This window comes from Microbacterium sp. M3, assembly GCF_033548675.1.
Classification (GTDB): Bacteria; Actinomycetota; Actinomycetes; order Actinomycetales; family Microbacteriaceae; genus Microbacterium; species Microbacterium arthrosphaerae.
Genome location: NZ_JAWTZT010000003.1, coordinates 170,967 through 227,368, shown reverse-complemented (window position 1 = coordinate 227,368; position 56,402 = coordinate 170,967). Strand labels below are relative to the sequence as shown.

The 56,402-nt window shown below is 69.0% G+C and carries 56 protein-coding genes, 2 tRNA genes and 1 pseudogene (2 of these 59 cut by a window edge); 37 read left to right on the top strand and 22 right to left on the bottom strand.

Annotation, left to right across the window (positions count from 1 at the left end):
* Positions 1-309: the final stretch of a cation diffusion facilitator family transporter gene (locus tag R8Z57_RS10830; protein ID WP_318353776.1), read on the top strand. The gene continues 681 nt to the left of window position 1, outside the view; the window shows 309 of its 990 coding nt (coding positions 682-990); its start codon lies beyond the left edge, outside the window; its stop codon occupies positions 307-309.
* A 59-nt stretch (positions 310-368) separates the two neighbouring features.
* On the opposite strand, the gene R8Z57_RS10825 is transcribed toward R8Z57_RS10830, so the two are convergent.
* The 4 genes from R8Z57_RS10825 to R8Z57_RS10810 form a co-directional block, all read right to left on the bottom strand.
* Positions 369-632 (bottom strand): hypothetical protein, encoded by a 264-nt coding sequence (locus R8Z57_RS10825; protein ID WP_318353775.1) that lies wholly within the window; start codon positions 630-632, stop codon positions 369-371.
* A 111-nt stretch (positions 633-743) separates the two neighbouring features.
* Entirely contained in the window at positions 744-1,082 is a 339-nt protein-coding gene (locus R8Z57_RS10820) for an ATP-dependent DNA ligase (RefSeq protein ID WP_318353774.1), read from the bottom strand.
* 172 nt (positions 1,083-1,254) lie between these two features.
* Complete coding sequence (locus tag R8Z57_RS10815) at positions 1,255-1,929, bottom strand: DUF6766 family protein (RefSeq protein ID WP_318353773.1); 675 nt, start codon at positions 1,927-1,929, stop codon at positions 1,255-1,257.
* Between the two features lies 1 nt (position 1,930).
* Entirely contained in the window at positions 1,931-2,056 is a 126-nt protein-coding gene (locus R8Z57_RS10810) for a hypothetical protein (RefSeq protein WP_318353772.1), read from the bottom strand.
* Between the two features lie 263 nt (positions 2,057-2,319).
* On the opposite strand from R8Z57_RS10810, the gene R8Z57_RS10805 reads away from it, so the two are divergent.
* Positions 2,320-2,526: a hypothetical protein gene (locus R8Z57_RS10805; RefSeq protein ID WP_318353771.1), complete on the top strand. Its 207-nt coding sequence runs from the start codon at positions 2,320-2,322 to the stop codon at positions 2,524-2,526.
* A gap of 128 nt (positions 2,527-2,654) precedes the next feature.
* On the opposite strand, the gene R8Z57_RS10800 is transcribed toward R8Z57_RS10805, so the two are convergent.
* Positions 2,655-2,724, bottom strand: a tRNA-Thr gene (locus tag R8Z57_RS10800).
* Between the two features lie 51 nt (positions 2,725-2,775).
* On the bottom strand, positions 2,776-3,108 hold the full coding sequence (locus R8Z57_RS10795; RefSeq protein WP_318353770.1) for a hypothetical protein: 333 nt from the start codon (positions 3,106-3,108) through the stop codon (positions 2,776-2,778).
* 62 nt (positions 3,109-3,170) lie between these two features.
* On the opposite strand from R8Z57_RS10795, the gene R8Z57_RS10790 reads away from it, so the two are divergent.
* Together R8Z57_RS10790 and R8Z57_RS10785 are read left to right on the top strand one after the other, a co-directional pair.
* Positions 3,171-3,824: a hypothetical protein gene (locus R8Z57_RS10790; RefSeq protein ID WP_318353769.1), complete on the top strand. Its 654-nt coding sequence runs from the start codon at positions 3,171-3,173 to the stop codon at positions 3,822-3,824.
* On the top strand, positions 3,811-4,653 hold the full coding sequence (locus R8Z57_RS10785) for a nucleotidyl transferase AbiEii/AbiGii toxin family protein (RefSeq protein WP_318353768.1): 843 nt from the start codon (positions 3,811-3,813) through the stop codon (positions 4,651-4,653). The genes R8Z57_RS10790 and R8Z57_RS10785 overlap by 14 nt, the downstream gene beginning before the upstream one ends.
* Positions 4,654-4,697: 44 nt before the next feature.
* Here the strand turns inward: R8Z57_RS10785 and R8Z57_RS10780 are convergent, their stop codons facing one another.
* The 3 genes from R8Z57_RS10780 to R8Z57_RS10770 all read right to left on the bottom strand — a co-directional run bounded on the left by R8Z57_RS10780 (position 4,698) and on the right by R8Z57_RS10770 (position 8,823).
* Positions 4,698-7,439, bottom strand: a complete 2,742-nt coding sequence (locus R8Z57_RS10780; protein ID WP_318353767.1) for an AAA family ATPase — start codon at positions 7,437-7,439, stop codon at positions 4,698-4,700.
* Positions 7,440-7,751: 312 nt separating this feature from the next.
* A complete protein-coding gene (locus R8Z57_RS10775; protein WP_318353766.1) occupies positions 7,752-8,312 on the bottom strand; it encodes a dihydrofolate reductase family protein in 561 nt (186 codons plus the stop codon).
* A gap of 223 nt (positions 8,313-8,535) precedes the next feature.
* A complete protein-coding gene (locus tag R8Z57_RS10770; RefSeq protein ID WP_318353765.1) occupies positions 8,536-8,823 on the bottom strand; it encodes a hypothetical protein in 288 nt (95 codons plus the stop codon).
* Here R8Z57_RS10770 and R8Z57_RS10765 point away from each other — a divergent pair.
* Complete coding sequence (locus tag R8Z57_RS10765) at positions 8,804-10,198, top strand: threonine/serine ThrE exporter family protein (protein ID WP_318353764.1); 1,395 nt, start codon at positions 8,804-8,806, stop codon at positions 10,196-10,198. The two genes, R8Z57_RS10770 and R8Z57_RS10765, sit on opposite strands and share 20 nt — an antisense overlap.
* Positions 10,199-10,210: 12 nt before the next feature.
* Here the strand turns inward: R8Z57_RS10765 and R8Z57_RS10760 are convergent, their stop codons facing one another.
* The 3 genes from R8Z57_RS10760 to R8Z57_RS10750 are packed head-to-tail and all read right to left on the bottom strand — an operon-like array spanning position 10,211 to position 13,502.
* On the bottom strand, positions 10,211-11,566 hold the full coding sequence (locus tag R8Z57_RS10760; RefSeq protein ID WP_318353763.1) for a dipeptidase: 1,356 nt from the start codon (positions 11,564-11,566) through the stop codon (positions 10,211-10,213).
* Positions 11,563-12,042, bottom strand: coding sequence for a hypothetical protein (locus tag R8Z57_RS10755; RefSeq protein WP_318353762.1), 480 nt, complete (start codon positions 12,040-12,042; stop codon positions 11,563-11,565). The genes R8Z57_RS10760 and R8Z57_RS10755 overlap by 4 nt, the downstream gene beginning before the upstream one ends.
* Positions 12,039-13,502, bottom strand: coding sequence for an APC family permease (locus tag R8Z57_RS10750; RefSeq protein WP_378722638.1), 1,464 nt, complete (start codon positions 13,500-13,502; stop codon positions 12,039-12,041). Before R8Z57_RS10750 ends, R8Z57_RS10755 begins: the two co-directional genes overlap by 4 nt.
* 251 nt (positions 13,503-13,753) lie before the next feature.
* On the opposite strand from R8Z57_RS10750, the gene R8Z57_RS10745 reads away from it, so the two are divergent.
* Positions 13,754-15,268 carry an MFS transporter gene (locus R8Z57_RS10745; RefSeq protein WP_318353761.1) on the top strand — a complete coding sequence of 505 codons (1,515 nt, stop codon included), beginning with the start codon at positions 13,754-13,756 and terminating at the stop codon, positions 15,266-15,268.
* A gap of 181 nt (positions 15,269-15,449) precedes the next feature.
* Here the strand turns inward: R8Z57_RS10745 and R8Z57_RS10740 are convergent, their stop codons facing one another.
* The 3 genes from R8Z57_RS10740 to R8Z57_RS10730 all read right to left on the bottom strand — a co-directional run bounded on the left by R8Z57_RS10740 (position 15,450) and on the right by R8Z57_RS10730 (position 19,808).
* A complete protein-coding gene (locus tag R8Z57_RS10740) occupies positions 15,450-15,899 on the bottom strand; it encodes a pyridoxamine 5'-phosphate oxidase family protein (RefSeq protein WP_318353760.1) in 450 nt (149 codons plus the stop codon).
* A 99-nt stretch (positions 15,900-15,998) separates the two neighbouring features.
* Entirely contained in the window at positions 15,999-18,110 is a 2,112-nt protein-coding gene (locus tag R8Z57_RS10735; protein WP_318353759.1) for a glucose PTS transporter subunit IIA, read from the bottom strand.
* Positions 18,111-18,683: 573 nt separating this feature from the next.
* Complete coding sequence (locus R8Z57_RS10730) at positions 18,684-19,808, bottom strand: aminopeptidase P family protein (RefSeq protein WP_318353758.1); 1,125 nt, start codon at positions 19,806-19,808, stop codon at positions 18,684-18,686.
* Positions 19,809-20,354: 546 nt separating this feature from the next.
* On the opposite strand from R8Z57_RS10730, the gene R8Z57_RS10725 reads away from it, so the two are divergent.
* The 5 genes from R8Z57_RS10725 (at position 20,355) to R8Z57_RS10705 (ending at position 23,873) form a co-directional block, all read left to right on the top strand.
* Positions 20,355-21,020: a hypothetical protein gene (locus R8Z57_RS10725; protein WP_318353757.1), complete on the top strand. Its 666-nt coding sequence runs from the start codon at positions 20,355-20,357 to the stop codon at positions 21,018-21,020.
* 252 nt (positions 21,021-21,272) lie between these two features.
* Positions 21,273-21,836 (top strand): cation:proton antiporter, encoded by a 564-nt coding sequence (locus R8Z57_RS10720; protein WP_318353756.1) that lies wholly within the window; start codon positions 21,273-21,275, stop codon positions 21,834-21,836.
* 257 nt (positions 21,837-22,093) lie between these two features.
* Positions 22,094-22,423 (top strand): cation:proton antiporter, encoded by a 330-nt coding sequence (locus tag R8Z57_RS10715; RefSeq protein WP_318353755.1) that lies wholly within the window; start codon positions 22,094-22,096, stop codon positions 22,421-22,423.
* Between the two features lie 455 nt (positions 22,424-22,878).
* Complete coding sequence (locus R8Z57_RS10710; protein WP_318353754.1) at positions 22,879-23,289, top strand: hypothetical protein; 411 nt, start codon at positions 22,879-22,881, stop codon at positions 23,287-23,289.
* A 197-nt stretch (positions 23,290-23,486) separates the two neighbouring features.
* Positions 23,487-23,873, top strand: coding sequence for an SHOCT domain-containing protein (locus R8Z57_RS10705; RefSeq protein WP_318354079.1), 387 nt, complete (start codon positions 23,487-23,489; stop codon positions 23,871-23,873).
* Between the two features lie 74 nt (positions 23,874-23,947).
* Here R8Z57_RS10705 and R8Z57_RS10700 read toward each other — a convergent pair whose 3' ends face one another.
* The gene (locus R8Z57_RS10700) at positions 23,948-24,475 is read right to left on the bottom strand and encodes a DUF1269 domain-containing protein (RefSeq protein WP_318353753.1); all 528 of its coding nucleotides are present in this window, start codon (positions 24,473-24,475) and stop codon (positions 23,948-23,950) included.
* 1,617 nt (positions 24,476-26,092) lie between these two features.
* Here R8Z57_RS10700 and R8Z57_RS10695 point away from each other — a divergent pair.
* Together R8Z57_RS10695 and R8Z57_RS17430 are read left to right on the top strand one after the other, a co-directional pair.
* Positions 26,093-26,668, top strand: coding sequence for a hypothetical protein (locus tag R8Z57_RS10695; RefSeq protein ID WP_318353752.1), 576 nt, complete (start codon positions 26,093-26,095; stop codon positions 26,666-26,668).
* 9 nt (positions 26,669-26,677) lie between these two features.
* Positions 26,678-27,643 (top strand): annotated as a pseudogene (locus tag R8Z57_RS17430) (tyrosine-type recombinase/integrase); the annotation flags it as partial.
* Between the two features lie 176 nt (positions 27,644-27,819).
* Here R8Z57_RS17430 and R8Z57_RS10685 read toward each other — a convergent pair.
* Positions 27,820-27,895: transfer RNA gene (locus R8Z57_RS10685), tRNA-Arg, on the bottom strand.
* 44 nt (positions 27,896-27,939) lie between these two features.
* Positions 27,940-28,764, bottom strand: coding sequence for an SGNH/GDSL hydrolase family protein (locus tag R8Z57_RS10680; RefSeq protein ID WP_318353750.1), 825 nt, complete (start codon positions 28,762-28,764; stop codon positions 27,940-27,942).
* Between the two features lie 161 nt (positions 28,765-28,925).
* Here R8Z57_RS10680 and R8Z57_RS10675 point away from each other — a divergent pair, with 161 nt between their 5' ends.
* From R8Z57_RS10675 to R8Z57_RS10630, 10 genes are all read left to right on the top strand, one after another.
* The gene (locus R8Z57_RS10675) at positions 28,926-29,789 is read left to right on the top strand and encodes a transglutaminase-like domain-containing protein (protein WP_318353749.1); all 864 of its coding nucleotides are present in this window, start codon (positions 28,926-28,928) and stop codon (positions 29,787-29,789) included.
* Between the two features lie 50 nt (positions 29,790-29,839).
* Positions 29,840-31,507 (top strand): arginine--tRNA ligase, encoded by a 1,668-nt coding sequence (argS, locus tag R8Z57_RS10670; RefSeq protein ID WP_318353748.1) that lies wholly within the window; start codon positions 29,840-29,842, stop codon positions 31,505-31,507.
* Between the two features lie 7 nt (positions 31,508-31,514).
* On the top strand, positions 31,515-32,339 hold the full coding sequence (locus R8Z57_RS10665) for a DUF2993 domain-containing protein (RefSeq protein ID WP_318353747.1): 825 nt from the start codon (positions 31,515-31,517) through the stop codon (positions 32,337-32,339).
* Between the two features lie 181 nt (positions 32,340-32,520).
* Positions 32,521-33,969, top strand: a complete 1,449-nt coding sequence (gene lysA, locus R8Z57_RS10660; protein WP_318353746.1) for a diaminopimelate decarboxylase — start codon at positions 32,521-32,523, stop codon at positions 33,967-33,969.
* On the top strand, positions 33,966-35,282 hold the full coding sequence (locus tag R8Z57_RS10655; RefSeq protein ID WP_318353745.1) for a homoserine dehydrogenase: 1,317 nt from the start codon (positions 33,966-33,968) through the stop codon (positions 35,280-35,282). The genes lysA and R8Z57_RS10655 overlap by 4 nt, the downstream gene beginning before the upstream one ends.
* A 21-nt stretch (positions 35,283-35,303) precedes the next feature.
* The gene (gene thrC / locus R8Z57_RS10650; RefSeq protein WP_318353744.1) at positions 35,304-36,392 is read left to right on the top strand and encodes a threonine synthase; all 1,089 of its coding nucleotides are present in this window, start codon (positions 35,304-35,306) and stop codon (positions 36,390-36,392) included.
* Complete coding sequence (thrB, locus tag R8Z57_RS10645) at positions 36,389-37,336, top strand: homoserine kinase (protein ID WP_318353743.1); 948 nt, start codon at positions 36,389-36,391, stop codon at positions 37,334-37,336. Before thrC ends, thrB begins: the two co-directional genes overlap by 4 nt.
* 191 nt (positions 37,337-37,527) lie before the next feature.
* Complete coding sequence (gene rho, locus R8Z57_RS10640; protein ID WP_318353742.1) at positions 37,528-39,717, top strand: transcription termination factor Rho; 2,190 nt, start codon at positions 37,528-37,530, stop codon at positions 39,715-39,717.
* A 6-nt stretch (positions 39,718-39,723) separates the two neighbouring features.
* Positions 39,724-40,803, top strand: coding sequence for a peptide chain release factor 1 (prfA, locus tag R8Z57_RS10635; protein ID WP_318353741.1), 1,080 nt, complete (start codon positions 39,724-39,726; stop codon positions 40,801-40,803).
* A 120-nt stretch (positions 40,804-40,923) separates the two neighbouring features.
* Positions 40,924-41,322: a hypothetical protein gene (locus R8Z57_RS10630; RefSeq protein ID WP_318353740.1), complete on the top strand. Its 399-nt coding sequence runs from the start codon at positions 40,924-40,926 to the stop codon at positions 41,320-41,322.
* 35 nt (positions 41,323-41,357) lie between these two features.
* On the opposite strand, the gene epsC is transcribed toward R8Z57_RS10630, so the two are convergent.
* The 3 genes from epsC to cysK (R8Z57_RS10615) all read right to left on the bottom strand — a co-directional run bounded on the left by epsC (position 41,358) and on the right by cysK (R8Z57_RS10615) (position 43,923).
* Positions 41,358-41,939 carry a serine O-acetyltransferase EpsC gene (gene epsC, locus R8Z57_RS10625; protein ID WP_318353739.1) on the bottom strand — a complete coding sequence of 194 codons (582 nt, stop codon included), beginning with the start codon at positions 41,937-41,939 and terminating at the stop codon, positions 41,358-41,360.
* Positions 41,936-42,889 (bottom strand): cysteine synthase A, encoded by a 954-nt coding sequence (cysK, locus tag R8Z57_RS10620; protein WP_318353738.1) that lies wholly within the window; start codon positions 42,887-42,889, stop codon positions 41,936-41,938. The genes epsC and cysK (R8Z57_RS10620) overlap by 4 nt, the downstream gene beginning before the upstream one ends.
* Positions 42,890-42,984: 95 nt before the next feature.
* A complete protein-coding gene (gene cysK, locus R8Z57_RS10615; protein WP_318353737.1) occupies positions 42,985-43,923 on the bottom strand; it encodes a cysteine synthase A in 939 nt (312 codons plus the stop codon).
* Between the two features lie 212 nt (positions 43,924-44,135).
* Between cysK (R8Z57_RS10615) and prmC the strand changes: the two genes are divergently transcribed.
* The 13 genes from prmC to R8Z57_RS10550 all read left to right on the top strand — a co-directional run bounded on the left by prmC (position 44,136) and on the right by R8Z57_RS10550 (position 55,455).
* On the top strand, positions 44,136-45,014 hold the full coding sequence (gene prmC / locus R8Z57_RS10610; protein WP_318353736.1) for a peptide chain release factor N(5)-glutamine methyltransferase: 879 nt from the start codon (positions 44,136-44,138) through the stop codon (positions 45,012-45,014).
* A 63-nt stretch (positions 45,015-45,077) separates the two neighbouring features.
* Positions 45,078-45,929, top strand: a complete 852-nt coding sequence (locus R8Z57_RS10605) for an L-threonylcarbamoyladenylate synthase (RefSeq protein WP_318353735.1) — start codon at positions 45,078-45,080, stop codon at positions 45,927-45,929.
* Complete coding sequence (locus R8Z57_RS10600) at positions 45,926-47,143, top strand: MraY family glycosyltransferase (RefSeq protein WP_318353734.1); 1,218 nt, start codon at positions 45,926-45,928, stop codon at positions 47,141-47,143. Before R8Z57_RS10605 ends, R8Z57_RS10600 begins: the two co-directional genes overlap by 4 nt.
* Positions 47,140-47,628: a hypothetical protein gene (locus tag R8Z57_RS10595; protein WP_318353733.1), complete on the top strand. Its 489-nt coding sequence runs from the start codon at positions 47,140-47,142 to the stop codon at positions 47,626-47,628. The genes R8Z57_RS10600 and R8Z57_RS10595 overlap by 4 nt, the downstream gene beginning before the upstream one ends.
* Positions 47,629-47,794: 166 nt before the next feature.
* A complete protein-coding gene (gene atpB, locus R8Z57_RS10590; RefSeq protein WP_318354078.1) occupies positions 47,795-48,589 on the top strand; it encodes a F0F1 ATP synthase subunit A in 795 nt (264 codons plus the stop codon).
* A gap of 45 nt (positions 48,590-48,634) precedes the next feature.
* Complete coding sequence (gene atpE / locus R8Z57_RS10585) at positions 48,635-48,868, top strand: ATP synthase F0 subunit C (protein ID WP_045274135.1); 234 nt, start codon at positions 48,635-48,637, stop codon at positions 48,866-48,868.
* Positions 48,869-48,897: 29 nt separating this feature from the next.
* Positions 48,898-49,452, top strand: coding sequence for a F0F1 ATP synthase subunit B (locus R8Z57_RS10580; protein WP_318353732.1), 555 nt, complete (start codon positions 48,898-48,900; stop codon positions 49,450-49,452).
* Positions 49,452-50,243: a F0F1 ATP synthase subunit delta gene (locus R8Z57_RS10575; protein ID WP_318353731.1), complete on the top strand. Its 792-nt coding sequence runs from the start codon at positions 49,452-49,454 to the stop codon at positions 50,241-50,243. The genes R8Z57_RS10580 and R8Z57_RS10575 overlap by 1 nt, the downstream gene beginning before the upstream one ends.
* A gap of 77 nt (positions 50,244-50,320) precedes the next feature.
* On the top strand, positions 50,321-51,958 hold the full coding sequence (gene atpA, locus R8Z57_RS10570) for a F0F1 ATP synthase subunit alpha (RefSeq protein ID WP_318353730.1): 1,638 nt from the start codon (positions 50,321-50,323) through the stop codon (positions 51,956-51,958).
* Positions 51,959-51,978: 20 nt separating this feature from the next.
* Positions 51,979-52,875 carry a F0F1 ATP synthase subunit gamma gene (locus R8Z57_RS10565; protein WP_318353729.1) on the top strand — a complete coding sequence of 299 codons (897 nt, stop codon included), beginning with the start codon at positions 51,979-51,981 and terminating at the stop codon, positions 52,873-52,875.
* Positions 52,876-52,897: 22 nt separating this feature from the next.
* A complete protein-coding gene (gene atpD, locus R8Z57_RS10560; protein WP_318353728.1) occupies positions 52,898-54,358 on the top strand; it encodes a F0F1 ATP synthase subunit beta in 1,461 nt (486 codons plus the stop codon).
* Between the two features lies 1 nt (position 54,359).
* Complete coding sequence (locus R8Z57_RS10555) at positions 54,360-54,620, top strand: F0F1 ATP synthase subunit epsilon (protein ID WP_308868467.1); 261 nt, start codon at positions 54,360-54,362, stop codon at positions 54,618-54,620.
* A gap of 85 nt (positions 54,621-54,705) precedes the next feature.
* Positions 54,706-55,455, top strand: a complete 750-nt coding sequence (locus R8Z57_RS10550) for a peroxide stress protein YaaA (RefSeq protein ID WP_318353727.1) — start codon at positions 54,706-54,708, stop codon at positions 55,453-55,455.
* A gap of 84 nt (positions 55,456-55,539) precedes the next feature.
* Here the strand turns inward: R8Z57_RS10550 and R8Z57_RS10545 are convergent, their stop codons facing one another.
* The gene (locus tag R8Z57_RS10545) at positions 55,540-56,007 is read right to left on the bottom strand and encodes a DUF4282 domain-containing protein (protein WP_318353726.1); all 468 of its coding nucleotides are present in this window, start codon (positions 56,005-56,007) and stop codon (positions 55,540-55,542) included.
* A 218-nt stretch (positions 56,008-56,225) separates the two neighbouring features.
* On the opposite strand from R8Z57_RS10545, the gene R8Z57_RS10540 reads away from it, so the two are divergent.
* On the top strand, positions 56,226-56,402 hold the start of the coding sequence (locus R8Z57_RS10540; protein WP_318353725.1) for a DUF5684 domain-containing protein. It continues 582 nt past the right edge of the window; only the first 177 of its 759 coding nucleotides appear in the window; it begins with the start codon at positions 56,226-56,228; its stop codon lies off the right edge, out of view.

Genomic DNA, 56,402 nt, shown 5'->3' with positions numbered 1-56,402 from the left:
GACCAGCGGGCGCGCACGGAGGACGACGCCCGGCCGCACCCGCTGATCGCCCGTGTCGCCAATCGCGTCGACGAGTTCGGCTGGGTGCGCGAGAGCGCGGTGCGCATGCGCGACATGGGGCAGGTCTTCCACGTCGAGGTGTTCGTCGTCCCGACGGGCGACGAGATCGGCCTCGACGACATCGAGGAGGCACGGGAGGCCGTGGCGGCGCTGGACTGGAAGGTGCAGGACGTCGTCGTCATCCCGACGCGCGCGCTTCCCGACGAGGCCGAGCCCGCCAGGGCGCGCGCCGACCGCCGCGACGCCTGACGCCCGCCCGACGCCTGCCCCGACGCCTGCGCCCGTCGACAGCCGAGCCGGTGCGCGGGTCACCGTTCGGCCGGCGGCCCGTCCGGCAGCCACACCGCCTCGGACGTCTCCGCGGAGTCATCGCCCGGAACCGGGACGATCGCGCACGGCACGCCCGGTGTCAGGAGCAGGTACGCCGCCCGCATCATGCCCTCGCCGTCGTTGACCTCGAGCCAGTGGAGCCCCGACGTCAGGCCGGTCTCGATCTCCTGACGGAGGTCGTCCAGCCGGCGTCCGCCGACGCTGTAGTGCTCGCCGCCGTAGAAGATGTCGATGCGCTTCATGTGCCGCTCCGATCCAGATCGATGACCGATCCCATCGCCTCCGTGCGGCGACCGCGAAGCGTCTTGACAACGCGGCGCGGCGGTGGGTGCCTCCGTCGCCGCTCGGGTCGCTCAGCCCCCGAGGTCGTGCTCCTCGGGTCCGATGTTCACCGGGACGGCCGGCTCGGGCACCAGGTACAGGCCGGCAGGAGAGTTGGCGGTGTACGCGAGGGCGTCGATCCATGCCGGGTTCAGCTGCGGTCGGCGACTGCCGTAGAACTTGTACACCAGCGAGCAGCGCGGATGCACCCAGATCGTGGTGCGGCCGTCGCCGATGCTGGCATCGTCCCGCCAGGTGAAGTGGAAGGGCTCATTGCGACGCAGTTTGGTTCCGATCACGAGCTGCAGGTGCGCGAGCGTGCGGTCGTCGAAGTCGACCTTGACCGTTCCTTCGTAGATCAGCTTGCCCATGCCGGGCCTCCGGAGAGTCTGCCGGCGCCCGACGTGCGAGGGGGGTTCTCGGGTGCGACGCCGGCCAGCTCCGTCTTCGATGGTCCTCCATCGCGAGCCCGTCCGGTATCCCCCTTCCGTGCTGAGTCGTCTCGACGCGTCAGCGAGCGGATGCCGCGGCCCCCGGCATCCGTCATTCGCCCGACACCGCCGACTCGTGGTGCGGCGCCCCGACCGGCTTGGACTCGCTCGAGCCGCGCTGTCGCAGGAAGATCGACAGTGCGATCATGCAGCCGACGGCCAGGAACTCGGACTGCCAGTTCTGCAGCGTGCGGTTCCAGAAGTCGGGGGTGGCGAGGTACTCCACCCATGTGATCGGCGGCTGGCCGTGCTCGGCGTTCTCGGTGTTCATGACGACCGTGCCGGCGAGCGACTGGGCCAGCCACGACAGCAGGAAGACGGTCCCCATCACGATCAGCAGCGAGTTGGAGAAGATCGTCTGACGGATGCCGCGCGCCTTGGCCCACGCGGGGGAGTCGGGCTGTGCGTGCGCGCCCACGAGCTGCTCCTCGTCGGTGCCCGGTCCCTCGTCGCCGGGCTTCTTCGACTCCGGTGACCCGCGCTGGATCAGCCAGATCGTCGCCGCGATGAACAGGAAGAACTGCAGGAACTCGGACTGCCAGTTCTCGGCCACGTCGACCACGAAGTCCGACGAGGTCACGAAGGCCAGGAACGCGATCTCCGGCTGGCCGTGCTCGGTCAGCCGCTCGTTGTTCTCGAACCACCCGGCGATCGACTGTCCGGCGAGGGCGAGCACGAAGATGACGCCGAAGGCGAGGCTGAGCGCGTTGTCACGGAGCGGGCGCATGTCAGCGTCCCATCAGCGGGATCGCGATCATGTACGCCAGACCGACGGCGAGCACGATGATCCACGACCAGAACACCACGGCCTCGCCGCGGCGAGGCCCTTCCTCCTCGGGGGTGAAGTCCACCACGATGATCTCCTTCTGGCGGCTGTGCGAGAGAGCCGCCTGGAGCCGATGGTGCGCGACGCCGGTCGCGGAGGGGAAAGGGGTTGACAAGGCGAGGCGGGCGTCGAACCGGTCCCGTCGGGGCGCGGGTCCGTCTGCCACGGTCCGCGCATGTCCACATCACGCACGCCCCGATCCCCGATGCGCACGTACTGCGCTCCTCCCTCGGCTGACGGCCCGTGGCCCGCCCGCGGGGGTCTAGAGTCACAGCGACGAGAGGAACCACGGTGGGTTCGGTCCAGGTGTACTACGGCGGTCAGTCGTACACGGTCGTCGGACGCACGCTCGACGACGTGCAGCAGCAGGTCCGCGACATCCTCGCGTCGGGTGAGGCCGGCTGGCTGGAGGCCGTGGACGGCAACCCGCGCGCACCTCACCGGCTTCTGATCACCCGCGGCGTCGCGCTGACCCTCGCCGCGCTCCCCGCCGAGTAAGCACCCGCTCCCACCCGGCGCGGCACCCGCGCGAACCGGCCACGAGCCCATCGTCGCGCGATCGCCCGGCGTGAGGGCCGGGACGGCGAATGGCCGGCCCTCGGGCCGGCCATTCGCGTCTGTTGTGGTGGTGCCCCCGACAGGAATCGAACCTGCGACCTTTGGTACCGGAAACCTCATTCGGGCCGCGCGAGCGGCATCCCAGGCACTAAGAACCGCGGAATCCCGGGCAAGTCGGACCTGGTTCGATCAGCCGAATCCGCCCCGTTCTTCGCCAGATGTTGTCAAAATGTTGTCACGGTGCGGTCTCGCGATCGGCTCGATTTCGCCGCGATCGCCGGCGCGACCAACGTCCCGATCGGCCACCGTCCGTTCACGGCTTACTGGGCAAAGCGGTGCGACGTCTTCCTCGCCGTTTTGGTCGGCGGCGCTGGCGTCGCCTTCAGCATGGTGATTGGGATCGCCACAGTCGCAGGCGCCGTGGTGGAAGGGCGCAACTTGCCGCGTGGAGGATTGCTGTGGCGGCGCGTTGCCCGAATCGGCCGGCGTAGAGCTCCTCCTTGAGAAAATCGCGCTGTGCATGCTGTTACTGATCGGAAATCTACTGCTAGAGTATATTTGCGATAAGCGAAAGGGTGAGGCGGGTGGCCACCGACACAGAGATCGTGCGCCAGGTCGCGCGCGCCCCGATGCGAACCGCGCGGTTGAAGGACATCCGCACGGACGAAGCCAACCTGTGGCGTGTCGTCGACCGACTCGTCGACGAGGGAGCTCTCACCAGGCTCGTGCACGGGATCTATGCCGCGCCTCCGGATGGACGCGACGGCCGCACTTGGCGGCCGCCGCTGGAAGCGGCGGCCCTCGCCGTCGCGACAGCCAGGTTCGGTCAGCGACAAGCTGCCCTCATGGGTGTGAGCGCGGCTCGCCACTGGGCTGCGATCCCGCGCGCCATCGGAGTCGCCACCGTGGCGGTGCCGAGAGCCGGCTACGCCCCGACGGCGCTCGACACGGGTGGACGCATCAGATTCGTGCCTCGAGACCTCGATCAACTGGACCTGGTCGTGGAGCGCACAGCGCTCGGCGAAGGCTTCGTCACGACCCCATCCCAGACTCTGTTCGATCTCCTGAGCAGACCGCAAACGAAGGACGTGCCGATGGAAGCAGGCGCGGCCGTGCCGAACCTGGCTGCGCGTGTGAGCGCACCGGAGTTCGAGAAGATTGTGGTCGCGGCGCGCAAGACCACGACCGCAGCGCGGCTCATGCTGAATGAGCTGAAGGAGCGAGATGGCCCGGGGTGAGAGCAAGCATCGGCGAGATGGTGCTGGCAGGTTCGACGAGAAGATGAACATCGAGCTGGAGGCCTCGTTGCGCGCCCCCGTTCCCGGCGTGCTCGACGACGACGAACGGATCGCAGTCGAGATGCAGTTCGGGGTGGACGAGGAGCAGGTGATCCGAGACCACGCCATCTCCCATGCTCTCGCTGCGATCGCCAGCATCGGTACCGACGAGGTCGTGTTCTTCGGCGGCACCGCGCTGTCTCGCACGCATCTCACGGAGGTGCGGCTGTCTGAGGACATCGATCTCATCGCCTATGGCCATCGAGGTGAGATCGGCGACCGCATCGAGGGAGCGATCACGCGCCAGTTCAACCGCACGCTCGGGACCGTCACCTTCACGCCACACATCCGGGAGACGAACCACCCGGACCCTTCGGTGATGCAGGTTGGCGATACCCGCATCCAGATCCAGCTGCTCTCCTCCGAGGGATACCCGCTCTGGCCGACCGAGATCGTCGACATCGAGCAGCGATACAGCGACGCCCCGCCTGCGCGGCTGCGTGTGCTCACACCTGCCGCCTTCGTCGCTTCAAAGCTCTCGGCATGGACGGATAGGGAGGCACCCCGCGACTTGTACGACCTGTGGGCGCTGGCCGAGGCAGGGAAGATCGACGCTGAGGCGGCGATGGTGTTCGGAAAGTTCGGTCCCCTCACGAGCGTTTCGAAAGTGCCCTTCGCTCACGTCCCATCTGAGGGGGAATGGGAGGAAGCGCTCGGCCACCAGTGCATGACTGAGGTGGGCCCGAAAGAGGCCGCTCGTGTCGTCCGTGAGGCTCTCGCCGCGCTCTGAACTCGGTCAGCCGCCGGGACCACCGAGATCCTTGGGATCGCGATCTATAGCGAGATCCCGCGAGTATCGGAACCGTATGCGAATGGGGCGCCTGGCTGCGCCGCTTGGCTGCGTGCAGCCCGCCGCAGTTCGGCCGCCACGGCTCGCGCAGAGTCGTTGATGGTGACCTCTGTGGTCCCGCGGAGCATGGTGTCGGCGAGGTGCTCGCGTACCGCCGCATCCGACCGACCGATTGCGATCGCCTCGTTGTGGTGGCGTCCTCGCGTCAGCCCGACGTACAGACCGGCCGCGTCGACGTCGGGACCGACGATGGCGGCGTCGGTGGTCTCGCCTTGGATTCCGTGCACGGTGGAGGCGTAGGCGAGCATGACGTGGTCGAGCGCGTAGTCGCGGGTGATGCGGCGGCGTTCGCCGCTGTCGGTGGGGGAGACCAAGTCGATGGTGTCGGGATCGATCCGCGCGATGATCCAGTGCGCGCGGTTCTCGACGCCGGTCCGCGGATCGTTGCGTCGCGTCTGCACCGCATCGCCGACGAGAAGCCGTTGTTCGTCTCGGCCCCAAGCGAGGCGAGTGGAGTCCAGCTCGCCGGCGTCGACGCGATGCTGCTGGATCTGCGCGTTGATCGCATCGGCTTCGCTGTTGGAGCCGCACACCAGTGCAACCCGACGGCCGTGCCCGGTCGCGTCGAAGTAGGCACTCACCATTGCGGCTCGCGCGTCCTCGGTGCTGTCCACGCGCCGAACATGACCGCGGGCCGAGAGATCGGCTGCGATCTGGCGCGCGTGATCGTGGTCGCGCGGGTCGCGCAGTTGCAGTGTCAGTGCCGCGTACTCGGCGTCGTGAAAGCGGTGCACCGTGTCCATCTCGATGGCTGCCGAAGCATGGCGGATCGCGGACGCCATGGCTCCCGCGTGCCCGACGGGGAGGGCCTGATGCGTGTCGCCGACCATGGCCATCCCGGCGCCGGTCTCCAGCGCGACCTCGGTGAGAGCATCCGCGGCCTGTAGGTCCACCATCCCGGCTTCGTCTACCACGATGCGGTCGCGTGCGTCGAGAGGGAAGCGTTGCGGGCCACGGTAGGTCTGCCCGGTCACGGGGTCGACGTCGCCGGGCGCGAGTCGTTGCCAGACCTGAGCGCCGGTCTCATCGCGCGACCACCGATAGCCGTGGTCGTGCAGCAGCGCGTGGAGACTGGACGCGTCCGCGCCCGTCTCCCGCCCAGCTACGGAGGCCGCCTTGCGGGTAGGAGCGACCACCAGCATGCGGCGTCGCTGCCCCATGAGCGCAGCGTGTGCCGCGCGCAACATCGCGGTCTTGCCGGCACCGGCCGGTCCGGTCACGGCGACCAGTCCATGCGTCCCGGCGATCGCGCACGCCGCCGCTGACTGCGCCCCGTCTAGTCTCTTCAGGTCGTCAACGGATGACGCCCCGCGCCGCAGCTCATCGGGGAGGAGTGACCGGCCGGGCACAGCCATGGCCTCGAGACGGCGGCCGACGCGCATCTTCAGTCGCATGGTGTCGGTCGCCATGAACGCCTTGACGTGGCCCGGTATGTCGGGCTCGGACGACAGCCTGACGTAGAGCGAGCGTGCGCGCGCGGCGATGGTCTCGACGATGCTTTCGAGCGCCTCACGCTCCGCGATGACTCCGGTGCCGGCGAGTGCGCGGATCGCGCCGGCGCGCAGATCGAATTGGCTGAATCGACCGCTTGACGCGCGCGACCGGTCATCGGCCTCCACCACCGCAGCATGTGCAAGCAGGTCGAGATCGAGATCCTCGGCGGGCACGTGCGGTGGCTGGCATTGCGCACGCTCCTCGGTGAGGACGGGGTCGATGGCGGCGAGCTCGTCGCGAACCGCCGCCTCCCACGCCAGTTCATCCACCAGCGCCGGCTTGTTGGGGCGTGACATCGCCCACGCTCGTCGATCGATCTGCTGCAGCACCTCGACGCTCGGCCGTACGCCACCGTGTGCGCGCGTCCACTCTGCGATCAGCTGAACGCGGTTGGCTTCGATCTGCGCCGACCGGCGGGAGAACGGGGCGACGGCGCGGGAGAGTTCGGCAATCTCGCCGTCCTCGCCGATCGTGTATCCGTGCCGGGCGAGCGCAGCGATCCACTGTGGGTCGGTGCGCGCCGCCAGCTCGCCTTCCGCGTTGACGACCGTGTGGAATTTCATCGCGACGCGTGAGTCGACGTTCGACCACTTTCCGTCCTCGCCCCGGACTTTGATGTTCAGCCAGAGGTGTCGGTGGATGTGTGGATCGAGTGCGCGCGAGCGGCGGTGCTGCAGCTCGACCACCTCGAGTTGAGCGATCGACTCACGGATGCTGCCGCCATGGCCGCGCCGAGCGTTCAACTCGCGCTGCCATAGAGTGATGACCCGGTCCCGGATACGGCCCTGCAACGCCTCGAACTCGGCTGCCACCTCCGGATGCAGCATCGCGGCGATGCTGTACGACTTCGGGTGGTTCAGCGTCCCGTCCAGCAGCAGGTCCGAGTCGGAGCGCAACAACGTCTTGCCGCGCTCTTCGCCGGTGACCGGATCATGTCCACTCAGCCAGACCCGCAGCGCTCCGCTCGACAGCTCGTCTGAGCGGATCGCCCCATGCTCGACGACGAAGCGCGTGACCGAAGCGTCAGCGGTGCCGCTGTACTCCTCGAGCTCGTCAATGCCGGGGGAGTGGACGACGTGGGCGTCGCAGACTCCTTCGAGCGCGTAGGCGATCGCTTGTCGAACCCCGCGCGATTCGACGCCCCGCTTCCACCGCTCGAGTCCTCCTCGCATGGCGCCAACGGTACGCCGCTTTTTGCCTAATCGCTACTGATTTACACATTGGTGCCTGCGTGCATTGCGGTTTGTGGTGGGGATTCTGGCCCGGTCCTCTGATCTCGCAGTAGTTGCGATGGGCGGCGGGATTGCGCGGCCGAGGTTTTGTGGATGCTCGATTCCCATTGGGTGTTTGCCCGCGTTCGGTAGGACGCAGCCATTGCGCCCCGGGTGTGCGGAGCTTGCCCGTCTAGCCACTACTCGCTGAAGGACCGTAATCGGCCCGGTGACCGCTCGGGAATTGAGGCGCAGGGCACACAGGGACCGTGTCTAGGCGTGCCGGACGCGGTAGCCGAGGTGGACGAAGCCTGAACTGAAGCGGTGCTCGTCGAAGAGCTCGAGGTCGAGCCGGAGCGTATTGTCGAAGAGCCGGATGCCGCCGCCGACGACCGCGGGCGCGACGACGACGTGGACTTCGTCGAGCATCCCGGCCCGGGCGGCGATGGAGGCGAGCTGCCCGCCCCCGATGGCGAGTGGCGCGGCGGTGGCGTCCTTCAGACGCTGCGCTTCGTCGCCGTCGAACGTGTCGCGTCGTTCCGTGCGGGAGGTGGAGACGGATGTCAGCTTCCGTGTGTAGACGATCTTGTCGACCTCACGCCATCGCACCGCAAACTCCCGATCAGGCGTGGGGAGGTCTTCGAGCGGGACGTCGTCCCACACCTTCAGCGCCTCGTAGACCTTGAGGCTGTAGAGGTGCGTGGTGACAGGTGCCAGCAGTTCGTCGACGAAGGCGTGCACTTCCGGATCGGGCGTCGCCCATTCCCAGCGGCCGAAGGGTCCGGCGATGTACCCGTCGAGCGAAGAGGTGTTGAAGTAGATCAGCGAGCCCACGACTCGCACGCTACTCGCCGCACCGCGGAGGTGCGGCACATCCGCGTCCAACGCCACTGATCAGCGCCGCCCTATCGGCTCTCCGTTCGACGGTGCAACATGAGTGGTTGATGGCGGGGTTGCAAGCGGGATCAAGGCGCGGGTGGCGCGGCGTGCTCCTGCGCGCCGCCGCAACCACCATGCTCTTGGCGATGATCGGTGTCGGCCACCTCGCGTCGGCGGCTCAGACGACCGCGAGTCCGGCGGCGCACCTCGCCGTTCCGGCCCCCGGCTCGCCGACGGACTCGCCGTCCCCAACCCCAGCTGTCGACCCGACGCCGACGCCGACTTCAACACCGACACCGACGGTGACTAACACCCCGACCGCCACGCCCGAGCCGACCGCCTCTCCTGAGGCGACGCCCACTTCCACTCGTACGGCGTCACCAGAGCCCACCCCAACACCTACCCCGACGCCGACGGTGACACCGGTTCCGGCCATCCCGCCGGCGGTGGCGAACTCGACGATCACGCTGCCGACGCTCGCGCTCGCGGTCGGCGTGCTCATCGCCGCCGGCATTCTGCTCTGGCTGCTGATTCGACGCGAGCCCCCGCAGGCTGCCTCCGCCCCCGGTGCCGCGGCCATCGGCGACGACATGGCACCGGCGGTGCTGGATGCCATGGCCGCCCTGGGCACCGCGATGATCGACAGCGGCTACCCGGTGGGGTTGGTCCGCGGTGCGCTGGACGACATGGCGAAGGTGAACGGGCTGACCTCTGCCGAAGCCGTCGTGTTCCCCACATCCATCCTCGTGTCATCGGGCGACGCGGGCTCTGCTCAGACGCGGGCCGTGACGGCCGGGAACAGGGCGGCGATGCTCTACCAGGTCTATGCCGTCGATCGCATCGCGGGCGTGGCCCGCACCCGGCCCGGAAGTGCGGACTGGGTTCGCCGGCAGCTCACGCGCGCGAAGGATCTGCCTGCACCGTTCACGGGGCCACAACGGGTGGCGGCGTATGGTCTGCTGTCGGCCGCGCTCAGCGTGCTGCTCGGCTCGTCGTGGCCCGGCGTGATCGCGGCGGGGGTGCTGGGCATCGGGGTGGGGGCGCTGCTGCTGGGCACGGAGCGCCTCGAGGCGGCCTACCAGGCGCTGGTCGTTGTGGCCGCGTCCTTCGGTGTCGGGGTGATCATGCTCACCGTCGCGCACCTGATCGATCCCGCCGTGCTCCCGGCGATCGTTGCACCGCTGATCATGCTGCTGCCCGGCGGCCTGCTGACGATCGGGGTGATCGAACTGGCGACCGGGCACATCGTGTCCGGTGCTGCCCGCCTGGCCGCCGGGGCGATCCGGCTGCTCCTTCTGGCGACCGGGATCGTCGCCGCCGCAGCGCTGATCGGGGTTCCCGCGATCACCGCAACACAGTGGCCGCTGGGCCCCATCGCCCCGTGGGTGGCTGTCGCCGTCTTCGGGGTGGGTATCAGCATCCATCAGTGCGCGCGTCCGTCCTCCATCGGCTGGATCCTGCTCGTCCTGTACGTCGCATACGGCGCTCAGGTGCTGGGCGACGTGTTCTTTGACGGCGTCCTGTCGGCGATGGTGGGCGCCGCCGCAATGACCCCTGTCGCTGTCGTCGTAGCTCGTCAGCGCACCGGACCGCCGGCGCTCGTGAGTTTCCTGCCGGCGTTCTGGCTGCTCGTGCCGGGAGCGCTTGGGCTGATCGGAGTCGCCAGCGTGCTGGATGGCGCGTCCTCCGGGTCGGACACGATCATCACCACGATCGCCACCATGGTGTCGATCGCGCTGGGCGTACTGCTGGGGCTGGTCGTGTCGGGCTCGGCGCGGGGATTCCGCGCCGCGCCGACCGCGGATTGGATGGAGGAGACCGCCGAGGGAGGGTCCCGCTGATCTCGGCTCTCGTCAGGCACCCTTCGCGAAAGAGTGGAGGAAGATCGCCTCGGCTACGGCGAGGTTCTCGATCTCGCTCGGGTCGACGCTTTCGTTGGGCGCGTGGATGAGCGCGAGTGGTTCTTCGACGCCCATGAGGATGATCTCGGCGTTCGGGTATGTGTCGGCGAACACGTTGCAGAGGGGGATAGATCCTCCTTGGCCCAGCATCGTCATCTCGACGCCGTACGCCGACCGCATCGCGTCTGCGAATGCACGGTATGCGAGGCCATCGGTGGTCGCGAGGAAGGGCTCGCCCACAGCTTCGGTCTCGACACTCACCCGAACTCCCCACGGAACGTGGTCGCGTATGTGAGAGACGAGTGCGTCGTGCGCGTCCTGGGCGATCACTCCCGGCGGGACGCGCAGGTTCAGTCGGGCGGCTGCCCGCGGGACGATGGACGCCGACGACCCGACCACCGGCGGGCAGTCGATGCCCAGAACCGTGAGCGCCGGTCGGGACCAGAGCTCGTCTGCCACCGTTCCGTTTCCCAGCAGGTGGACGCCGTCGAGGACGCCGGCGTCGGCGCGGAACTGCCCGGGGTCGTAGGGTTCCCCGCCCCACGTTGCGTCATGGTTCAGGTCGTCGATCGTTGTGCTCCCGGCGTCGTCGCGCAGCGAGGCCAGCGCTGCCACGAGAGCGGCTAGACCGTCTGGTGCGGGACCGCCGAACATGCCGGAGTGGATCTCTGAGGCGAGCGCTTCGACCCGGATGACGACGTTCGCGAAGCCGCGGAGTGACACGGTAGCGGCCGGGCGCCCGACAGCGGCGTTGCCGGTGTCGCAGACGAGGATCACGTCGGCGGCCAGCACATCGGGGTTCTCCTCGACGAAACGCTCCAAGCCCCCGGTGCCCTGCTCTTCGCTGCCCTCGACGACGAGCTTCAGATGGACGGGAATCTGATCTTGCAATGCCCGCAAGGCGAGCAGGTGCATCAGGATGTTGCCTTTGCAGTCCGCCGCTCCGCGGCCTGCCCACCGCCCCTCGACGTCGGTGAGCACGAACGGCGGGCTCCGCCACGCTGATTCATCCAGCGGGGGCTGGACGTCGTAGTGGGCGTACAGCAGCACCGTGGGCGTGTCGGCGTCGGCGTTAGTCGCTGGGCGGCTGCCGACGACGGCGTCGCTGCCATCGGGCGTGCGCTGCAGTCGTGCGTCGGCGAAGCCGAGCTCGGCGAATCGCCCACGCACCCATTCCGCTGCCTTGGCGCACTCCTCGGGCGGAAACTGACGGGGGTCGGCGACGGAACGGATCGCGACGAGTTCGGCGAGCTCGTCGCGGGCAGCGGGCATCATGGCGCGGATCCGCGCCCGGATCTCGTCGCTCACGATCCGTCGCCGTCGTCGCTGTCGTCGGTGTCGTTGCCGGTGTCGACGGTATTGAGGCTGTCGACGAACTGCTGGAAGTCCTCGGCTTCCTCCGGGCAGTAGGTCTGGATGATCAGCAGCTGGCCCTGCAGCAGCCGCGACTCGACGAGCGTCGGCCGCAAACCTGGGCCCGCGGCGCCGTTGGAGAGGCCCGCGAGCAGAGTCGACCGTGCCAACGCAGAGTTGGGGTCGGCGCACGTCGCGCCGCCGTCGTCTCCTAGCACCTGGGCGACCTGCTCGGCGGTGAAGCTGACCGAGATGCCGGCGTCAGCGAACGAGTCCAGCAGCTCCTGTGCTTTGTCCACGTCACGAGCCTCCTGCCGTGCCCCGATGAAGAGGACCGTCGCGATGACGGCCAGGGCGACCAGCACCGTGATGGCCACGATGGCGATGATCGATCGTTCGCGTGGCGGCTGGGTTTCACGGTCGGTGCTCATGATTCACCTGCCGCTGCCTGAGCGGGCTGCTTCCACGAGGGCTTGCGGAATCGGTAGAAGAGGAACGGCACCAACAGGCCGAGCCCCAGCGCGCCACCTCCGACGATGACCAGGTAGATCCACGGGCTCTGGTCTCCGAACTGGGAGGGCGGGATGAACCCGACCAGGAGCGCGGCAAGCGAGGCGGCGAAGCCGACACCGCAGAGGGCGACCAACATCGGCGCCCGATATCCGCGCGGGTGGTCGGGCTGCCGCCGGCGCAGTCGGACCGCGGCGACGAACATGAGCAGGTACATGATCAGGTACACCTGCGTCGTGATGACCGAGAAGATCCAATATGCGCTGGACACGTTCGGGATCAGCGCGTAACCCAGAGCGATGATCGACGTGATCACACCCTGCGTCACGAGCAGGTTCTGCTGCACGCCATTCTTGTTGAGCTTCTGCAGGAACGGCGGCAGGTAGCCCTCCTCGCGGGAGATCAGCAGCAGACCCTTCGACGGACCCGCGAGCCACGTGAGCATGCCGCCCAACGAGGCCGCCACGAGCATGATCCCGACGATCGGCGTCAGCCACGAGATGTCGAACGTGGCGAACACAGCCTCGAACGCCTGCATGATCCCCGCGGTGAGCGAGATCTGCTCGGCCGGGACGACCCAGCTGATCGCAAGCGCAGGAAGGATGAAGATCAGCAGCACCAAGCCCATGGCGAGGAAGATCGCCTTCGGGTACGCCCTCGCCGGATCCTTCAGCGACGAAACGTGGACTGCGTTCATCTCCATGCCGCTGTAAGAGAGGAAGTTGTTCACGATGAGGACCAGGCTGGCAAGGCCCGCCCATTGCGGAAGCAGGTTGTCCACGGTCATCGGCGCCGCTGACGGATTGCCCTGCCCGAGGAAGACCGCCCCCAGGAGAACGAGTACGGCGCCCGGGATGAGCGTGCCGATGATCAGCCCCCAGCTCGCGAGCCCCGCAACACCTTTCGTGCCCCGTGACGAGACGAACACCCCCGCCCAGTAGCAGACCATGATCACGAGCGCCGTCCAGACTCCATTCGACGCCAGCTCCGGATTGATGACGTACGCGAGCGTCGACGCCACAAAGCCGAGAAGAGTCGGGTAATAGAAGATAGTCATCGCGAACTGGCACCAGATCGCCAGAAATCCCATGGGCTTGGAGATGCCCTCCGACACCCACTTGTAGACGCCGCCCTTCCAGCCCGACGCGAGCTCAGCCGCCACGAGCGACGTGGGCAGCAAGAACACGATCGCCGGAACCAGATAGAGGAACACCGCGGCCAGTCCGTACACCGCCATCGTCGGCGCGGGGCGAAGGCTCGCAACCGAACTGGTCGTCATCAGCGCCAGCGCTATCCACGAGATCCAGACCGGCGGGGGCACTGCGGCTGCACGAGCCCGCACGGCATCGCGTCCTCGGTTCGAGGACTCCGCGGCGCTCATCGCGGGCCACCCTCATAGTTGACCGAATGCACCATCGCACGTCCCCTTCCGCCGTTGGTGGGCTGTACCAAACACAGAAACCGGATCAATGCTGAAGATAGCGCTGTCCGTGCCCGTGGGGTAGGCCCACAAGGGTGGATTTGTGTCGATATGCGCGCAAGAATGTCGCGCGATGGTGACCGGCAACCACGGCTAGCGAAAGCCACGTCCCTGCGGATCCAGCGAAGGAACATCGATGCACTTGCAAGGCAATGATGGCCCCTGATCCGACGGCGGCCGAGCCTGCAACCGCCCGGAGATCCACCGCGGTGCTGATTGCGACGTGCCTGTCGACTCTCGTTGTCAACGCGAATACCTCCGCTGTCAGCATCCTTCTTCCCGCGATCAGTGAGGACACTGGGACCTCGGTCGACACGTTGCAGTGGGCCGTCACCGGATACTCGTTGATGGGTGCCGCCGTCATCGTCACCGCCGGGGCGATGGGGGATGTGTTCGGGCGTAAGCGGGTCTTCCAACTCGGTCTGCTTCTCTTCATCGCATCCTGTGTGTTCATCGCGCTGTCCACCTCGGGGATCGCGGTGGTTGCCGGGCGGATCATCCAAGGGGCGGCGGGCGCGACGATCCTGGCGTGTGGGCTCAGTCTCCTGACCGTTGCGAACCGGGGACAAGCTCAGCTGCGCGCGGTGTCGCTGTGGGGCGCCGCGGCCGCCGTCGGTGCGGCCGTCGGGCCGCTCCTGGGCGGCGTGCTCGTGGACATCACCGGATGGCAAGGCCTGTTCTGGATCGACGCGATCCTCGCTCTCGCGTGCGTCCTCATCACCGCACGGGGCGTCAGCGAGTCACGCGACGAGAACCGCCCACGATCGATCGACTACCTGGGCGCCCTGCTCGTGGCGCTGACACTGAGTCCAGTCGTGCTCGCCACGAGCCTCGGCGGCACGTGGGGATGGGTGTCATGGGAAACGTTCGCATGCGTCGTCGTGGCGGTGATGAGCGCGGTTGCATTCGTCGTGGTCGAGCGCCGGGTCGCGGTCCCGCTCCTGGATCTGGCGCTGCTCCGGAACGTGGTCCTGGTCGCATCGACCGTTGCCATCCTGATCGGATCCGGAACGATCAACGGGCTGATGTACCTCCTCAGTCTCTACTTCCAGAACCCCGATGCGCTCGGGCTCACACCCTTCCAGGCAGGACTGGCCATGCTGCCCGCGACGGTGGGCCTGGTTCTCATCGCGCCGCTGGTACCGAAGCTCGCCGCACGGATCGGCGGGCGGCAGGTCGTCGGAATAGGATTCCTCGTCACGGCGATCGGGTTCGGCGTGGTGGGTTTCGTCCAAGCCTCGTGGGACTACGGAGCCTTCGTTCTGCCATTGATCGCGATCGCCGTCGGAATGGGTCTATCGAACGGGCCGGCTTCTTCGGCGGCGACAGCGTGCGTGCCGCAGGACCAGGTCGGCTCGGCATCCGGCGTCTCCAACATGGCCCGGTACATCGGCGCAGCCGTCGCCACGGCGCTCGTAGCAACGATCAACGCCTCCGTGATCGAGTCGGACGGCGCCGCGGGTGGGTCGATGCCCGATGCACTGGCGTCCGGCCTGGCAACCGCTTCCTGGGTCATGGCGGCACTCAGCTTCGCCGGCGTGGTCATGGCCGTGCTCATGAAGCGGCATCGGATGGCACGTGGGACTCTGCAGGATGCCGCGGCCTCCGCCGCAGCGCTTACTCACACCCTGCCCACCACTGCCTCCGGCTCAGGACAGATCGGCTGACGCCGCGACGGCTGAGACGCCCGCGCGGGGGCACCGAATCCCGCACCGGCGATGCGATCCGGAGAGGCATACCCCGGCCGCCAGGGTGGAGCGGAGGAGTTACGGGTGGCAAGGTGGCGGCGGGTGAACGCGCTGACGCCCTGTATCCGCGGAGTTCCACTCCTCGCAGACCACTGGGACTCTATGTGTCGGAGTCAGGCGACGAGGCCCGGTAGCGCTCGGGCTCTGGAGTTCGCTGGAACCATCGACCGCTTATCTGCCTCGGCGTGATGCGCACCCAACGATACTTGAGAGTCGGAATCCACGGGGCGAGCGGCAGCGCGTCCGCCGCGTCGATCTCGCGCTGCAGCTGGAGACGCTCAGCGACGCCCTTCACAATCACACTCGCTGCGAACGTGTCGTCGTACTCGTCGACTTCGAACGCCACGAGAGGGTTCGCGGAGAGCTCCGCGAGCTTCGAGCCGGGTGCCGTGCGAAAGAGCACGCGGGGCCCATCGACCACGTAATTCACGGGGAAGATGTCGGGCTCGCCGTCCGCATCCAGGGCGAGCCTCCCGAGCTCACCTCGAGCCAGCAGATTCCAGCACTGCTCCTCGCTTAAAGTCACGACCGCATTGTTCGTGTCACGCATGACGCCATCTCCATCGACACTCGGCCCGGCGCGGCTCCCCTGCACACCATAGTCCTCCGCGTGGCGACCGGGGCTCCCGCGGACACCGTCCTTCCAACGTCATTTCATTTCAGCCCTTGGGTGCACGGTGATAAGCGAGGCGCCCACCGCCACCTGGCCCTCGAGCACGGGGGTCACCTCGCCGAAGTCGTCGGCATTCAGCACGATGACCGGCGTGATGAGCGGGTAGCCGGCTTTCTCTATGACGGCCCTGTCGAAGGTGACGAGCGGTGTGCCGAGCTCGACGCGATCGCCGTTCTTCACCTTGACATCGAAGCCCTCGCCCTTGAGGTTGACGGTGTCGATGCCGACATGGATCAGGAGCTCCACCCCGCCGTCCAGGACGATCCCGAAGGCGTGGCCGGTCGGCTGTGCGGCGGCGATCACGCCCGCACCGGGCGAGAAGACGGTGTCGCCCGTCGGTTCGATGGCGGCACCGGGCCCCATGACTCCGCCGGCGAAGACCGGGTCGGGAACCTCCGACAGCGGCACGACCGTGCCCGCCAGAGGCGACAGTACCTCGATCGACGCCCGCTCCAGCAGGGCCGTCGCCACGGGGACCGCGGCTACGGCGGGTGCGGCATCCGATGCGTCGATCGTGCGGGGCTCCGCGGCCTCGACCGCGGCGGGCGCGACGTGCTCGGCAGCTGCTGCGGCCTCGGCGGCGTCACGCGCCGCCTCGAACTCGGCCTGCTGCTCGGGCGTGCGGAAGTTCGACCAGATGACCAGGAACATCGAGGTGAAGAACGCCAGCCCGATCGCGATCGCGTACAGCCCCGTCGGCTGGAACGCCGGGATCGTCAGCAGCGACGTGAAGACGAACGCCTGGGTGGTGACGCCGTTCTCCAGTCCCATCAGGAGACTGCCGATGCCGATCGTGAGCCCTCCGACGAAGCAGCCGACGAGCATGCGCGGGTAGATTCGCTTGAATCGCAGATGGATGCCGTACAGAGACGGCTCGGAGATTCCGCCGAGCAGGCCCGCCGCGAGCGCACCGGTCGCCGTCTGCCGCATCTGCGTGTCGCGGTGACGCATCGACAGCACGAGCACGCCCGCGGTGGCGCCGAAGCAGGCGAAGTTCCACGCGCCCATCGGACCCTGGATGAAGTCGTACCCGAGCGTCTGGATGTTCAGGAGCATGATCGCGTTGATCGGCCAGTGCAGGCCGAGCGGCACCATGAACGGGTAGGCCAGCGGAATGACGATCGCGAAGATGAACGGCGAGAAACTGTTGATCGCCGCGAGAGCCTGAGCCAGCACCGCCCCGACGTAGACGCCGATCGGCCCGATCACGAACGCGGTCAGCGGCATCATGATGAGCATCGCGAAGAACGGCACGAAGATGAGCTGCAGGTTCGCCGCGATGATCTTCCGCAGCAGCTTGTACAGCGGGCCCAGCGCCGCCGCCATGAGCAGCGGCGGGAACACCTGCGAGCTGTAGTTCGCGATCGGCATCGGGATGCCGAAGATCGGCACGATCGCCACCTGCGCGGCCTCGATGCCGAACAGAGCCGTCGGCTCGACGCCCTGCGCGAGTGACGTGAACCCCGGGAGCATGAGCACTGCCATGATCGCGAAGCCCACCCACGGGTCTGCGCCGACCTTCTTGGTTGCGTTGTAGGCGACCATGAGCGGCAGGAAGACGAAGACACTCTGCCACATCAGGTTGATGAAGGCCCACGACGGATCGAGCGTGACCCCGGGCGCGTTCCAGTCCGGGATCACGTCGAGGGTCGCCATGAGCGCCATGAAGGTGATGAAGAACGAGGCGCCCAACAGCGCTCCGAGGATCGGCCGGAACGAGTCCGACAGGAACTCGAACAGCGAGTCGATCCACGCCACCTTGCCGCGCACGCCCTTCGCCCGCTCACGCGCCTTGATGGCATCGATGTCGTCGTCGGCTGCCGCGGCGCCGCCGCCGTCCTTCATCTCGGGCAGCGCCATGATGTCGTTGTAGACGTTCTGCACACCACCGCCGATGACCACCTGGAATCGCTCACCCGCCTGCGGGACCGCGCCCATCACCCCCGGAATCGCCTCGACGGTGGCCGGGTCGACGCCCGACGCGTCGCGGAGCTGGAACCTGAGCCGGGTCGCGCAGTGCGTGAGGCTCTCGATGTTGCCGGCGCCACCGACGGCCTGGACGATGTCGGCTGCAGACGATGTGGCCATGGCTCTCTCCTTCGACTCCAGCGGCAGCCCGCGGGGCGAGCCGCAGCTCTTCGCCAGACTTTTTGCGGCGATCGTACCCGCGGTTGCGCCGGCGCGCGAGTGCACCGCGCATCGCCTCCTGCAAGAAACTGAGAAGCCGCTGGCTCCCCTTGCTACCGCTACCACTGCCGACGTGCCAGGCGCGACGAACTCGTCACGTCGTCGCCGAACTTCTTCCCGTCGTGACCCTTCCTGATCTTCCCGAGGACCGCGCCCATACCGCGCCGACCACCGTCACCGCCAACAGCGGCGGTGCGAGGAGCGCGAAGGTATACATCCGAAGCGACCAGCCGGTTGCTCCGAACTCGCTTCCTTACAGGGCTGGAGTCCTACGCAGAGGGTTACCGCACTTGCGGGACTCCCGGCCGAGTGACCCGCACAATGGCACGTTCAAGACACACGGGTTCACGATGCTCAAAACACCCGGTGGAGATGCGACTGGTCCTGGGGGTGCGCGCCGGGCGAGTCGGCGAGGCGAGCAGACGCTCGACTCCCGACGACGCCACGTGTGAAGACGCAGTCGCGGCACACCCGTCACTCGACGATGGTGAGCCCGCGATCCGTGTCGTTGAACCGGCGTCCACCGTCTTCGGTCACCGTCACGATGTCTTCGATGCGGACACCGAAACGGCCTGCGAGGTAGATGCCCGGCTCGATCGAGAAGCACATCCCGGGAACGACCGGGCGCTCTTCGCCTTCCACGATGTAGGGCGGTTCATGCGTGGTCATCCCGATGCCATGTCCGGTGCGGTGGATGAACTCGTCTCCATAGCCGGCCTCCGTGATCACGCGGCGTGCGACGCGGTCGATTTCCTGGCAGGCGATGCCTGGGCGCACCGCCTCGAACGCTGTCTGCTGAGCAACGCGAACGATCTCGTGCACCTCGCGCATCTGCGATGTCGGCTCCCCTACGCAGACTGTGCGCGAGGTATCGGACCCATACCCGTACATCAGTCCCCCGAAGTCCAGGACGACCATGTCTCCGGAAAGGATGGTGCGGTCACCGGCCTCATGATGCGGGTTGGCGCCGTTCGGGCCCGACCCGACGACCGTGAAGTCGACCTGCTCGTGTCCGAATTCGCGGAGGAACCGGGCGAGATCGGCGGCAACGTCAGTCTCCTTCCGCCCGGCGAACGGCACCTTCACGATCTCACGAAAGGTCGCATCGGCTGCAGCGCCCGCCGCTTCCATCCGCGCGAGCTCTCTGCCGTCTTTCACCGCGCGCAGCATGGGCAGCCGTTCCGTCACTGATGAGTACCGGCTTTCGGTGAGCTCCGCCTGCAGGCCGAGCAGGTGCAGCGCCCACGCGGTGTCCGATATCGCGAAGGTCCCGTCCGCTGGGAGCAACTGTGCGGCGGCCGCGTAAGGGTCCGTGCCGTCGCGCCAGTCCCTCATGATCAGAGCCTCGGCACCAACCGTCGACTCGGCGTCCGGACGTTCCAGGATGGGCACAAGGAGATGCGGCTCAACGCCGTGGCGGAGCACAAGCAGAGTGAGCCGCTCGGTGGTCGCCGTGGGCTGATACCCGGTGAGCCAGAGCAGGTCCGGGCCGGGCGTCACGAGAAGGCCATCCAGACCCTCTTCCGCCGCGGCGGCAGCCGCCGCCTGCATACGTGCGCCGTAGTCATCGGATGTGAACGGAGCCGGAACGGCATCCATGGCGCCTCCTCCTCCAGGCGTAGCGTCGTGCGCGAGGCGACACCATTTGACCGCGGAGAGATCGTCGACACAAGACCAGCTCAAGACGGGCTTGAGTCGAGCTTGCGCGCGGTGAGCAACATCCGCCCGGAAACCGCTGGGCGCGGCGATCATGCCGGCGGCCGGCGGGTCATCGCGAGTGAAGCGGCGCTCCTGGCGGCGACATGATCTGGGCACCCCTCGTCGGAGAACGGCCTGCGCATCGCGCAAGCGTGCTGTCAGGACCCAGAAGGATCCAGACGGCACGGGAAGTGCTGTGCACGCGCCCTACGAACGCCTCGACGCTCGGCCAGGAAGCAGGCGCGCACGGTGACCGTCCGACCATGGAACCGCGCGGTGTCTTGGCGTCGGACAGCATTCGAAGACCAGACGGGCCAGAACCCGCCAGAGCATCTCGTCGATGGCCCGGCTACACACGCGGATCATCGTTGGGGGCCCGCCAGATCGTGCAGGTCACATCCTGGGGGATACCCTGGCTTCGACTTACCACCCGGAACAGGAGCGTGTATGGGCGACGCTGGCACAGGGCATCCGCTGCTGACGGTCGGCGACAGCCGATCTACCCAACGCTCCGCTCGCGCCTCGGCGTTGTTCGCTCTTCCGTTCGCGATCGCCAGCCTCCTCGTCGTATTCGTGCTGGCTGGCCTCGGCTTCAATGTCGAGACGCTTCTGGGGATCGTCCTCGCCGGCACGGTGTTTGTGCCCGCCCTCGTGGAGTTCGTGCTGCGCACACCCATCCCCCGCGCACTGCAGTTGCACTACCTGATCTTCATCGTTGCGGGTCCGCTGGCCGGGAGCGTGCTGCACGTGTACGACGCCATCCCTCGATGGGACGCGTATGTGCATTTCGACTCGGGAGTTATGCTCGCGTGGCTCGGCATGCTCGCAGTGCGGCGTGCCGAAGAACGTGCGCGAGTCCCGCTGCCGACCTGGTTCGGGCTGAGCGTCGTGATGGCGACCCCGATGGCGTTCGCGGGAGCATGGGAGATCTGCGAGTTCGTCAGCGATGTCATCCTCGGCACAACTTCCCAAAGCGGCCTTGAGGATACGATGTTGGACATCGTCGCGGGCACAGCCGGCGGGCTGTTGGCGATCGCGCTGTTGATGGTCGCCCGCCGGCCACGCACCGTTGCACCACTGTCACTGCTTCGCGGCGGCCGGCGCCCCCGTTAACTCGCCGGACCTGCTAGCGCGCTGAGGTTTCGCGCCGCTTCGCCGAGTCCGTACGATGGCCCTGGGTTGATGGCCGTGTCGGGTGATCAAGAGCGGCGACCGCATGGTGGCGGCGACGGCGGTCCTGGTGATCATCATCCTGTGGAGCGTGTTCTCGAGACCGCTTGCCGGCGTGGGATCACCTCCGCTCGGTTCCTTACTGCTGCCGGTTTCGTGGTCGGAACGTCTGCACTTGGATAGCTGGACATCGCCATGGGGTCGGCGCTGGCCGAACGGGTGGCTGAGATTGCGCTGGTCCTGCTGCTGTTCAGCGACGCGGCGCGGCTGGACCTGCAAGCGTTGCGTCGTGAGCTTTCGTGGCCGACCCGCCTTCTGCTCATTGGGCTGCCGCGGACAATGATCGCCGGGGTCGGAGCGGGCGTGCTCGTCTTTCCTGGCACGGCGTTTGCCTCCACGAGACTGCTAGCTACGATGCTGGCTTCAACGGATGCCGGTCAGAAGGTCGTCACAGACACCGCTGTTCCTGCCCGAACGCGGCAGGCGCTGGATGTGGAGGGCGGGCTGAACGATGGACTGGTCGTACCGTTCTTTCTTGTCGCACTCGACATCGCCAGCGCCGAACTGGAAACGCTTCCGGGTTGGGCAGTGGTCCAAAACACTGTCGTCCAGATCGGCGGGGGACTGACGGCGGGCTCGCGGCCGGCATCCTGGGCGGGCTGCTGTTCCGCATCGCAGATCACCGCGAGTGGATCGGCCGTGAATGGCGGCAGATCATCCCGCTCGCGGTGGCGCTGGTGGATTACACCGTCGCCCTGATGCTGGGGGCAGTGGCTTCATCGCGGCGTTCGTCGGCGGGCTCGCGTTCGGACGAGTCTCCCGCGCCCGCGGCACCGTCCTCACTCTGTTTACGGAGGAGGCGGGCGGCGTCCTCGCCGCGGTGACGTGGATCGGTTTCGGGGCGCTGGCACTGACGCTCGTCGCTCCTCACATCCCTGGCAGGTGATCCTCTACGCGGTGCTGAGCTTGACAGTGGTGCGCATGGCCCTGTTGCGATCGCCTTCGTCGGCCAGGGCGTGCGCGTTCCGACGGTGGCGTTCATAGGATGGTTCGGTCCGCGCGGGCTCGCCTCCCTCGTTTTCGCGCTACTCGCGTTCGAGCACGGTGTGCCCGACGGCGAGGTCGTGTTCACGACGGTGATCGTCACCGTCGCCCTCAGTGTCATCCTCCACGGTCTCACGTCGGTTCCGCTTGTCACCCTCTACCAACGCTGGTACGAATCACACGCTGCCGAGAATGCCGCCGCGGCAGAAGCCGCGCCGACCACGATTTCGGGCGCGCGACGGCACCTCACCGCCCCCGGGCCGACAGACGGAGGCGGAGAAGAATCCCGTGAGGCCCCCTGACGTCGGTGATTCGAGCTCGGCGCGACTGGGGATCCCCATCAGACACAGGTTTCAGCCACCCATCTCGATCTCGTGCACGATCCGGTCGAACGTCGGGTTCCCTACAGTGGTCGCTATCCATCAGCGCTGGCGCGTGGGCGTTCATCCGCAATGCCCGTGTCTGGCCAGCGGGCGATGACGAGCATAGTGACGACAATGGCCGAGGTGCAGGATGGCGAGTACCGCCATCACGGGAATCACCCATCCCACGCGCACACTGCGGGCCCGCCGGCCTCGCGCCAGAAGAAGACTGCTGGCACGAAGAGGCAGGACTCGAGGACCTCCGCCACGCCATCGCGGCGCTGCGGGCATCCGTCGGTAGTGTGTGCCGCAGGTGCCGCCCGGTACCTCGCGGAACGCGGCGAGCACACTTGCTTCGATCGCACCGCGTCTGCCGCAAGGAAGGGGCTCTCGTTATGGCCAACACCGACGTCAACATCACCGGCTGGGCGGGATGGGGGGTGTTCGCCGCTGTCGTCCTGATCGTCGGTGGAGCGATCGATGCCTTTCACGGGCTGCAGGCGATCATCGGCCCCGACACCGCCTACTTCCTGGGCCAGATCGGGCTATTCTCGATCGACGTGCAGGGATGGGGGTGGTGGCACCTGATCATCGGCGCCCTACTGATCCTCGTCGGGATCTTCCTTCTCCTGGGTGCCACATGGGCGCGGGTCACCGCGATCGTGCTGGTCGCGCTCAACGCCATCGGGCAGCTCTCGCTCATCGCCGTGCAGCCGTGGCTGTCGCTGGCGCTGCTGGCCATCGATGTCGTCGTGATCTACGCGCTCACCGTGCACGGCCGCGAGATCGACGCGCGACGCAGCTGAACCACACGGGGTAGAAGGAGGCGTGCTCGCGGGCACCTCCTTCTGCGTTGGACGCACGACGACCCGACACGCCGCGTGGCGGGAGTCAGATGCGGAGCCGAGCGCGGATTGGGGCCTAGTGTCACGATCACGGCCACCATCCCGGTGGGCAGCAGCTTGGCAGGCAGCAGAGTCTGCCCGAACGATTGGTGAATGCAATGGATGGCGGTTTCTGGGACCTGATTCTCTGGTTCTTCTGGATCTTCGTGTTCGTCGCCTACCTGATGGTGATCTTCTCGATCATCGGCGACCTGTTCCGTGACGACTCCGTCAACGGCTGGGTCAAGGCGATCTGGATCATCTTCCTGATCTTCGTGCCGTTCCTGACCGCACTGATCTACCTCATCGCGCGCGGCAATGGCATGCAGAAGCGCTCGATCGCGCAAGCGCAAGAGCTCCGCGCCGCGCAGGATGCCTACATCCGCCAAACCGCCGGCTCGAGCTCCAGCGCGGCAGACGACATCGCCAAGGCCAAGACGCTGCTCGACTCCGGCGCGATCTCGCAGGCAGAGTACGACGCCCTCAAGGCCAAAGCTCTCGCGTAACTGCTCTACCAGCCCGCAAGAACAGAGGGCGGCACCCCGATCGGGGTGCCGCCCTCGTCGTGGGAGGACCGAGGCTACGCGTTGATCTGCTCCACGACGTCGTCCGCTGACTTCTCGATCGCCTCGCGCAGCTTCTCGTAGTCGTCGGAGTCGATCGCCTTGCTGATGCGCTTGTCCGCACGGCCCAGCGCCTTCTCGACATTGTCTGCCCAGCGATCATCGACGACGGCTACGACCGCCGAAGTTCCCGGCGCGAGATACTCGTCGACGTCCACGCCGAACTGCTTTTCCTCGCGGTTCTTCTTTATCTTTCCGAGGATCGCGCCGATGCCAGCGCCGACCGCGGTGGCCGCCAGCAGCGGGGGGGCGAACAGGCCGACGACCGCGCCGGCGCCGGCTCCCCACGCGGTGCCCCTGCCGACGGACTTGTCGCCGTGCTCCTTGACTTGGACCTTCCCGTCGTCGTCGCGGACGAGAACGACCGCGCCGATGATCTCGTATCCACCGGCGTCCTGGCCGCTTCGCAGGGCCTGGTAGTCGTCTGAGGCAGACGCGGTGTCGTCGTACGAGCCCACCACCAGCGCAAGGTTCTTCGTGCCCATCGATCTATCTCCTTCGGTCGATCAGGGAGGCGACTGATCTTGCCGCTTCCGAGCTCTGGGTCATCAAGGTGCTCAGATCCTATTCCGGCGTCCCGCTGCCCGACCAGAGTTCGAAAGTGAACAATGCGCCCGCTCGTGACGTATCAGATGTGCCCGGGAGATCCCATCCTCGATCGCCAGCGCGCGTTGCTTCGATCCCTCGGTTCCGTGCGATGCCCGGATGGGGATCCGTCGTCAAAGTGTCGGCTCCCGGGCTCAAATGTGGCCGCGACACGCGACACGCGACACGCGACCCGCGACCGAGGCGTCGACTGCTCCACTGCGGCCCCTCAACCCCACCCAGTCCTTCCCGATGGCACCGGGGTGAAGTGGGGAATGGGGATCGGCTTGGATCGAGTGGATGTCGCCTGTGCGTGCCGGAGCTGCTCAGCGGTCCGCAGAACGTCGTCACGCGAAGTATGGAAGCTGGGGTGGATTCCGAGTCCCACCCAAATCGCTTCGTAGCCGCCGCCTGTGCGTTCCACATAGGCCACCAAACGCGCGGCGTCACCCGCGTCGACGCTGGTATCGCACAGCCTCCATCCGACATCCCCGAGCGGCTCGAACACCAGCCTTCCCTGATCGGCAGTGATCATCTGAACCTCCATATCAACGATGCGCCCACGCCGGCCGCTGCGCCACCCCTTGACATCACGCCAGCGAACTCAGGAGCGGCGCGAGTTACTCACGCACGATCCGTCGACCGCAGCCAACTCGGCACACCGCAGCGCCGATCCGTGCGCCTTGCCGCCTGTCCGAGCCCCGGGATGCCGCTCAGTCGACCCTGCGCCCTGGAACGCCAGACGCTTCCTAACCGCACCAGCCGCGCGACTCGACCTCTCGGCCAGGAGGTGGTCCTGCTCACGACAGGACGTGCGGCGGCTCAAGCTGATCCGGCCGAACGGACGATCACCGGTCCGTCCTCCTTCACTGCCCGCATGGGGATCGAGTGTGACCGCCTCCTGCGTGCGCACGAGGCGGCCATGCAAATCCGCCCGGCCCAACCTCAGCCTCCTCCAACGATCGGCCGATCTAGCGGGCAGGGAATGACGTAGCGCCTGCGAGCGATCGCAGGACGGAGTTCGCAGCGCAGCGGAGACCGGAGCGTGCAATGCGACGCTGGGAACGGAGTCGTCCCCGCTCCGCTAAACTCTTGCGGTCACGGGGACGTGGCCTGTCACCGCGACCCACAACTGCGCCTGACACGTCACAGTGCCCATAGCAGGCGACGTTCGCCTCACTCCTGTTCGGCACCCGCCGCGGAGGCGGCGAGCCATTCCTCGAGCTCGTCGAGCGCGCAGACGACCTTGCGGCCGAGCTTGTAGTAAGTACTTGGGCCCTTTGTGCTCGTAGCGCCACATCGCGAGCGTGCCCTTGGTCACGCCCGGCAGCAGCGCCGCGACCTGGTCCGGGCTCAGCAGCTCGTGACTGAGCTTGGCCGAGTCATCGCTGGCAAGAGTCGTCATGATTCACCTCACTTGCGTAACACCGGATGTATTTGACATCAGTACACGCCTCCGCGAGACTACTCGTCAAGAGGAACTGTGAAATAGCGCATCAAACATGCAAGATGGTGGGGTGGTGACGAAGGTGACGACGCTCGACGGCTCCAAAATGACCGAAGCCGCGATGACGGAGCGGATTGGTGACTCGTTGCGGATCGCTCCTGCTTTCGTCGCCTCAGCGGTCAATGACGCGACTGGCATCGAGACGGCGCTCGAGGCCCATTACCGACGTGATGAGGGTCGCTATGTCGTGACGACCGTCGTCAACAAGGCGGTGCGGGGCGACTTCGATCCCGAGGCGCTGCGGCGCACCGCAGTCTCCCCGATCCTGCAGACCGCCGTCCCCTGGTGCATGGCGATAGACCTCGAGCAGTGGGTCACCGTCGGTGACCTGACCGAGGGTGAAGGGCGCGTCATCCCGGACTTCATGGCGCGGGAAGTCATCAAGCGCGGAGCCAGCGATGCGCGGATGGAAGTGATCCAGATCATCTACGGTGCCGCGGCCCTCGCCGGTCTCCCGCCGGTCAAGGCGGTGCAGCACGAACTTCAGGTGCCGCACCGCACCGCGTCGGACTGGATCATGAAGGCGCGAAAGGGCGGCTGGCTCGAGGGCCTGAACTACGCGGTCGGCCGGCAGGCCGAGAGCTGATGGTGCGCGATGGGCAGCGTCCACCCGTACGAGACCGCGAGCGGCGCTAAGCGCTACCGCATCTCATACCGGCGTCCGGACCACTCGCAGACCTCGGAGCGAGGCTTCAAGACCAAGCGAGACGCCGAATTGCGGCTCGCCGAGTTGGAGCTCTCCAAGTCTCGCGGTGAATACGTCAACCCGACGCACGCTCGCGTGACGGTCCGCGATCTCGGTCGTGAGTGGCTGCAGCAGAGGGAAGGCGTGCTGAAGCCGTCGTCGGTGAGACCGTTGCAGTCGGCGTGGAAGAAGCACGTCGAGCCGCAGCGGGGGAGTAGGACGCTCGGCAGCATTCGGCACTCGGAAGTGCAGGTCTGGGTGTCGAGTATCGCCGGGGGTTCCACCACCGTCCGGCGCGCGCACGGGATCCTGGCCGGCATCCTCGATGCGGCCGTCAGCGACCGGCGGATCGGCCGCAACGTCGCCCGCGACGTCAAGCTGCCGTCGAAGTCGCGAGCAGCCGCTCGGCACTACCTCACTCACGCGCAGGTGCAACTCCTCGCTGACAAGGCCCGACACTCCACCCTGGTGCTCTTCCTCGCGTATACGGGTCTGCGATGGGGTGAGGCGACCGCTCTGCGGGTCCGCCATGTCGATCCGGCTCGGCGCCGGGTGAAGGTCGAGGAGAACGCTGTGCTCGTCTCCTTCGAGGTGCACGTGGGTACGCCGAAGACGCACCGGTCGCGGTCGGTCCCGTATCCCGAGTTTCTGGCGACGCCGCTTGCCGCGCAAGCGACCGGCAAAGTGTCTGAGGAGCTTCTGTTCGGCGATGGGCATCGGCACATCAAGCTGCCGGCGTCCCGGAATGGCTGGTTCACGCAAGCGGTGCGCGCAGCGCAGGCCGAGGACCCGACCTTCCCGCGGATCACGCCCCACGACCTCCGTCATACCGCTGCGTCGCTTGCCGTCAGCAGCGGTGCGCACGTCAAAGCGGTGCAGCGGATGCTCGGACACGCGTCGGCTGCGATGACGCTCGACGTCTATGCGGACCTTTTCGACGACGATCTGGACGCCGTTGCGGCTGCTCTCGATCGCGCCAAGCGCGCCACGGATGTTGTCAAAGTGTTGTCACGAGAAAGGGATCGAGATGACTCCCGATCCCTTGTCCCGACTGGTGCCCCCGACAGGAATCGAACCTGCGACCTTTGGTACCGGAAACCAACGCTCTATCCCCTGAGCTACGGAGGCGTGCCGATCGAGATTACCATCCCGGGCGGGGTGCGCCCGCCAGCTCAGCGGTCGGCGCCGTCGCCCTCGCGCGGGGCGTCGGCGACGACCGCTGGCTGCTGCTCGATGCGCTCGATGGCGGCGGCGACGCGGTCGGCGAGGTACGCGTGCCCGCCGGTCGAGGGGTGGTCGCGCCCGATCGGACCGGTGTCGATCACGTCGAGGTAGTTCGCCTCGGTGATCCAGTCCTCGGCGATGGGGGAGATGTACCACCAGCCGCGCGCGGCGGCGAACGCGCTCAGGTCGGCGTCGATGCGCCGGGTCGCATCCTCGACGGGCAGCACCTGCGGCGCCGGGCCGAGGATCACGATGTCGGCGTCGGGGTAGCGCGCGTTGAGGGCATCCCAGGCGGCGGTCACGGCATCCCGATACCCGTCCGGATAGAGGCGACGATCGTTGATCGACCCCTCGACGATGATGAGGTCGGGGTCGAGTGCCGGGTCGAGGGCGGCGATGCGCTCGCCGTAGGACGGGCCGTCGATGCCCGGCTTCAGATACCCGCTGCCGCGCACGCCGTCGACGACCGTCTCGACGCCCAGCCGATCGGCCAGCACGTAGGCGAAGCCGAGCGTCGGCACGTTCGCGGCCGAGCCGTACACCCACGAGTCGCCGAAGACGAGGACGCGCGCACCCTCTTCGACGACGAGCGGAGCGGGGGGAGCGGATGCCGCAGCCGGCGCTTCGCCCTCGGCCACGGCCACGACGGGAGCGGCGTCGGGTGCGCCCCAGGGCCGCAGCACCGCGACGGTGAGCACCGCGGCGACGGCGAGGGCGGCGCCCAGCAGCGGGAGCCCCCACCGCCGTGCGCGGGAGTGGCCGGGCGCGTGCATGTGAACGAGGGTAAGTCATCCCCGCCGGGGGGCGGCGCGGGGGTGGTCGAACTGGGGAAAGACCCGGCCGATCCTGAGGCGCGCCCGCGCCGGACGACCCCGTGGCGGACCATCTGTCAAGACCGGGCGAAGTGCCCGCCGCGGCATGCGAGGATACTTCGGTGCAACGCGTCGTGACCGCTGAGATGGACCTCGAACTGGGGGCATCCGTCGACCTCATCTTCCAGATCGCCGCCTCCCAGGCCGCGCCGGTCTCGGACGAGCAGCTGACGTTCACGCAGGGAGATCGCGTCTACACCCCGACCGAGATCGTCGACCAGTCCGGCAGCCGCCTGCACCGCCTGACCGGCGAGCCCGGTCGCCTCGAGATCCGCTACGAGGCAACGGTCGACGGCCAGGCCGCGACCGGCCGCACGAGCGACCTCGAGGCCATCACCTACCTCCGCCCGAGCCGGTACGCGCAGTCCGACGAGGTGTTCCAGCAGGCCCGTCGTCAGTTCAAGGGGCTGTCGGGGCACGACCTGATCGCCGCGGTGTCGGAGTTCGTCTCGACGAGCACCACGTACACGCCCGGCCTCAGCCAGGGCACCGACAGCGCCGTGACGACGCTGATGACGGGGCAGGGCGTCTGCCGCGACTACGCGCACGTCGTCATCGCGCTGCTGCGTGCGATGGACATGCCGGCCCGCTATGCCGCCTGCTACGCGCCGGGCCTTCGGCCCATGGACTTCCACGCCGTCGCCGAGGCCTACCTCGACGGCGCCTGGTACGTGATCGACGCGACACGGCTGGCCAACCGCCGCTCGCTCGTGCGCATCGCCACGGGCCGGGATGCCGCCGACTGCGCGTTCCTCAGCTACCACGGCGGCTACGTCGGGCTCAAGCACCTGCGCGTGGACGCGTGGGTGGTGCCCGAGACGGCCACCCTCGACGGTCTGAGCTCCCTTGAGACGCTCCCCGAGGCGCTGCCCGAGGCCGCCGATCCCGCGCTCGACGACTTCGGCGCGCTGGTGCAGATCTCCTGAGCAGCCCGCGCAGGGGGCACCGCGACCGCTCCACTTAGAATGGTGCGGTTATGAACCCCGACGCCCTCTCCGCCGCCCTGCTCGCCGTCGTCGCCCCGCTCGCCGAGGCGCGACGCCCCGGTGCGGCTGAAGGGCTCACCTCCGCCGATCTCCCGCTGGAGCGCCCGAAGAACCGCGACCACGGCGACTGGGCCTCCAACGCCGCGCTCAAGCTCGCCAAGGCCGTCGGCGCCAACCCGCGCGAGTTCGCCGGCGAGATCGCCGCGGGCCTGCGCGAGGTCGACGGCGTCGCCGACGTCGAGGTCGCCGGTCCCGGGTTCATCAACATCCGATTGGATGCCGCGGCTGCCGGTTCGCTCGCCCAGACCATCGTCGAGGCCGGCGCCGCCTTCGGCACCAATGAGTCGCAGCGCGGCAACACGATCAACCTCGAGTTCGTGAGCGCCAACCCCACCGGCCCGATGCACATCGGCCACACGCGGTGGGCGGCGCTGGGCGACTCGATGGCGCGCCTGCTGCTCGCGAGCGGCGCCACGCTCGTGCGCGAGTTCTACGTCAACGACGCCGGCGCTCAGATGGAGCGGTTCGGGCGTTCGGTGCTGGCCGCAGCGAAGGGCGAGCCCACGCCCGAGGACGGCTACCCCGGCTCGTACATCGACGATCTCGCGCGGCGGGTCGTCGCCGTCGTCCCCGACCTGCTCTCGCTCCCGGCCGACGAGCAGCTCCTCGTCGCGCGCGACCGCGCCTACGAGTTCCAGCTCGGCGACCTGCAGGCGTCGCTGGCGAAGTTCAACGTGCACTTCGACGTGTTCTTCAGCGAGCGCACGCTGCACGCGAAGGGGCCGGACGGGGGGCCGAGCCTCGTCGACGAGGCGGTCGACCGCCTGCGCGAGCAGGGGCACGTGTTCGACGACGAGGGCGCCGTCTGGGTGCGCACCACCGACTTCGGCGACGACAAAGACCGGGTGATCCGCCGCTCGAACGGCGAGTACACGTACTTCGCCGCCGATGCCGCGTACTACCTCAACAAGGGCGACCGCGGCTTCGCGCACAAGATCTACCTCCTCGGCGCCGACCACCACGGCTACGTCCATCGTCTGAAGGCGCTCGCCGGCGCCGCCGGCGACGACCCGCAGAAAGACATCGAGGTGCTCATCGGGCAGCTCGTCTCGGTGAACGGGGCCCGGCTCTCCAAGCGCGCCGGTAACATCATCGAGCTCGACGACCTGCGCGAGTGGCTCGGCACCGATGCGCTGCGGTATTCGCTGGCGCGCTATCCCGCCGACTCGCCGCTGACGCTCGACCCCGAGATCCTGCGCAAGCGCACCAACGACAACCCCGTCTTCTACGTGCAGTACGCGCACGCCCGCACGCACAACGTGGCGCGCAACGCGCACGGCTCGGGCGTCGACCGCTCGCAGTTCGCTCCCGAGCTGCTGACCCACGGGACCGAGTCGGCGCTCCTCGGCGCGCTGCAGGAGTTCCCGCGCATCGTGGCGTTCGCGGCCGAGATGCGCGAGCCGCACCGCGTCGCGCGGTACCTCGAGGAGCTCGCCGGGCTCTATCACCGCTGGTACGACAACTGCCGCGTCATCCCGCTCGGCGACGAACCCGTCGAGGCGGTGCACCGCACGCGGCTGTGGCTGAACGACGCGACGGGCCAGGTGCTGCGCAACGGACTGGACCTCCTGGGCGTCGGCGCGCCGGAACGGATGTGAGCACCCCATGAGCACCGCCGACGCACAGCCGACGCTGCCGCTGCCCGACCTCGAGCCGGCGGGCGAGCCGGAGCGCCCGCGCCGGCGGGCCTGGCCGTGGATCCTCGCGTTCGCGATCGTCGCGGTGCTCGCCGTCGCGGCCTGGTTCGCGGCCGAGGCCATCGCCCGCCAGGTGGTGACCGGCGTCGTGCGCGACCAGGTGCGCACGCAGCTCGCGCTGCCGGCCGACCAGCCGATCGACGTCGACATCCCGGGCGTCCTGATCCCGCAGCTGATCGGCGGCAGCATCGACGAGCTGACCATCGCCTCCGACGACGTCGAGTTCGGCGGCGTGACCGGCGATGTCACCGTGACGGCGAACGATGTGGCGGTGCGCGGCACCGGTGAGATGAGCGGTGCGACCGCCACCGTCGCGCTCGACGAGCAGCAGCTGCGGACGCTGCTGGGATCGCTCGAGGGGTTCCCCGTCGACACGCTCGCGCTCGACGCGCCCGATGTCACGATGACGCTCGACCTGCAGCTGTTCGGCATGGGCATCCCGGTGGGCGTCGCGCTCACGCCGTCGGTGGCCGAGGGCGGCAGCATCGTGCTGACGCCGGCCTCGCTGCAGCTCGGCCAGTCGGCGGTCAGCGCCGACGCCCTCCGCGACCAGTTCGGCGGCGTCGCCGACACCGTGCTGCGCGACTGGGACGTCTGCGTCGCCCAGTACCTCCCGGCGGGGGTCACTCTCACCGCCGTTGCGGTGGAGGGCGACCAGCTGGTGGCCGACTTCGACGTCGACGGTGCGATCGCGACGGATCCGGCGCTGCGAGAGAACGGCACCTGCGCCTGACCCGCCCTCCGGCGTCACAGAGCGCGGGGAGCGGATGCCGTGTGCCCTAGACTTCTAGCACCGCCCGGCTCGTGACCCTTCCGGCCGTGGCGCCGCCGTATCCGCTCTCGCGGTCGGCCGCAGCCGGATCTGCTCCGCAGCCGAGGCTGCAAGCGTCGAAGCTCCCACCGATTGGTCCCCCGTGTCCGCCGACCCGCACACCCGTTCCGTCGCTCCGGCCTGGCTCGAGCGGCCCGCCGAGGCGAACGGGCTCGCGCCTGCCGTCTGGCCCACCGCGGCCGCGCGCGACGACGCCGGGGTGCTCTCGCTCGGCGGGATCGCGGCCACCGCGCTGCGGGAGCGCTTCGGCACGCCGCTGTACGTGCTCGACGAGGACGAGGTGCGCGCCACCGCGCGCCGGACGCTCGATGCCTTCCGCGCGGCCGCGGCGCTGCACGGTGCACAGGCGCGCGTCTACTACGCCGGCAAGGCGTTCCTCAGCACCGAGGTGGTGCGCTGGGTCACCGACGAGGGGCTCGCGGTCGACGTGTGCACCGGTGGCGAGCTGGCCATCGCCCTCGCCGCGGGCGCCGAGCCGGCCCGTCTCGGATTCCACGGCAACAACAAGTCCGTGGCCGAGCTCGAGCAGGCCGTCGCCGCCGGCGTCGGGTCGATCGTCATCGACAGCCTCATCGAGATAGAGCGCCTCGCGGCGATCGTCGAGCGCCGCGGCGCCACGCAGGCGGTGCTGCTGCGGGTCAACAGCGGCGTGCACGCCGAGACCCACGACTTCCTCGCGACGGCTCACGAAGACCAGAAATTCGGCTTCACGCTGACGGATGCCCCGGCCGCCGTCGCCCGCATCCGCGAGCTGCCGGGACTCGAGTTCGTCGGCCTGCACTGCCACATCGGCTCGCAGATCTTCGGCACCGCCGGGTTCGAGGAGTCCGCCGCGCGCATCGTGGAGCTGCACGCCCAGCTGCGCGCCGGCGGCGAGCTGCCGGTCCTCAACCTCGGTGGCGGTTTCGGCATCGCCTACACCTCGGCCGACGATCCCACGCCGATCGAAGAGCTTGCGCTGGGCATCGCCGACGCCGTCGCGCGGCAGTGCGAGGTGCGCGGCATCCCGATGCCGAACCTGGCGTTCGAGCCGGGGCGCGCGATCGTCGGGCGCGCCGGCGTCACCCTCTACGAGGTGGGCACCACCAAGCCCGTCGCGCTCGAGGGCGGCGGCGCACGACTGTACGTGAGCGTCGACGGCGGCATGAGCGACAACGCGCGACCTGCGCTGTACGGTGCCGAGTTCTCGGCGCGCATCGCCTCGCGGGCGAGCGACGCGGAGCCGGTGCTCACCCGCGTCGTGGGCAAGCACTGCGAGTCGGGCGACATCGTCGTCGACGCCGAGTACCTGCCGGCCGACGTCGCCCCCGGCGACCTGCTCGCCGTGCCGGCGACCGGTGCGTACTGCTTCTCCCTCGCGAGCAACTACAACTACGTCCCCCGCCCGCCCGTGGTGGCGCTGCGCGGGGGAGAGGCGCGCGTCATCGTGCGCGGCGAGACGATCGACGATCTGCTCGCCCGCGACGCCGGCCTCACCACCGTGCCCGACGGGCGGGAGCCCGCCGGCGCACCGACGGAAGGGAACGTATGACCGACTACCGCCGCCTCCGTGTCGCACTGCTGGGAGCCGGAGCCGTGGGCTCGCAGGTCGCCGCGCTGCTGCGACAGCACGCCGACGAGCTCGCCGACCGGGCGGGCGCGCGGCTGGAGCTGGTGGGGATCGCCGTGCGCGACGTCGATGCGCCGCGCGAGACCGATCTGCCGCGTGACCTCTTCACCACCGACGCCGAGTCGTTGATCGTCGGGTCCGACATCGTCATCGAGCTCATGGGCGGCATCGAGCCGGCGCGCGCGTACATCCTGCAGGCGATCAACTCGGGCGCCGACGTGGTCACCGCGAACAAGGCGCTCCTCGCCACGCACGGCCCCGAGATCTTCGACGCCGCCGACCAGGTGGGCGCCGAGGTCTACTACGAGGCGGCTGCCGCCGGCGCCATCCCGATCATCCGTCCGCTGCGTGACTCGCTCGCCGGCGACCGTGTGCAGCGGATCATGGGCATCGTCAACGGCACGACCAACTACATCCTCGACCGCATGGACACCGAGGGCGCCGAGTTCGCCGACGTGCTCGCCGACGCGCAGCGCCTGGGCTACGCCGAGGCCGACCCCACCGCCGACGTCGAGGGCTTCGACGCCGCGCAGAAGGCCGCGATCCTCGCGAGCCTCGCCTTCCACACGACGGTGCCGCTGGACGCGGTGCACCGCGAGGGGATCACCGCGATCGACAAGTCGATGATGGATGCCGCGCGCCACGCCGGCTATGTCATCAAGCTGCTGGCGGTGTGCGAGCGCCTGACCGAGGCGTCGGGATCGGAGTCGATCTCGGTGCGCGTGTATCCGGCTCTCATCGACCGCGCGCACCCGCTCGCGAGCGTGCACGGCGCGAACAACGCCGTCTTCGTGCAGGCCGAGGCCGCCGGCAACCTGATGTTCTACGGCGCCGGCGCCGGGGGCGTGCAGACCGCTTCGGCCGTGCTCGGCGACGTGGTGTCGGCCGCGCGCCGCCACATCGCCGGCGGCGTCGGCGTCGGCGAGTCCACGCTGGCGAACCTGCCGGTCGTGCCCGTCGGCCGCGTCACGACCCGCTACCAGATCACGCTCGAGGTCGACGACCAGGCGGGCGTGCTCGCGACGGTCGCCGGCATCCTGAGCGAGGGGCGCGTCTCGATCGCGACGGTCGAGCAGACCGTGATCGACGCGGGCGCCGGCGAGCCGGCGGTCGCGCGGCTCGTCATCGGCACGCACAAGGCGCTGGAGCAGGATCTCAGCGAGACGGTGGACCGCCTGGCCGCCAGCGGCGTCGTCGAGCGCGTCGTCTCGGTGCTGCGGGTAGAAGGCGACTGAGGGTTTTCGAAGGAGACTGACATGGCACATGTTTGGCGCGGAGTGCTCCGCGAGTACGCAGACCGACTGGGCGTCACCGACGCCTCGACCGTCGTCACGCTGGGCGAGGGCGGCACGCCGCTGCTGCCGGCACCGGCGCTGTCCCGCCGCACCGGCACCGACGTGTGGGTGAAGTTCGAGGGCATGAACCCCACCGGCTCGTTCAAGGACCGCGGCATGACCGTGGCGGTGTCGCGCGCCATCGAGCACGGCGCCAAGGCCGTCATCTGCGCGTCGACGGGCAACACGTCGGCGTCGGCGGCTGCCTACGCCGCGCACGCGGGCATCACCGCAGCGGTGCTCGTGCCCGAGGGCAAGATCGCGATGGGCAAGCTGAGCCAGGCCGTCGCCCACAACGGCCGTCTCATCCAGATCCGGGGCAACTTCGACGACTGTCTCGAGATCGCGCGCGAGCTGGCCGACAACTACCCGGTGCACCTCGTCAACTCGGTCAATCCCGATCGCATCGACGGCCAGAAGACGGCCGCCTACGAGGTCGTCGAGCAGCTGGGCGACGCCCCCGACTTCCACTTCATCCCGGTCGGCAACGCGGGCAACTACACCGCCTACACACGCGGCTACCGCGAAGAGGCCGAAGCGGGCGTCTCCACGCGCGTCCCGCGCATGTTCGGCTTCCAGGCCGAGGGGTCGGCGCCGCTCGTGCGCGGCGAGGTCGTGAAGAACCCCGACACCGTGGCCAGCGCCATCCGCATCGGCAACCCGGCATCGTGGCACCTCGCCCTCGAGGCGCGCGACGCGACCGACGGCTACTTCGGCGCGATCGACGACACCCGCATCCTCGCCGCCCAGAAGCTGCTCTCGGGCGAGGTCGGCATCTTCGTCGAGCCCGCCTCCGCGATCAGCGTCGCGGGCCTGCTCGACCGCGTCGAGGCCGGCGTCGTGCCCCAGGGCTCGCGCGTCGTCCTGACCGTCACCGGCCACGGCCTCAAGGACCCGCACTGGGCCCTCCGTAACGCGGACGGCTCGGAGGTCGAGCCCACGGTCGTCGACGCCACGACGTCGGAGGTGGCATCCGTCCTCGACCTCGCCCCCGCGGCGGCGACCGCGTGAACGCAGCCGTCGCGCCCGCTCCCGGCCGCCGGGTGCTCGTGCGGGTGCCGGCGACCAGCGCGAACCTCGGCCCGGGGTTCGACACGCTCGGCCTCGCGCTGAGCGTGTACGACGAGCTCGACGTGACGGCGCTGCCCGAGGGCGAGCTCGAGATCGAGGTCGAGGGCGCCGGCGCAGACGACGTGCCGCGCGACGCCTCGCACCTGGTGGTGCGTGCGATCGCGTACGCGTACGAATCGGTGGGGCGACGGATGCCGGGACTCCGGCTCCTCGCCAGGAACGTCATCCCGCACGGCCGCGGCCTCGGTTCGTCCGGCGCCGCGGTGGTGTCGGGGCTGCTCGCGGCCAAGGGCCTTCTTGAGGGCGATGTCGAGCTCGGTCCGGATGCGCTGCTGCGCCTGGCGACCGAGCTCGAGGGACACCCCGACAACGTGGCGCCCGCCCTGTTCGGCGGCCTCACGATCGCCTGGGTCGACGAGGACGGGCCGCAGCACAAGAAGCTGATGGTGCACCGCGGTGTCTCGCCGCTGGTGTTCGTGCCCGAGTTCACGATGTCGACCAAGCTCGCCCGCAGCCTCCAGCCCACGCAGGTGCCCCGCGAGGACGCCGTGTTCAACGTGTCGCGCTCCGCTCTGCTGATCGCAGCGCTCACGCAGAGTCCGGAGCTGCTCCAGGCGGCCACCGAAGACAAGCTGCATCAGAACTACCGGGCGAGCGCGATGCCCGAGACCGACGGACTCGTGCGCGCACTGCGCGCGCAGGGGTTCGCGGCCGTCGTGTCGGGCGCAGGGCCGAGCGTGCTCGTCCTCGCCGACGGGCCGGGACGACGGCTCGAAGCCGCCGCTCTGGCCGCGGAGGTGGCCGACACCCCGTGGGACGCCCTCATGCTCGCCGTCGACTTCAAGGGTGGTACAGTGAGGGAGTACGCGGAGGGTTCCACGTAAGACGTGAATCTGGCCTCCGTCGCAAATCTGCGAAACCACCGCACGGCATTCTGACCTGCCGACGTCCGCTGAGCACCCTCGCGGTCCCTCACCCCGTCGGCGGGATACGAACCCTGCCGCAAGGCCGGGCAGCTGCTTCTGGCAGCGCCGCGCGTTCGTGCACAACCATTCGTACTCACAAGGGAGAACTCGTGGAGTCCATCTCCGAGATCCACGCCGACGTTCCGGCCGACGAGCGCGCGGAAGCGCCCGAGGCTGTCGAGAACGCCGGCACCACCGACGCCCCGTCCGAGGCCGTCGCCGGCGACGCCGTCGTCGAAGCCGCCGTGGCCGACGCGGTCGCCGAAGAAGCCGTCGCCGAGGCCGAGGAGGCCGACGAGGTCGCCGCCGAGGCGGTCGTGGCCGCCGTCGTCGCCGAGGAGCTCGCCGTCGAGGCGGTCGCCGAGGCGCAGGCTGCCGAAGACGCGGGCGACCAGCCCGCCGCGGAGGCCGCCGAAGCCGTGGCCGAGGAGGCCGTCGCCGAGGCGCTGGTCGCCGAGGCCGTCGCCGAGGAGGCGCTCGTCGAGGCCGCCGCGGCCGATGCCGTCGCCGACGAGGCCGTGGCTGTGGCGGTCGTCGCCGACGCCGCCGCCGAAGAGGCGGCAGCCGCCCCGAAGACGCCGGCCAAGGCCCCGCGCAAGCGCGCGCCCCGCCGCGCCAAGAGCACCGACGCCGCGCCCGCCGAGCCGGCCGCGGACGCCGCCGCCGAGACGCCCGCCGCCGCATCGGCCGGGGGCGCCGAGCCTGCCGGCGACGCGCCCGCCGACGCCGCGGCATCCGCACCGGCCGAGGACGCGGCATCCGCTCCCGCCGAGGCTCCGGCCGCAGGCGCCGAGGCGACCGCTGAGCCGGCCGAGACCCCCGACGCCGAGCAGGCCGCCGAGGGCGAGGGCGCCGAGACCCCGTCGCGCGGCCGCAGCCGCAGCCGCAGCCGCAGCCGCAACCGCAACCAGAACGGCCAGGCCCAGAACTCCCAGGCCCAGGCCGGTCAGAACGCGCAGGGCCAGAAGGCCGAGCCCGCGGCCGAGCCGGCGAAGGCCGACTCGTCCGACGACGACCAGCAGGGACAGGGCAACGGCCGTGGCCGTCAGCGCAACAAGCGCCGTGGCGGCCAGGCCGCCACCGGCGACGAGTTCGAGACCGAGATCGGCGAGGACGACGTCCTCATCCCGATCGCGGGCATCCTCGACGTGCTCGACAACTACGCGTTCGTCCGCACCACCGGTTACCTGCCCGGCCCGAGCGACGTGTACGTCTCGCTCGGCCAGGTCAAGAAGTACAACCTGCGCAAGGGCGACGCGGTCGTCGGTGCCATCAAGCAGCCGCGCGAGGGCGAGCAGTCCAGCCGCCAGAAGTACAACGCGCTGGTCAAGGTCGACGCGGTCAACGGCCTCTCGGTCGACGACGCCGCGACGCGCGTCGAGTTCGGCAAGCTCACGCCGCTCTACCCGCAGGAGCGCATGCGCCTCGAGACGGCCCCCGAGAAGCTGACGCAGCGCATCATCGACCTCGTCGCGCCCATCGGCAAGGGCCAGCGCGGCCTCATCGTCGCGCCCCCGAAGGCGGGCAAGACGATCGTGCTGCAGCAGATCGCCAACGCCATCGCGATCAACAACCCCGAGGTGCACCTCATGGTCGTGCTCGTCGACGAGCGCCCCGAAGAGGTCACCGACATGCAGCGCACGGTGAAGGGCGAGGTCATCGCCTCGACCTTCGACCGTCCCGCCGAAGACCACACCACGGTCGCCGAGCTCGCCATCGAGCGCGCGAAGCGCCTCGTGGAGCTCGGCCGCGACGTGGTCGTCCTGCTCGACTCGATCACGCGCCTGGGCCGTGCCTACAACATCTCGGCACCGACGTCGGGCCGCGTGCTCACCGGCGGCGTCGACGCGTCGGCGCTCTACCCGCCCAAGCGCTTCTTCGGCGCCGCGCGCAACATCGAGAACGGCGGGTCGCTCACGATCCTCGCGACCGCTCTCGTCGAGACCGGCTCCAAGATGGATGACGTCATCTTCGAGGAGTTCAAGGGCACCGGCAACAGCGAGCTGCGCCTGAACCGCCAGCTCGCCGACAAGCGCATCTTCCCGGCGGTCGACGTCAACGCGTCGTCCACTCGCCGCGAAGAGATGCTGCTCTCGGCCGACGAGGTCAAGATCACCTGGAAGCTTCGCCGCGCGCTGGCCGGCCTCGAGCCCCAGCAGGCCCTCGAGGTCGTGCTCGGCAAGCTCAAGGAGACGCAGTCGAACGTCGAGTTCCTGGTGCAGATGCAGAAGTCGATCCCGGCGCCCGCGAACGGGCACGGCGGTGGCCGCAGCCACGACCACGACAACAGCATCCGCTGACGCTCGATGTTCGAGTCAGTCAGAGGGCTGATCGACGAGCACCGCGCGGTCCAGGAGGAGCTCTCCGACCCCGCGGTGCACGCCGATGCGGCGCGCGCCAAGCGGGTGAACCGGCGCTACGCCGAGCTGTCGCGCATCGTGAAGGCCCACGAGGACTGGGTGGCGGCATCCGATGATCTGGATGCCGCCCGCGAGCTCGCCCGCGAGGACGAGGCGTTCGCCGAGGAGGTCCCGGCGCTCGAGGCGAAGCTCGCCGAGGCGCAGGAGCGGCTGCGGCGACTGCTGATCCCGCGCGACCCCGACGACGCGCGCGACGTGATCATGGAGATCAAGCAGGGCGAGGGCGGCGCCGAGTCGGCGCTGTTCGCCGCCGACCTGCTGCGCATGTACCTGCAGTACGCGGCGTCCAAGGGCTGGAAGACCGACCTGCTCGAGCGCAACGAGTCCGACCTCGGCGGGTACAAGGACGTCCAGGTCGCGATCAAGGGCTCGTCGTCCGACCCCGCGCAGGGCGTGTGGGCGCACCTCAAGTACGAGGGCGGCGTGCACCGCGTGCAGCGCGTGCCGGCGACCGAGTCGCAGGGGCGCATCCACACGTCGACCACCGGTGTGCTGGTGTTCCCCGAGGTCGATGAGCCCGAAGAGATCCACATCGAACAGAGCGACCTGAAGATCGACGTGTTCCGCTCGTCGGGCCCGGGTGGGCAGTCGGTCAACACCACGGACTCCGCGGTGCGCATCACCCACGTTCCGACGGGGATCGTGGTGTCGATGCAGAACGAGAAGTCGCAGCTGCAGAACCGTGAGGCGGGCATGCGCGTGCTGCGTGCGCGCCTCCTCGCCAAGCAGCAGGAAGAGCTCGAGGCCGCGGCATCCGACGCCCGCAGGTCGCAGATCCGCGGCATGGACCGGTCCGAGCGCATCCGCACGTACAACTTCCCCGAGAACCGCATCGCCGACCACCGCACCGGATACAAGGCGTACAACCTCGACCAGGTCATGGACGGCGCGCTCGAGCCGATCATCGAGTCGGCGATCCAGGCCGACGAAGAGGCGCGGCTGGCCGCCCTCGGCTCCGACGACTGATCTTCGCTGCTGAGACAGGGGATCTCCGCCGAGACGCAGGGCGATGACATCGGTCTCGGCGAAGACCCTGCGTCTCGATGCGGCGGACGGAGACGGATGCCGCGGCGCTAGGCTTCGACCGTGCTCACGCTCCTGATCCGCGCGCTGATCTTCCTGGTGTCGGCGTTCCTCGGACTCGTCGCCTCCGACCTCCTGGTGCCGGGGTTCACGCTCCACTGGAACGACTGGTGGGGCATCGTGCTGGCGGTCGTCATCTTCGCGGTGCTGCAGAGCATCCTGGCGCCGTGGCTGCTGAAGATCACGCGACGGCACGCGAACGCCCTCATCGGCGGCATCGGCCTGCTCTCCACCTTCGTGGCGCTGCTCATCGCGGTGCTGATCCCCGCGGCCGGCATCGGGATCGACGGCCCGGTCGCCTGGATCATCGGCACGCTCGTCGTGTGGCTGATCACGGCGCTGGCGTCGTGGCTGCTGCCGCCGCTCTTCCTCAAGAAGAAGGTGGACGAGCGCCGAGGCTGACGCGGGACGGATGCCGCGGCATCCGTCCGGCGTCGTCAGATGACGTACTCGGGCGCCGTGAGCAGGGAGCGGGTGTCTTCGCCGGCGCGCCGGGCGCGCGGCTTGGCCGGAACGCCCACGAGCACGCTGTCGGCGGGCGCGTCCTTGGTGACCACCGCGTTGGCGCCGACGACGGAGCCGGCGCCGATGGTGATCGGACCGAGGATCTTCGCCCCGGCGCCCACCGCGACGCCGTCCTCGACCGTGGGGTGGCGCTTGCCGCCCTCGCGCTGACGCCCGCCCAGCGTGACGCCGTGGTACAGCATCACGTCGTCGCCGACCTCGGCGGTCTCGCCGATGACCACGCCCATGCCGTGGTCGATGAAGAAGCGGCGGCCGATGGTCGCGCCCGGGTGGATCTCGATGCCGGTGAGCCACCGCGTGAGCTGCGAGCCGGCGCGGGCGACGAAGCGCAGGTCGCGCGTCCACAGCGCGTGCCACAGCCGGTGGGCCCAGATGGCGTGGAGGCCGGGGTAGAGCACGGCGATCTCGAGACCGCTGCGGGCAGCCGGGTCGCGCAGCTTGGCCGCGGCGACGTCTTCGCGCAGCCGCGCGAGGAATCCGATGCGTTCGGTCACTTCTGCTCAGCCTCCGGTTCGCGCAGGTGCTCGTACAGAGCCGTCGACAGGTACCGCTCGCCGGAGTCGGGGATCACGACGACGATCCGCCGGCCGGCCGACTCGGGCCGCGCGGCGATCTCGAGGGCCGCCCAGACGGCGGCGCCCGCCGACATGCCCGCGAGGATGCCCTCGCGCGTCGCGAGGTCGCGGGCGACGCGGATCGCGTCGTCGAACTCGACGTCGACGATCTCGTCCACGACCGAGCGGTCGAGCACGTCGGGGACGAAGTTGGGGCCGATGCCCTGGATGCGGTGACCGCCCGCGCGTCCCTCGGTGAGCACCGGGGAGTCCTTCGGCTCCACGAGCACGATCCTGACGTCGGGGTTGCGCTCCTTGAGCACCTGCCCCACGCCGGTCACCGTGCCACCGGTGCCGGACCCCGCGACGAAGACGTCCACGCGACCGTCGGTGTCGCGCCAGATCTCCTCGGCGGTGGTGCGCCGGTGCACGGCGGCGTTGGCCTCGTGCTCGAACTGGCGGGCGAGGACGGCGCCCGGGGTCTCGGCGACGATGCGCTTGGCCGTCTCGACGGCCTCGGTCATGCCCTTGTAGGGATCGGTGAGCACGAGCTCGGCGCCGTAGGCCTTGAGCAGCGTCCGGCGCTCCTTCGACATCGACGCCGGCATGGTGAGGATCACCTTGTAGCCGCGCGCGGCGCCGATCAGTGCGAGCGCGATCCCGGTGTTGCCGCTCGTGGACTCCACGATCGTGCCGCCGGGCGCCAGCTCGCCCGACTGCTCGGCGGCCTCGACCAGCGCGTAGCCGAGCCGGTCCTTCACCGACGAGCCTGGGTTGTAGAACTCCAGCTTCGCCAGCACCTCCGCTCCGAGGCCCTCGGTGAGCGCGTTCAGGCGCACCAGCGGTGTCTCGCCGAAGGCGGTGGTGATGTCGGAATGGATGCCGGGCACGCGGTGCTCCCTGGACTCGGGCGATGTGGAGGACGAGACGACGGCGCGCCGGCTCCCGAACGAGTCAGGCAGAGCCGGCGCGCCGTCGTGATGGATCAATCCTCGCGCAGATCCTCGTAGAGCGCCGTCGAGAGGTACCGCTCGCCGAAGGAGGGGATGATCACGACGATGTTCTTGCCGGCCGCCTCGGGGCGCGCGGCGACCTGCAGCGCCGCCCAGATCGCGGCGCCCGACGAGATGCCGACGAGGATGCCGTCCTTCTCGCCGACCGCGCGGGCCGTCGAGATGGCGTCGGGGAACTCGACGTCGATGACCTCGTCGATGACGCCCTGGTCGAGGATCGCCGGGATGAAGTTCGGGCCGATGCCCTGGATCTTGTGCGGGCCGGGCGTGCCCTTCGTGAGCAGCGGCGAGTCGGCCGGCTCGACGGCCACGACCTTCGCGCCGGGCACGCGCTCCTTGAGCACCTGGCCGACGCCGGTGATGGTGCCGCCGGTGCCGATGCCGGCGACGAAGTAGTCGACCTGGCCGTCGGTGTCGCGGATGATCTCCTCGGCGGTGGTCTTGCGGTGGATCGCGGGGTTCGCCTCGTTCTCGAACTGGCGCGCGAGCACCGCTCCCGGGATCTCGGCGACGAGCTCCTCGGCCTTGGCGACCGCGCCCTTCATACCGCCCGAGGGGTCGGTCAGCACGAGCTCCGCGCCGTAGGCCTTGAGCAGCAGGCGACGCTCGACCGACATCGACGAGGGCATCGCGAGCACCACGCGGTACCCGCGGGCGGCCCCGACCATCGCGAGCGCGATGCCGGTGTTGCCGCTGGTCGCCTCGACGATGGTGCCGCCGGGCTGCAGCTGCCCCGAGGCCTCGGCGGCGTCGACGATCGCGATGCCGAGGCGGTCCTTGACGCTGGAGGCCGGGTTGTAGAACTCGAGCTTGGCCAGCACGTTGCCTTCGACGCCCTCCGCCACGCGGTTCAGGCGCACGAGCGGGGTGTTGCCGAATGCGGTCGTGATGTCGGGGTGGATGCCGGTCATGTCGGGGCCTTTCGCGGGTTCACGGCTGATCGAGCACCAGCCTAGGGGAGGGCTTCTCTATGAGTCCTTCTGTGACGGCGCACTCGTGCCGACGTGGTACCCGCCCTTTCGAATCGCGCACTTTGCACCTCCCGGCTGCCGATCCCAGCAAAGTGCGCGATTCGAAAGCAGGAGGGGGAAGCCGGAGCACCGGGCCTAGAGTCGGTATGGTCATGGCTTCCTCCGACGAACCCGTTCCGCTGTCCGCCGCGCTGAATCGCGCCGCAGCCCGCCTCGCCGCCGCCGGCATCGGCGATCCGGCCGTCGATGCCGAGCTGCTCGCCGGGTTCGTGCTGGGCACCGGGCGCGGGGGAGTGCAGGCGGCCGCCGTCCGCGGCGAGCGGCTGACCGCGGACGACGCCGGCCGCCTGGACGAGCTCGTCGCCCGCCGCGCCACGCGCGAGCCGCTGCAGCACATCACCGGCACGGCGCCGTTCCGCCACCTCGAGCTGCGAGTCGGGCCCGGGGTGTTCGTGCCGCGACCCGAGACCGAGGGGGTCGCGCAGCTGGCGATCGACGCGCTGCGAGCCGCGGCATCCCCCTCCCCGATCGCGGTGGATCTCGGCACCGGCAGCGGCGCGATCGCGCTGGCGATGGCGACCGAGGTGCCGCATGCCCAGGTATACGCCGCCGAGAACTCCGTCGACGCGTTCGTGTGGACGAAGGAGAACTTCGCGCTCGTCGGCGCCGCCAACGCGACCCTCGCATTCATCGACCTGGCTGCCGCCTTCCCCGAGCTCGACGGGACCGTCTCGGTCGTGGCATCCAACCCTCCCTATGTTCCGGATGCCGCGATCCCGCGCGATCCGGAGGTGCGGTTCTTCGATCCTCCGGCCGCGCTCTACGGGGGAGAGGACGGCCTGGACGTCGTGCGGGTGCTCAGCGGCGTGGGGCTGCGCCTCGCGCACCCGGGCGGCACCATCGTGATCGAGCACGGCGAGTGGCAGGGCGAGGCGATCCGCGCGATCCTCGCTGCGGACGGGTGGCTGGCCGCCGCGACGCATCCCGATCTGACGATGCGCGACCGGGCGACGACCGCGATCCGGCCCTGAGCGGGCCGGCGCCGCGCACGCGCAGTGTTCGCGCGGGATGCCGCAACTAGACTGTCGGGCGACATGTCCCCCATCTTCGACTGCCGTGATGAGGCGCAGCTGCTCGCCGGCATGCGCCAGGCGCGCCAGGCCATCGGCCGTGGCGAGCTCGTCGTCCTCCCCACCGACACCGTGTATGGCGTCGCCGCCGACGCCTTCGACCATCAGGCGGTCGCACGCCTGCTCGCCGCCAAGGGCCGCGGCCGCCAGTCGCCGCCTCCGGTGCTCGTCGCCGGCATCACGACGCTGCGCGCGCTGGTCGCGGAGGTGCCCGAGCCGGTGGAGCGCCTCATCGAGGCGTTCTGGCCGGGTGGGCTCACGATCGTCCTGCCGGCCCAGCCGTCGCTCTCGTGGGACCTCGGCGAGACCCGCGGCACCGTCGCGGTGCGAATGCCCGCCCACCGCATCGCCCTGGAGCTGCTCGAAGAGACCGGCCCGCTCGCGGTGTCGAGCGCCAATCTCACCGGCATGGCCGCCGGCATCACCGCCGAGGACGCGCAGGGGATGCTGAAGGACTCGGTGGCGGTCTACCTCGGAGACGGTCCGTCCAAGACCGGTGTCCCGTCGACGATCATCGACGCGACCAGCCTCGTCGGCGGCGACGAGCCGCGCGTGCGCGTGCTGCGCGAAGGCGCGGTCAGCCGGGCGCAGCTGCTCGGGATCGTCGGCGACCTGCTCGAGCCCGAGCCGGGTGCCGACACGGACGCGCCGTCGGCCGCGCCCGCCGGCGCCGCGCCGGAGGCTGAGGACGCCGCCGGGCCTGAGGCTCAGGGCGCCGCCGGGCCGGAGGCTGAGGACGCCGCCGGGCCGGCGACCGCCGAGCCCGGGGCTCAGGACGCCGTCGAGCCGGCGGCGCCGGAGCCCGGCCGCTCGTGAAGCAGTACGTCTTCACGATCCTCCTCACGGCGGCGGTCGCCTTCGTCCTGTCGTGGGCGGTGTGGCGGCTCAGCCTGAAGTACAAGCTGTATCCGGGCATCCGCGAGCGCGACGTGCACAAGACGCCGACGCCGCGTCTCGGCGGCATCGCGATGTTCATCGGCGTGGTGGCCGCGTTCGCGGTGTCGTCGCAGCATCCGTTCTTCGCCATCATCTGGACGCAGCCCCAGCAGATCTACGCGCTGCTCGGCGCGACCGCGCTCATCGTGGTCGTCGGCGTGCTCGACGACCTCTGGGACCTCGACTGGATGATCAAGCTCGGGGCCCAGTTCCTCGCCGCCGGCGTCATCGCCTGGTTCGGGCAGCTGCAGATCTACGCGCTCCCGCTCGGCGGCATGACGATCTTCTCCAGCTGGGCGAGCTTCACCCTCACGGTGTTCTCGATCGTGGTCGTCATGAACGCCGTGAACTTCATCGACGGCCTCGACGGCCTCGTCGCCGGCGTCTGCCTCATCGCCAACGGCGTGTTCTTCGCCTACTCCTACATGGTGGTGCGCGACACCGGCGCCAGCACCTTCTTCAACCTGGCGTCGTTCATCGCGGCCGTGCTCATCGGCGCGTGCATCGGCTTCCTGCCGCTCAACTGGAGCCCGGCGCGCCTGTTCATGGGCGACGCGGGCGCCCTCATGCTGGGGCTGCTGATGGCGTGCTCCGCGATCGCGATCACGGGCTCGTTCGACCCCGCCATCGTCGGCGACAACGACTCGTTCGGCCGCTCGCAGCTGCTCGGTGCCTTCATCCCCATCCTGCTGCCGGTCGTGGTGGTGCTGCTGCCACTGCTCGACTTCGGGCTCGCCGTCGTGCGCCGCATGAGCAAGGGCAAGTCGCCCTTCTCGCCCGACCGCAAGCACCTGCACCACCGCATGCTCGACATGGGGCACTCCGACCGCGACGCCGTCCTCATCTTCTACGCGTGGACGGCGCTGGTCAGCCTCTCGGTGCTGCTCATGTACATCGGCACGACGCTCGAGTGGCCGGGGGACTACCTCTTCGGCGTGCTGTACGGCGTGCTCGGCATCGCCGCGTGCCTCGTCGTCACGTTCCTTCCCTCGCGTCGCCTCAGCGCCGCGGCGGCCCCCGACCCCGCACCCGCTCCCGCGCCGGACGGCGCGCCGCAGACCGATCCCGCGCCCGCACAGGAGGACGCCCGATGACCGCCAGCCCGATCTCCAGCACGCCGATCCTCCGCACCGTCCTGGTGTGGTCAGGCTCCGTCACCGCCGCCCTCCTCGTCGTGGGTGGACTCGTCGGCTACCTCGTCGCCGGGACGGACGGACTGTGGAGTGCCCTCGCCGGCGTCCTCATCGCGGCGCTGTTCCTCGCGATCACGGCCGCCAGCATCCTCATCGCGAACCGCTGGTACGGCGATGCCCTGTACGTCCCGATCTTCTTCGGCATCGTGCTCGGCGGCTGGATCCTGAAGTTCGTCGTGTTCCTGATCGCCCTCTTCGTGCTGCGGGATCAGCCGTGGGTCGTCGGGCCGGTGTTCTTCCTCGCCCTGGTCGCGAGCGTGCTCGCCTCGCTGGTCATCGACGTCGTCGTGCTGATGCGCATGCGCGTGCCGCACGTGAGCGATGTCGAGCTTCCCACCGACCCGGATGCCGGCGACCGCACGGACGAGCCGGGCGCGACCCGCTGAGTCGCTCGCGGCGGATTCAGGGACCACTCAAGTTTGATAGGCTGGCCGAGCGCCCGCCCGCTCGCCCAGCGAGATCTTGCGGAGTGACGCTCACCGACCATCGTCGCAACGGTCCTTCACCGATGCCCCGAAGCTGGAGCCAGCGCTGTTTACTCAAGCTGCGACCCTGATCGCCCCCCTTGCCGCTGACGCGCCCCCGGAGTTCCACGGGCCGTCGATCGAGGAGTTCTTCCCCCCGATCGTCTTCGACGCCTTCGGCCTCATCCCGGTGACGCGGATCAACCTGATCCAGTTCCTCGCGACGATCGCCGTCGTGGTGATCTTCTGGCTCGGCACCCGCCGCATGCGCGTCGTGCCCGGACGCTTCCAGAGCATCGTCGAGATGGGCCTGGACTTCGTCCGCGTCAACATCGGCGAAGACCTGCTCGGCAAGAAGGACGCCCAGCGGTTCCTTCCGCTCCTCACCACGATCTTCTTCATGGTGCTGTTCATGAACATCACGGGCATCATCCCGTTCCTGAACATCGCCGGAACGAGCATCATCGCGGTGCCGCTGACGCTCGCGGTCGTGAGCTACGTGACGTTCATCTACGCCGGCATCAAGAAGAGCCCGAAGAACTTCTTCAAGAACTCGCTCTTCCCCTCGGGCGTGCCGTGGCCGATCTACATCATCGTCACGCCGATCGAGCTCATCTCGACGTTCATCATCCGTCCGGTGACGCTCACGCTCCGACTCCTCATGAACATGATGGTCGGCCACCTGCTGCTGGTGCTCTTCTTCGCCGCGACGAACTTCTTCATCGTCGACCTCGGCGGCTGGTGGTCGCTGCTCGGCGCGGGCAGCCTCGCGTTCGGCTTCGTCTTCACCCTGTTCGAAATCCTGGTGGCAGTCCTCCAGGCGTACGTCTTCGCTCTCCTCACCGCGGTCTACATCCAGCTCGCGGTCGCGGAAGAGCACTAAGCGGGTCGGCTGAGAAGCCGCCCACAACCGAAAGGAAACACCCCCGTGGACGCAACTACGGTTCTCGCAGAGCTCAGCGGCAACGTCGCGACGATGGGCTACGGCCTCGCCGCGATCGGCCCGGCCATCGGCGTGGGCATCGTCGTCGGCAAGACGATCGAGGGCGTCGCCCGCCAGCCCGAGCTCGCCGGCCGCCTGCAGGTGCTCATGTGGATCGGTATCGCCTTCACCGAGGCGCTCGCCTTCATCGGCATCGCGACCTACTTCATCTTCGTCTGATCGCCGATACACAGTCCTAAGGAGACAGGATGCTGCACGCTCTTGTCGCGTACGCGGCGGAAGAGGGGGAGACTCACAACCCCCTCATCCCCGCCTGGTACGACATCATCTGGTCGTCGGTCTGCTTCATCGTCATCCTCTTCATCTTCTGGAAGGTCGCCCTTCCCCGTATGAAGAAGCTGCTCGACGAGCGTTCCGCGGCGATCGAGGGCAACATCGCCAAGGCCGACGAGGCCCAGCGCAAGGCCGAGGCGGCGCTCGAGGAGTACACCGCCCAGCTCGCCGACGCCCGCAAGGAAGCCGGTGAGATCCGCGACGCCGCCCGCGAGGACGGCAAGAAGATCGTCGCCGAGGCGAAAGAGACGGCGACGGCCGAGGCCGCCCGCCTCACCTCCACCGCTCACGCCCAGATCGAGGCCGAGCGCCAGACCGCACTCGTGTCGCTGCGCAGCGAGGTCGGCACGCTCGCCCTCGACCTCGCCGGTGGCGTGATCGGCGAGACGCTGTCGGACGACAAGAAGGCTCAGGCCGTCGTCGACCGCTTCCTCGCCGAGCTTGAGGAGTCCGAAGGGGCCAAGGCGTAATGGGCAGCGCGACCACTCAGGCCCTGGCGGCGACGACGACGGCGCTCGGCGCCGCGTCGGGCGTCGACCTCGACGTCGCTCGCGAGCTCTTCGCCGTGGCGCGCGCCGTGGGCGACTCGTCGCAGCTGAGCGGCGCGCTCGCCGACTCGGCCGCGCCGGCCGAGGCCCGTCGTCAGGTCGTCGCCGGTGTCTTCGGCACGGCCGTGAAGCCCACGACGGCGTCGCTGCTGACGACCGCCGTCGCGCAGCGCTGGTCCTCTGCCGACGATCTGGTCGACGGCATCGAGGAGCTCGCGGTGCGCGCGGCGGCCGTGGCCGATCCTGCGTCGGATGTCGAGGCGGAGCTCTTCTCCTTCTCGCGGACGGTCGCGGGCAACGCCGAGCTCGAGCTCGCGCTCGGCAGCCGCCTCGGCGATGCCGCCGCGAAGGGCGCGCTCGTCGAGTCGCTGCTGAACGGCCGCGCGAGCGCTGCGACGACCCTCATCGCGGCATCCCTCGTCCGTCAGCCTCGCGAGCGCCGCGTGCGCCAGCTGCTGTCGCGCGCCACCCGGATCGTGGCCGACCAGCGCAACCGCGCGGTCGCGACGGTGGTGGTCGCGGCTCCGCTGAGCGCCGGTCAGAGCGAGCGCCTGACCGCCGCGCTGAGCAAGCGCTACGGTACGCCGGTGTCGCTCAACACGATCGTCGACCCCACCGTGGTGGGCGGGCTGCGCGTGCAGATCGCCGACGACGTCATCGACGCGAGCGTCTCGTCGCGTCTGGCCGACCTCCGTCAGCGGCTCGCCGGCTGACACAGACTTCCCGCACCGGGCCGAACCGGCACAGGGCGGAGATTTCGGGGCCGAGGCCCCATGAACGAAGGAAAACAATGGCAGATCTCTCTATCAGCCCCGACGTCATCCGTGACGCGCTGAAGGACTTCGTCGCCGCCTACGAGCCCACGGGCGCCGCGGCCACGGAGGTCGGCACCGTTGTCGACGCCGCGGACGGCATCGCTCACGTCGAGGGCCTTCCCGGCGTCATGGCGAACGAGCTCGTGCGCTTCGAGGACGGCACGGCGGGCCTCGCGCAGAACCTGGACGAGCACGAGATCGGTGTCGTCGTCCTCGGCGAGTTCTCCGGTATCGAGGCCGGCCAGACGGTCACCCGTACCGGCGAGGTGCTCTCGGTCGGCGTCGGCGAGGGCTACCTCGGCCGCGTCGTCGACCCGCTCGGCAACCCGATCGACGGTCTCGGCGAGATCGCGACCACCGGCACCCGCGCGCTCGAGCTGCAGGCGCCCGGCGTCATGCAGCGCAAGAGCGTCCACGAGCCGCTGCAGACCGGCATCAAGGCCATCGACGCCATGATCCCCGTCGGCCGCGGCCAGCGTCAGCTCATCATCGGCGACCGTCAGACCGGCAAGACGGCGATCGCGCTCGACACGATCATCAACCAGAAGGCCAACTGGGAGTCGGGCGACGTCACCAAGCAGGTGCGCTGCATCTACGTCGCCATCGGCCAGAAGGGCTCGACGATCGCGGCCGTGAAGGGTGCCCTCGAAGACGCCGGCGCGATGGAGTACACCACCATCGTCGCCGCTCCCGCCTCCGACCCCGCCGGCTTCAAGTACCTCGCGCCGTACACCGGCTCGGCCATCGGCCAGCACTGGATGTACGAGGGCAAGCACGTCCTCATCATCTTCGACGACCTGTCGAAGCAGGCCGAGGCCTACCGCGCCGTGTCGCTGCTGCTCCGCCGTCCGCCGGGCCGCGAGGCCTACCCGGGCGACGTCTTCTACCTGCACTCGCGTCTGCTCGAACGCTGCGCGAAGCTCTCGGACGAGCTGGGCGCCGGCTCGATGACGGGCCTGCCCATCATCGAGACGAAGGCCAACGACGTCTCGGCGTACATCCCGACCAACGTGATCTCGATCACCGACGGCCAGATCTTCCTCCAGTCCGACCTGTTCAACGCCAACCAGCGTCCCGCGGTCGACGTCGGCATCTCGGTCTCGCGAGTCGGCGGCGACGCCCAGGTGAAGTCGATCAAGAAGGTCTCCGGAACGCTCAAGCTCGAGCTGTCGCAGTACCGCTCGCTCGAGGCCTTCGCGATGTTCGCCTCCGACCTCGACGCGGCCTCGCGCCGTCAGCTCGCCCGCGGCGCGCGCCTGACCGAGCTGCTCAAGCAGCCGCAGTACTCGCCGTACCCGGTCGAGGAGCAGGTCGTCTCGATCTGGGCCGGCACGAACGGCAAGCTCGACTCGATCGAGGTCGAGGACGTGCTGTCGTTCGAGCGCGAGCTGCTGGATTACCTGCGTCGCAACACGACGATCCTCGACACGCTGCGTGAGACGAACGTCCTCGACGACGACACGGTGGCCGAGCTGGGCAAGAAGACCGACGAGTTCATCCTGGAGTTCCAGGCGGGCAAGGGCCAGGCCATCGGCAAGCCCGGGCACGAAGAGGTCGCAGCAGCCGAGGCCGACGACGTGAACCAGGAGAAGATCGTCAAGGGCCGCCGCTAAGGCGGGCCGGGGCAAAGACCATGGGCGCACAACTCCGGGTCTACAAGCAGAAGATCAGTTCTGCTCAGACGACCAAGAAGATCACGAAGGCGATGGAACTCATCGCGGCTTCGCGCATCCAGAAGGCGATGGCGCGTGTGCGCGCGTCGTCGCCCTTCGCGCGAGCCGTGACGCGGGCCGTCTCCGCCGTGGCCACCCACTCGAACATCGACCACCCGCTGACGGTCGAGCGTGAGACGATCCGGCGTTCCGCCGTCGTGATCTTCACGTCCGACCGCGGTCTCGCCGGCGCGTTCAACTCGCAGATCCTCCGCGAGGGTCTCGAGCTCGCGCAGCTGGTGCGCTCGCAGGACCGGGAGCCGGTGTTCTACCTCGTGGGGCGCAAGGCGGTCGGCTACTTCCAGTTCCGTCGCATGGACAGCGCGGCGGAGTGGACGGGCGACACCGACACCCCGCACTTCACGACGGCGGAGGAGATCGCCGCCACGCTCCTCGACGCGTACGACCGCGGCGGCGACAACGGCGGTGTGGACGAGATCCACCTCGTGTACAACCGCTTCGTCAGCATGATGACGCAGACGCCCGAGACGGTGCGCCTGCTTCCGCTGGAGGTCGTCGAGGCCGAGGAGACCTCCTCGGCGCAGGTGTACCCGCTGTACGAGTTCGAGCCGGATGCCGCGACCGTCCTCGATGCGCTGCTGCCGGTGTACATCCAGAGCCGCGTCTTCAACGCGCTCCTGCAGTCGTCGGCCGCGAAGCACGCCGCGACGCAGAAGGCGATGAAGTCGGCCAGCGACAACGCCGACAAGCTCATCACCGACTACACCCGCCTGCGCAACAACGCGCGCCAGGCCGAGATCACGCAGCAGATCGCCGAGATCGTCGGCGGTGCCGACGCGCTGGCGTCGGGCAAGTAGACCACACGAAAGAGAAGAAGCCATGAGCCTCACCGCTGAAACCACGGCAGCGGGGACCGGGACGGCCGCCGTCGGGCGCGTCGCCCGCGTCACCGGCCCCGTCGTCGACATCGAGTTCCCGCACGACGCGATCCCCGACATCTACAACGCGCTCAAGACCACCATCACGATGGGCGACGAGTCGACCGAGATCACCCTCGAGGTCGCTCAGCACCTCGGCGACGACCTCGTCCGCGCGATCTCGCTCAAGCCGACCGACGGCATGGTCCGCGGCCAGGAGGTGCGCGACACCGGCGGCCCCATCACGGTCCCGGTCGGCGACGTCACCAAGGGCAAGGTGTTCAACGTCACGGGTGACGTCCTGAACGGCGAGCCGGGCGAGACGATCGAGGTCACCGAGCGCTGGGGCATCCACCGCCAGGCGCCGTCGTTCGACCAGCTCGAGTCCAAGACCGAGATGTTCGAGACCGGCATCAAGAGCATCGACCTGCTCACCCCGTACGTGCAGGGTGGCAAGATCGGCCTCTTCGGCGGTGCGGGCGTCGGCAAGACGGTCCTCATCCAGGAGATGATCCAGCGCGTCGCGCAGGATCACGGCGGTGTGTCGGTGTTCGCCGGAGTCGGCGAGCGCACCCGTGAGGGCAACGACCTCATCGGCGAGATGGAGGAGGCGGGCGTCTTCGACAAGACCGCCCTCGTCTTCGGCCAGATGGACGAGCCGCCGGGGACGCGTCTGCGCGTCGCCCTCTCGGCGCTGACGATGGCGGAGTACTTCCGCGACGTCCAGAAGCAGGACGTGCTGCTCTTCATCGACAACATCTTCCGCTTCACGCAGGCCGGTTCCGAGGTCTCGACGCTGCTCGGCCGCATGCCCTCCGCCGTGGGCTACCAGCCGAACCTGGCCGACGAGATGGGCGTCCTGCAGGAGCGCATCACGTCGACCCGTGGTCACTCGATCACGTCGCTCCAGGCGATCTACGTGCCCGCCGACGACTACACCGACCCCGCGCCGGCCACCACGTTCGCGCACCTCGACGCGACCACCGAGCTCTCGCGTGAGATCGCGTCGAAGGGTCTCTACCCGGCCATCGACCCGCTGACGTCGACGAGCCGCATCCTCGACCCGCGCTACATCGGCGACGACCACTACCGCGTGGCGACCGCCGTGAAGCAGATCCTGCAGAAGAACAAGGAGCTGCAGGAGATCATCGCGATCCTCGGTGTCGACGAGCTCTCGGAAGAGGACAAGATCGTCGTCGCCCGCGCGCGCCGCATCCAGCAGTTCCTGTCGCAGAACACCTACATGGCGAAGAAGTTCACCGGTGTCGAGGGCTCCACGGTCCCGATCAAGGAGACCATCGAGTCGTTCGACGCGATCGTGAAGGGCGACTTCGACCACGTGGCCGAGCAGGCGTTCTTCAACGTCGGCGGCATCTCCGACGTCGAAGAGCAGTGGGCGCGCATCCAGAAGGAGAACGGCTGACATGCCGCTCAAGGTGAGTCTCGTCTCCGCGGACGCGGAGGTCTGGTCGGGGGAGGCGTCGCTCGTCGTCGCCAAGACCGTCGAGGGCGAGATCGGCTTCATGACCGGTCACGAGCCGGTGCTCGCGATCCTCGCCGAAGGTCAGGTGCGCATCACCGAGACCTCCGGCACGAAGATCGTCGCCAACGCGCAGGACGGCTTCCTGTCGATGGAGGGCGACGACCTCACGATCGTGGCAGGCAATGCCGCGCTGATCTCCTGATCGCACACCATTCGCACTCGGCCGGTCCCCTCGGGGGCCGGCCGAGTCGCTTGCGTGAACGCCCCACCGACCCGCCCGGAGAATCATGCTGGTCCTTCTGCCGCCGTCCGAGACCAAGCGACCGGGCGGCACGCGTCCGCCGCTGAGCCTCGACGCGCTGTCGCTTCCCGAGCTGACGCCGTCGCGCGAGACCGTGATCACCGCGCTCGTGGCTCTCTCCGGCGATGAGGACGCGGCCGCGCGCGTCCTCAAGCTCGGACCGACGCAGCGCGGCGAGGTCGCCGTGAACGCCGCGCTGCGCGAGGCGCCGGCGATGCCGGCGATCGACCGCTACACCGGCGTGCTCTACGACGCGCTGGACGCGGCATCCCTCCCGGCCACCGCCCGGCGCTGGCTGGGAGCCCACGTCCTCATCCACTCCGCGCCGTTCGGACCTGTGGGGGCCCTCGACCGCATCCCCGCCTACCGCTTGGGCGCGTCGGCGTCGCTTCCCGGCATGCCGCCGCTGCGGCGCGTGTGGGCGGACGCCGTCACCGCGGCGTTCGCGACGCGCGCGCCGGCGTTCGTGCTCGACCTGCGCTCCGAGGCCTACGTCGCGCTGGGTGCCGTGCCCGCGGACCTCTCGTCGCGGTACGTCCGGGTCGTGAGCGAGGGGGAGGACGGCGCGGTGCGGGCGCTCAACCACTTCAACAAGCACGCGAAGGGCGCGCTCGTGCGCCGTCTCGCCGAAGAGCGGCCGCGCACCGGCTCCGCCGCGGGATTCGTGCGGTGGGCGGATGCCGCGGGCCTCCGTGTGCGGGAGTCCGGGGCCGGCGAGCTCGAGCTCTTCGCCTGACGCGGGCCGCGGCATCCGCCCCCGTTCTCAGCGCAGCTGGTCAGCGCCGCGTGTGCAGCCGGTCAGCGCCGCGTGTGCAGCCGGTCAGCGCCGCGTGTGCTGTGCGGTGCGCTCGGTGTTCTCGGCGATGGCGATGAGGGCGACGACGGCCTCGATGATGAACCGCAGCAGGATGATCGAGAGGAACGTCAGCACCGGGACGATCACGATGGTCGCGATCAGGCCGCTGATGCCGGCGCCGACGTTGAGCCACATCACCGAGATCGCACTCAGGATGCCGCCGACGAAGTACACGATGAAGCCGATGCCGATGGCGATCAGGCCGACGAGGTAGAAGACGCTCGCGAGGCGCCGCGTGATGAAGGTGCGGAACGACAGATCGAACAGGGCCGAGAAGAAGCCGCGGCCCACGTCGGACGCATCGCCCGGGATCGTCGGGACGCCGGTGTCGTCGGGATCCGCGGTGCGCGGGTCGGCCGCGCGCGCCGCGTCGGCGGCGGACTGCGGGGGCAGCGGCGGGGGAGTGGGAGCGGACGCGTGCGGATCGGACATGAGCGGCCCTTCGGTCGGGAGTTGTGCTCAGGCTATCCACCGTCGGGCGAGCGGGCCATGCTCCCGCCCCGCGTGGCGCGGACGACGCGAGGATGTCGAACGGCGGAACAATGCTGACAGTTCGCTGAGAGCGTCGCTAGCATGTGAGGCGCGGAGCAGGGGCTCCGCGGTCGCGTCTGGGCGCGATCAGAATCGACTCTCTCGGAGGTCGCTCCATCATGTACGACGACGATTACAGCGTCGGACTCGCGCTCGCGTGGCTCGCATTCCTTCCCGTTCTTCTCCTCCTCCTCGTCGCCGGCTATGTCATCGGCTCGTGGTTCCTCATGAAGGTCTTCGACAAGGCCGGCGTGCAGGGACGCTGGCGCGCGTGGGTGCCGGTGTACAACACCCTG

Excerpts from the sequence above, each read along its gene's own strand:
- R8Z57_RS10825 (WP_318353775.1), bottom strand. The coding sequence starts at position 632 with ATGAAGCGCATCGACATCTTCTACGGCGGCGAGCACTACAGCGTCGGC.
- R8Z57_RS10820 (WP_318353774.1), bottom strand. The coding sequence starts at position 1,082 with ATGGGCAAGCTGATCTACGAAGGAACGGTCAAGGTCGACTTCGACGAC.
- R8Z57_RS10815 (WP_318353773.1), bottom strand. The coding sequence starts at position 1,929 with ATGCGCCCGCTCCGTGACAACGCGCTCAGCCTCGCCTTCGGCGTCATC.
- R8Z57_RS10795 (WP_318353770.1), bottom strand. The coding sequence starts at position 3,108 with ATGCACAGCGCGATTTTCTCAAGGAGGAGCTCTACGCCGGCCGATTCG.
- R8Z57_RS10785 (WP_318353768.1), top strand. The coding sequence starts at position 3,811 with ATGGCCCGGGGTGAGAGCAAGCATCGGCGAGATGGTGCTGGCAGGTTC.
- R8Z57_RS10780 (WP_318353767.1), bottom strand. The coding sequence starts at position 7,439 with ATGCGAGGAGGACTCGAGCGGTGGAAGCGGGGCGTCGAATCGCGCGGG.
- R8Z57_RS10755 (WP_318353762.1), bottom strand. The coding sequence starts at position 12,042 with ATGAGCACCGACCGTGAAACCCAGCCGCCACGCGAACGATCGATCATC.
- R8Z57_RS10750 (WP_378722638.1), bottom strand. The coding sequence starts at position 13,502 with ATGAGCGCCGCGGAGTCCTCGAACCGAGGACGCGATGCCGTGCGGGCT.
- R8Z57_RS10745 (WP_318353761.1), top strand. The coding sequence starts at position 13,754 with ATGATGGCCCCTGATCCGACGGCGGCCGAGCCTGCAACCGCCCGGAGA.
- R8Z57_RS10740 (WP_318353760.1), bottom strand. The coding sequence starts at position 15,899 with ATGCGTGACACGAACAATGCGGTCGTGACTTTAAGCGAGGAGCAGTGC.
- R8Z57_RS10735 (WP_318353759.1), bottom strand. The coding sequence starts at position 18,110 with ATGGCCACATCGTCTGCAGCCGACATCGTCCAGGCCGTCGGTGGCGCC.
- R8Z57_RS10730 (WP_318353758.1), bottom strand. The coding sequence starts at position 19,808 with ATGGATGCCGTTCCGGCTCCGTTCACATCCGATGACTACGGCGCACGT.
- R8Z57_RS10725 (WP_318353757.1), top strand. The coding sequence starts at position 20,355 with ATGGGCGACGCTGGCACAGGGCATCCGCTGCTGACGGTCGGCGACAGC.
- R8Z57_RS10720 (WP_318353756.1), top strand. The coding sequence starts at position 21,273 with ATGGGGTCGGCGCTGGCCGAACGGGTGGCTGAGATTGCGCTGGTCCTG.
- R8Z57_RS10710 (WP_318353754.1), top strand. The coding sequence starts at position 22,879 with ATGGCCAACACCGACGTCAACATCACCGGCTGGGCGGGATGGGGGGTG.
- R8Z57_RS10705 (WP_318354079.1), top strand. The coding sequence starts at position 23,487 with ATGGATGGCGGTTTCTGGGACCTGATTCTCTGGTTCTTCTGGATCTTC.
- R8Z57_RS10700 (WP_318353753.1), bottom strand. The coding sequence starts at position 24,475 with ATGGGCACGAAGAACCTTGCGCTGGTGGTGGGCTCGTACGACGACACC.
- R8Z57_RS10680 (WP_318353750.1), bottom strand. The coding sequence starts at position 28,764 with ATGCACGCGCCCGGCCACTCCCGCGCACGGCGGTGGGGGCTCCCGCTG.
- argS (WP_318353748.1), top strand. The coding sequence starts at position 29,840 with ATGAACCCCGACGCCCTCTCCGCCGCCCTGCTCGCCGTCGTCGCCCCG.
- R8Z57_RS10665 (WP_318353747.1), top strand. The coding sequence starts at position 31,515 with ATGAGCACCGCCGACGCACAGCCGACGCTGCCGCTGCCCGACCTCGAG.
- R8Z57_RS10655 (WP_318353745.1), top strand. The coding sequence starts at position 33,966 with ATGACCGACTACCGCCGCCTCCGTGTCGCACTGCTGGGAGCCGGAGCC.
- thrC (WP_318353744.1), top strand. The coding sequence starts at position 35,304 with ATGGCACATGTTTGGCGCGGAGTGCTCCGCGAGTACGCAGACCGACTG.
- prfA (WP_318353741.1), top strand. The coding sequence starts at position 39,724 with ATGTTCGAGTCAGTCAGAGGGCTGATCGACGAGCACCGCGCGGTCCAG.
- cysK (WP_318353737.1), bottom strand. The coding sequence starts at position 43,923 with ATGACCGGCATCCACCCCGACATCACGACCGCATTCGGCAACACCCCG.
- prmC (WP_318353736.1), top strand. The coding sequence starts at position 44,136 with ATGGCTTCCTCCGACGAACCCGTTCCGCTGTCCGCCGCGCTGAATCGC.
- R8Z57_RS10605 (WP_318353735.1), top strand. The coding sequence starts at position 45,078 with ATGTCCCCCATCTTCGACTGCCGTGATGAGGCGCAGCTGCTCGCCGGC.
- R8Z57_RS10595 (WP_318353733.1), top strand. The coding sequence starts at position 47,140 with ATGACCGCCAGCCCGATCTCCAGCACGCCGATCCTCCGCACCGTCCTG.
- R8Z57_RS10580 (WP_318353732.1), top strand. The coding sequence starts at position 48,898 with ATGCTGCACGCTCTTGTCGCGTACGCGGCGGAAGAGGGGGAGACTCAC.
- R8Z57_RS10575 (WP_318353731.1), top strand. The coding sequence starts at position 49,452 with ATGGGCAGCGCGACCACTCAGGCCCTGGCGGCGACGACGACGGCGCTC.
- atpA (WP_318353730.1), top strand. The coding sequence starts at position 50,321 with ATGGCAGATCTCTCTATCAGCCCCGACGTCATCCGTGACGCGCTGAAG.
- R8Z57_RS10565 (WP_318353729.1), top strand. The coding sequence starts at position 51,979 with ATGGGCGCACAACTCCGGGTCTACAAGCAGAAGATCAGTTCTGCTCAG.
- atpD (WP_318353728.1), top strand. The coding sequence starts at position 52,898 with ATGAGCCTCACCGCTGAAACCACGGCAGCGGGGACCGGGACGGCCGCC.
- R8Z57_RS10555 (WP_308868467.1), top strand. The coding sequence starts at position 54,360 with ATGCCGCTCAAGGTGAGTCTCGTCTCCGCGGACGCGGAGGTCTGGTCG.
- R8Z57_RS10550 (WP_318353727.1), top strand. The coding sequence starts at position 54,706 with ATGCTGGTCCTTCTGCCGCCGTCCGAGACCAAGCGACCGGGCGGCACG.
- R8Z57_RS10545 (WP_318353726.1), bottom strand. The coding sequence starts at position 56,007 with ATGTCCGATCCGCACGCGTCCGCTCCCACTCCCCCGCCGCTGCCCCCG.